The 57671-nt window shown below is 68.8% G+C and carries 52 protein-coding genes, 2 tRNA genes and 1 pseudogene (1 of these 55 cut by a window edge); 32 read left to right on the top strand and 23 right to left on the bottom strand.

Annotated elements, in window-relative coordinates:
• Positions 1–323 carry the 3' portion of an aminoacyl-tRNA deacylase gene (locus ABXJ56_RS06855; RefSeq protein WP_353998951.1) on the top strand. It extends 151 nt beyond the left edge of the window, so the window shows 323 of its 474 coding nt (coding positions 152–474); its start codon lies off the left edge, out of view; the stop codon is at positions 321–323.
• 28 nt (positions 324–351) lie between these two features.
• On the opposite strand, the gene ABXJ56_RS06850 is transcribed toward ABXJ56_RS06855, so the two are convergent.
• From ABXJ56_RS06850 to dnaA, 10 genes are all read right to left on the bottom strand, one after another.
• Complete coding sequence (locus tag ABXJ56_RS06850) at positions 352–777, bottom strand: NUDIX hydrolase (protein ID WP_353998950.1); 426 nt, start codon at positions 775–777, stop codon at positions 352–354.
• 186 nt (positions 778–963) lie between these two features.
• Positions 964–1036, bottom strand: a tRNA-Ala gene (locus tag ABXJ56_RS06845).
• A gap of 12 nt (positions 1037–1048) precedes the next feature.
• Positions 1049–1125, bottom strand: a tRNA-Ile gene (locus ABXJ56_RS06840).
• An 85-nt stretch (positions 1126–1210) separates the two neighbouring features.
• On the bottom strand, positions 1211–1615 hold the full coding sequence (locus ABXJ56_RS06835; RefSeq protein WP_353998949.1) for a DUF3566 domain-containing protein: 405 nt from the start codon (positions 1613–1615) through the stop codon (positions 1211–1213).
• A gap of 37 nt (positions 1616–1652) precedes the next feature.
• Positions 1653–4211, bottom strand: a complete 2559-nt coding sequence (gene gyrA, locus ABXJ56_RS06830; RefSeq protein ID WP_353998948.1) for a DNA gyrase subunit A — start codon at positions 4209–4211, stop codon at positions 1653–1655.
• A gap of 49 nt (positions 4212–4260) precedes the next feature.
• Entirely contained in the window at positions 4261–6303 is a 2043-nt protein-coding gene (gyrB, locus tag ABXJ56_RS06825; RefSeq protein WP_353998947.1) for a DNA topoisomerase (ATP-hydrolyzing) subunit B, read from the bottom strand.
• A gap of 121 nt (positions 6304–6424) precedes the next feature.
• On the bottom strand, positions 6425–6928 hold the full coding sequence (locus ABXJ56_RS06820) for a DUF721 domain-containing protein (RefSeq protein ID WP_353998946.1): 504 nt from the start codon (positions 6926–6928) through the stop codon (positions 6425–6427).
• Positions 6915–8129 (bottom strand): DNA replication/repair protein RecF, encoded by a 1215-nt coding sequence (gene recF, locus ABXJ56_RS06815; RefSeq protein ID WP_353998945.1) that lies wholly within the window; start codon positions 8127–8129, stop codon positions 6915–6917. Before recF ends, ABXJ56_RS06820 begins: the two co-directional genes overlap by 14 nt.
• Positions 8130–8178: 49 nt before the next feature.
• Complete coding sequence (gene dnaN / locus ABXJ56_RS06810; protein ID WP_353998944.1) at positions 8179–9330, bottom strand: DNA polymerase III subunit beta; 1152 nt, start codon at positions 9328–9330, stop codon at positions 8179–8181.
• A 456-nt stretch (positions 9331–9786) separates the two neighbouring features.
• Entirely contained in the window at positions 9787–11223 is a 1437-nt protein-coding gene (gene dnaA / locus ABXJ56_RS06805) for a chromosomal replication initiator protein DnaA (RefSeq protein ID WP_353998943.1), read from the bottom strand.
• 309 nt (positions 11224–11532) lie between these two features.
• Here dnaA and rpmH point away from each other — a divergent pair, with 309 nt between their 5' ends.
• The 10 genes from rpmH to ABXJ56_RS06755 all read left to right on the top strand — a co-directional run bounded on the left by rpmH (position 11533) and on the right by ABXJ56_RS06755 (position 19010).
• The gene (gene rpmH / locus ABXJ56_RS06800) at positions 11533–11670 is read left to right on the top strand and encodes a 50S ribosomal protein L34 (protein ID WP_053546712.1); all 138 of its coding nucleotides are present in this window, start codon (positions 11533–11535) and stop codon (positions 11668–11670) included.
• A gap of 9 nt (positions 11671–11679) precedes the next feature.
• On the top strand, positions 11680–12021 hold the full coding sequence (gene rnpA / locus ABXJ56_RS06795; protein WP_353998942.1) for a ribonuclease P protein component: 342 nt from the start codon (positions 11680–11682) through the stop codon (positions 12019–12021).
• Positions 12018–12374, top strand: a complete 357-nt coding sequence (gene yidD / locus ABXJ56_RS06790) for a membrane protein insertion efficiency factor YidD (RefSeq protein ID WP_353998941.1) — start codon at positions 12018–12020, stop codon at positions 12372–12374. Before rnpA ends, yidD begins: the two co-directional genes overlap by 4 nt.
• A gap of 8 nt (positions 12375–12382) precedes the next feature.
• Positions 12383–13489, top strand: coding sequence for a membrane protein insertase YidC (gene yidC / locus ABXJ56_RS06785; protein WP_353998940.1), 1107 nt, complete (start codon positions 12383–12385; stop codon positions 13487–13489).
• A gap of 27 nt (positions 13490–13516) precedes the next feature.
• Positions 13517–14026: a protein jag gene (locus tag ABXJ56_RS06780; protein ID WP_353998939.1), complete on the top strand. Its 510-nt coding sequence runs from the start codon at positions 13517–13519 to the stop codon at positions 14024–14026.
• A 34-nt stretch (positions 14027–14060) separates the two neighbouring features.
• Positions 14061–14684, top strand: a complete 624-nt coding sequence (gene rsmG, locus ABXJ56_RS06775; protein WP_353998938.1) for a 16S rRNA (guanine(527)-N(7))-methyltransferase RsmG — start codon at positions 14061–14063, stop codon at positions 14682–14684.
• A 410-nt stretch (positions 14685–15094) separates the two neighbouring features.
• Complete coding sequence (locus tag ABXJ56_RS06770; RefSeq protein ID WP_353998937.1) at positions 15095–15376, top strand: GIY-YIG nuclease family protein; 282 nt, start codon at positions 15095–15097, stop codon at positions 15374–15376.
• 1272 nt (positions 15377–16648) lie between these two features.
• Positions 16649–17584 carry a ParA family protein gene (locus tag ABXJ56_RS06765; protein WP_353998936.1) on the top strand — a complete coding sequence of 312 codons (936 nt, stop codon included), beginning with the start codon at positions 16649–16651 and terminating at the stop codon, positions 17582–17584.
• Positions 17584–18597: a ParB/RepB/Spo0J family partition protein gene (locus ABXJ56_RS06760; RefSeq protein WP_353998935.1), complete on the top strand. Its 1014-nt coding sequence runs from the start codon at positions 17584–17586 to the stop codon at positions 18595–18597. Before ABXJ56_RS06765 ends, ABXJ56_RS06760 begins: the two co-directional genes overlap by 1 nt.
• A 65-nt stretch (positions 18598–18662) precedes the next feature.
• Positions 18663–19010, top strand: coding sequence for a tryptophan synthase subunit alpha (locus tag ABXJ56_RS06755; protein WP_353998934.1), 348 nt, complete (start codon positions 18663–18665; stop codon positions 19008–19010).
• Between the two features lie 91 nt (positions 19011–19101).
• On the opposite strand, the gene trxA is transcribed toward ABXJ56_RS06755, so the two are convergent.
• From trxA to ABXJ56_RS06740, 3 genes are all read right to left on the bottom strand, one after another.
• A complete protein-coding gene (trxA, locus tag ABXJ56_RS06750) occupies positions 19102–19425 on the bottom strand; it encodes a thioredoxin (protein WP_236966972.1) in 324 nt (107 codons plus the stop codon).
• Between the two features lie 72 nt (positions 19426–19497).
• Positions 19498–20484 (bottom strand): thioredoxin-disulfide reductase, encoded by a 987-nt coding sequence (gene trxB, locus ABXJ56_RS06745; protein WP_353998933.1) that lies wholly within the window; start codon positions 20482–20484, stop codon positions 19498–19500.
• A gap of 122 nt (positions 20485–20606) precedes the next feature.
• Entirely contained in the window at positions 20607–22787 is a 2181-nt protein-coding gene (locus ABXJ56_RS06740) for a DUF6049 family protein (protein WP_353998932.1), read from the bottom strand.
• Between the two features lie 139 nt (positions 22788–22926).
• Between ABXJ56_RS06740 and ABXJ56_RS06735 the strand changes: the two genes are divergently transcribed.
• A complete protein-coding gene (locus tag ABXJ56_RS06735) occupies positions 22927–24507 on the top strand; it encodes a DUF7059 domain-containing protein (RefSeq protein ID WP_353998931.1) in 1581 nt (526 codons plus the stop codon).
• A gap of 9 nt (positions 24508–24516) precedes the next feature.
• Positions 24517–25941, top strand: a complete 1425-nt coding sequence (locus ABXJ56_RS06730; protein ID WP_353998930.1) for a CCA tRNA nucleotidyltransferase — start codon at positions 24517–24519, stop codon at positions 25939–25941.
• Positions 25942–25972: 31 nt separating this feature from the next.
• Here ABXJ56_RS06730 and ABXJ56_RS06725 read toward each other — a convergent pair whose 3' ends face one another.
• A complete protein-coding gene (locus ABXJ56_RS06725) occupies positions 25973–26470 on the bottom strand; it encodes a septum formation family protein (protein ID WP_353999982.1) in 498 nt (165 codons plus the stop codon).
• Positions 26471–26622: 152 nt separating this feature from the next.
• On the opposite strand from ABXJ56_RS06725, the gene ABXJ56_RS06720 reads away from it, so the two are divergent.
• On the top strand, positions 26623–29763 hold the full coding sequence (locus tag ABXJ56_RS06720; RefSeq protein WP_353998929.1) for a M14 family zinc carboxypeptidase: 3141 nt from the start codon (positions 26623–26625) through the stop codon (positions 29761–29763).
• Between the two features lie 67 nt (positions 29764–29830).
• On the opposite strand, the gene ABXJ56_RS06715 is transcribed toward ABXJ56_RS06720, so the two are convergent.
• Both ABXJ56_RS06715 and ABXJ56_RS06710 read right to left on the bottom strand, forming a co-directional pair.
• On the bottom strand, positions 29831–30865 hold the full coding sequence (locus ABXJ56_RS06715) for an NAD(P)-dependent alcohol dehydrogenase (RefSeq protein ID WP_353998928.1): 1035 nt from the start codon (positions 30863–30865) through the stop codon (positions 29831–29833).
• 93 nt (positions 30866–30958) lie between these two features.
• Entirely contained in the window at positions 30959–31357 is a 399-nt protein-coding gene (locus ABXJ56_RS06710; protein ID WP_353998927.1) for a DUF6992 family protein, read from the bottom strand.
• Positions 31358–31444: 87 nt separating this feature from the next.
• Here ABXJ56_RS06710 and ABXJ56_RS06705 point away from each other — a divergent pair, with 87 nt between their 5' ends.
• The 4 genes from ABXJ56_RS06705 to ABXJ56_RS06690 all read left to right on the top strand — a co-directional run bounded on the left by ABXJ56_RS06705 (position 31445) and on the right by ABXJ56_RS06690 (position 35388).
• On the top strand, positions 31445–32806 hold the full coding sequence (locus tag ABXJ56_RS06705) for a transcriptional regulator (protein ID WP_353998926.1): 1362 nt from the start codon (positions 31445–31447) through the stop codon (positions 32804–32806).
• Positions 32807–32936: 130 nt separating this feature from the next.
• The gene (exaC, locus tag ABXJ56_RS06700) at positions 32937–34484 is read left to right on the top strand and encodes an acetaldehyde dehydrogenase ExaC (RefSeq protein ID WP_353998925.1); all 1548 of its coding nucleotides are present in this window, start codon (positions 32937–32939) and stop codon (positions 34482–34484) included.
• On the top strand, positions 34481–34900 hold the full coding sequence (locus ABXJ56_RS06695; protein ID WP_353998924.1) for a DUF779 domain-containing protein: 420 nt from the start codon (positions 34481–34483) through the stop codon (positions 34898–34900). Before exaC ends, ABXJ56_RS06695 begins: the two co-directional genes overlap by 4 nt.
• 104 nt (positions 34901–35004) lie before the next feature.
• On the top strand, positions 35005–35388 hold the full coding sequence (locus ABXJ56_RS06690) for a hypothetical protein (protein WP_353998923.1): 384 nt from the start codon (positions 35005–35007) through the stop codon (positions 35386–35388).
• A gap of 10 nt (positions 35389–35398) precedes the next feature.
• Here ABXJ56_RS06690 and ABXJ56_RS06685 read toward each other — a convergent pair whose 3' ends face one another.
• From ABXJ56_RS06685 to ABXJ56_RS06670, 4 genes are all read right to left on the bottom strand, one after another.
• A complete protein-coding gene (locus ABXJ56_RS06685; protein WP_353998922.1) occupies positions 35399–36772 on the bottom strand; it encodes an HNH endonuclease signature motif containing protein in 1374 nt (457 codons plus the stop codon).
• A 132-nt stretch (positions 36773–36904) separates the two neighbouring features.
• Positions 36905–38245, bottom strand: a complete 1341-nt coding sequence (locus ABXJ56_RS06680) for a glycosyltransferase family 2 protein (RefSeq protein ID WP_353998921.1) — start codon at positions 38243–38245, stop codon at positions 36905–36907.
• Complete coding sequence (locus tag ABXJ56_RS06675; protein ID WP_353998920.1) at positions 38242–39237, bottom strand: hypothetical protein; 996 nt, start codon at positions 39235–39237, stop codon at positions 38242–38244. Before ABXJ56_RS06675 ends, ABXJ56_RS06680 begins: the two co-directional genes overlap by 4 nt.
• Positions 39238–39239: 2 nt before the next feature.
• Positions 39240–40175: a WcbI family polysaccharide biosynthesis putative acetyltransferase gene (locus ABXJ56_RS06670; protein WP_353998919.1), complete on the bottom strand. Its 936-nt coding sequence runs from the start codon at positions 40173–40175 to the stop codon at positions 39240–39242.
• 158 nt (positions 40176–40333) lie between these two features.
• On the opposite strand from ABXJ56_RS06670, the gene ABXJ56_RS06665 reads away from it, so the two are divergent.
• The 10 genes from ABXJ56_RS06665 to ABXJ56_RS06620 all read left to right on the top strand — a co-directional run bounded on the left by ABXJ56_RS06665 (position 40334) and on the right by ABXJ56_RS06620 (position 52412).
• The gene (locus ABXJ56_RS06665; RefSeq protein ID WP_435404961.1) at positions 40334–41389 is read left to right on the top strand and encodes a glycosyltransferase; all 1056 of its coding nucleotides are present in this window, start codon (positions 40334–40336) and stop codon (positions 41387–41389) included.
• An 11-nt stretch (positions 41390–41400) separates the two neighbouring features.
• Complete coding sequence (locus ABXJ56_RS06660; protein ID WP_353998918.1) at positions 41401–42531, top strand: glycosyltransferase; 1131 nt, start codon at positions 41401–41403, stop codon at positions 42529–42531.
• Complete coding sequence (locus ABXJ56_RS06655; protein WP_353998917.1) at positions 42528–43559, top strand: glycosyltransferase; 1032 nt, start codon at positions 42528–42530, stop codon at positions 43557–43559. The genes ABXJ56_RS06660 and ABXJ56_RS06655 overlap by 4 nt, the downstream gene beginning before the upstream one ends.
• On the top strand, positions 43556–44374 hold the full coding sequence (locus ABXJ56_RS06650) for a galactosyltransferase-related protein (protein WP_353998916.1): 819 nt from the start codon (positions 43556–43558) through the stop codon (positions 44372–44374). Before ABXJ56_RS06655 ends, ABXJ56_RS06650 begins: the two co-directional genes overlap by 4 nt.
• Before the next feature lie 121 nt (positions 44375–44495).
• On the top strand, positions 44496–45596 hold the full coding sequence (locus tag ABXJ56_RS06645) for a mechanosensitive ion channel family protein (protein WP_353998915.1): 1101 nt from the start codon (positions 44496–44498) through the stop codon (positions 45594–45596).
• A 130-nt stretch (positions 45597–45726) separates the two neighbouring features.
• Positions 45727–46761, top strand: coding sequence for a LacI family DNA-binding transcriptional regulator (locus ABXJ56_RS06640; protein WP_353998914.1), 1035 nt, complete (start codon positions 45727–45729; stop codon positions 46759–46761).
• Positions 46758–47660 (top strand): carbohydrate ABC transporter permease, encoded by a 903-nt coding sequence (locus ABXJ56_RS06635; RefSeq protein WP_353998913.1) that lies wholly within the window; start codon positions 46758–46760, stop codon positions 47658–47660. The genes ABXJ56_RS06640 and ABXJ56_RS06635 overlap by 4 nt, the downstream gene beginning before the upstream one ends.
• Positions 47657–48478 carry a carbohydrate ABC transporter permease gene (locus ABXJ56_RS06630; protein WP_353998912.1) on the top strand — a complete coding sequence of 274 codons (822 nt, stop codon included), beginning with the start codon at positions 47657–47659 and terminating at the stop codon, positions 48476–48478. The genes ABXJ56_RS06635 and ABXJ56_RS06630 overlap by 4 nt, the downstream gene beginning before the upstream one ends.
• Before the next feature lie 42 nt (positions 48479–48520).
• On the top strand, positions 48521–49777 hold the full coding sequence (locus tag ABXJ56_RS06625; RefSeq protein WP_353998911.1) for an ABC transporter substrate-binding protein: 1257 nt from the start codon (positions 48521–48523) through the stop codon (positions 49775–49777).
• Between the two features lie 67 nt (positions 49778–49844).
• The gene (locus tag ABXJ56_RS06620) at positions 49845–52412 is read left to right on the top strand and encodes an alpha-L-rhamnosidase (protein WP_353998910.1); all 2568 of its coding nucleotides are present in this window, start codon (positions 49845–49847) and stop codon (positions 52410–52412) included.
• Between the two features lie 3 nt (positions 52413–52415).
• On the opposite strand, the gene ABXJ56_RS06615 is transcribed toward ABXJ56_RS06620, so the two are convergent.
• Positions 52416–53579 (bottom strand): hypothetical protein, encoded by a 1164-nt coding sequence (locus tag ABXJ56_RS06615; RefSeq protein WP_353998909.1) that lies wholly within the window; start codon positions 53577–53579, stop codon positions 52416–52418.
• 182 nt (positions 53580–53761) lie between these two features.
• Between ABXJ56_RS06615 and rpsF the strand changes: the two genes are divergently transcribed.
• The 4 genes from rpsF to rplI all read left to right on the top strand — a co-directional run bounded on the left by rpsF (position 53762) and on the right by rplI (position 55501).
• Entirely contained in the window at positions 53762–54118 is a 357-nt protein-coding gene (gene rpsF / locus ABXJ56_RS06610) for a 30S ribosomal protein S6 (RefSeq protein ID WP_236967702.1), read from the top strand.
• A 5-nt stretch (positions 54119–54123) separates the two neighbouring features.
• Complete coding sequence (locus ABXJ56_RS06605; protein WP_053546746.1) at positions 54124–54636, top strand: single-stranded DNA-binding protein; 513 nt, start codon at positions 54124–54126, stop codon at positions 54634–54636.
• Positions 54637–54782: 146 nt separating this feature from the next.
• Positions 54783–55037: a 30S ribosomal protein S18 gene (rpsR, locus tag ABXJ56_RS06600; RefSeq protein WP_005054609.1), complete on the top strand. Its 255-nt coding sequence runs from the start codon at positions 54783–54785 to the stop codon at positions 55035–55037.
• 11 nt (positions 55038–55048) lie between these two features.
• Positions 55049–55501: a 50S ribosomal protein L9 gene (rplI, locus tag ABXJ56_RS06595; RefSeq protein WP_353998908.1), complete on the top strand. Its 453-nt coding sequence runs from the start codon at positions 55049–55051 to the stop codon at positions 55499–55501.
• A gap of 72 nt (positions 55502–55573) precedes the next feature.
• Here rplI and ABXJ56_RS06590 read toward each other — a convergent pair whose 3' ends face one another.
• Together ABXJ56_RS06590 and ABXJ56_RS06585 are read right to left on the bottom strand one after the other, a co-directional pair.
• Positions 55574–56965 (bottom strand): serine/threonine-protein kinase, encoded by a 1392-nt coding sequence (locus ABXJ56_RS06590; protein WP_353998907.1) that lies wholly within the window; start codon positions 56963–56965, stop codon positions 55574–55576.
• 145 nt (positions 56966–57110) lie between these two features.
• Positions 57111–57671, bottom strand: a pseudogene (locus ABXJ56_RS06585) (hypothetical protein); the annotation flags it as partial.

Here is a 57671-nt window from a genome sequence, read left to right as displayed (position 1 = left end):
AGCGGAGCGACGACACCTACCTCTTCGCGCTGGTGCCCGGTGACCGCGGGATCTCCTGGCCCAAGCTCCGGGCGGTCGTGGGCGTGAACAAGCTGCAGCTCCCCGACCCCGATCGAGCGTTGGCCGCCACCGGCTACGAGCGGGGAACCATCGTCCCCCTCGGCAGCACGACCGACTGGCCCGTGTACGCCGATGAGCGCATCACCGGTCAGCGGATCGCGATGGGTGCCGGTGCCCACGGCTACAGTCTCTTCATCGAGGCGGACGATCTCATCGCCGCGTACGGCGCCGTCGTCGCCGACATCTCCCAGCCCCTCGGCTGACGGCATCCGCTCGCGTGTCGCCGACGGCTCAGGCGTCGTCGTACATGCGGAGCGCGATGTCGACGAGCCTCACGCGCTGCAGCCGGCGCACACCGCTGCGCGGAAACCACTCGGCCCGGTCCGTCGAACCGTCCACCTCGTTGCGCAGCTTCCCGCCGACGACCTCGGCGCGGTAGACGATCCTCAGGGTATGCAGCGGGACTGTCGCATCGTCGATCAGTCGGCGGGTCGGCGGGATCACCCGCGAGTGGATGCCGAGGAGTCCCGTCAGCTCCACCCGGTATCCGGTCTCCTCCCGCACCTCGCGGCGCGCTGCGCGCTCGGGGTCCTCGCCCGCCTCGAGGCCTCCGCCCGGGAGGGTCCATGCCGCACGGCGGCCCTCGTTCCAGTGGGCGAGGAGAAGTCGATCGTCCGGGTCGACGATGACGGCGTATGCCGCGACCCGCAAATCCATGCTTCACCCTACGACGGATGGCGATCCCCGCGGAAACGACGAAAGCCGACCCGAAGGTCGGCTTCTGTCACCCTGTGGAGCCTAGGAGACTCCGTCGCCTGCGCTGCGCTCCGGCTCCTCCTCGAATCGCAGCACCCGATGAATGCGTGAAGGGCCGACCCTGCGGGCCGGCCCTTCACGCATTTGTGGAGCCTAGGAGATTCGAACTCCTGACATCCTGCTTGCAAAGCAGGCGCTCTACCAACTGAGCTAAGGCCCCGAAATCGTGCGGTGGTGGGGCTACCAGGACTTGAACCTGGGACCTCTTCATTATCAGTGAAGCGCTCTAACCGCCTGAGCTATAGCCCCGCTTGCGACCGGCGCTCGCACGTCGGTCAACCTCGAAGACTTTACCCGAATCGCGCGGTTTTCACGAATCGGGACGACGTCCGCGTCAGTTGGAGGTGAAGCCGACGAGCAGTCCGCCCGTCACCTTCACGGCGAGGTTGTAGATGCCCGCGGTCACCGCGCCGAGAACCGTCACGACCACGAGGTTCAGGATCGCCACGACGGCGGCGAACGCCAGCACCTGCGGGAGGCTCACGAACTGTGAGAGCAGGAAGTTGCCGTCCGAGAAGCTGCCGAAGAACTCATCGGCCCGATCGATGAGGCCGGTCGTCTGCACGACGAGGTAGATCAGGACGAAGGAGACCACCGTCACGATGGCGAGGGCGATCGCCGCGAGGAAGGACAGCTTGACCGCCGACCAGAAGTCGACGTACACCAGGCGCAGACGGACCTGCTTGGCACTGGTCTTGCTGCTGGACTTGCGGGCGAGCTTGTCGGCTACCGTGCTCATGCGTCAATACTCTCTCGGATGGCGCCCTGCGGCGGGATCAAGGGGCTGCGGGTTCGGTGCCCGATGCGGGCTCGGCTGCCTCGTCGCTCTCGACGGGCGCCTCCTCGGCCAGGCCTCGCTCGCCGTTCCGTGCGATCGCAAGGATGCGATCCTCGTCATCGGGGCGGGCGAACACGACACCCATCGTGTCGCGACCCTTGGCAGGGACCTCGGCCACGGCAGAGCGTACCACCTTGCCGCTGGCAAGAACCACCAAGACCTCGTCGACCTCCGACACGATGAGACCACCCGCGAGATCACCCCGCTCCTCGTGCAGCTTGGCCACCTTGATGCCGAGACCCCCGCGATTCTGCGTACGGTACTGGTCGACGGCGGTGCGCTTGGCGTAGCCGCCCTCGGTGACGACGAAGACAAACGCGTCATCCCGCGCGACGGATGCCGACAGCAGCGAATCGTCGGCACGGAAGTCCATGCCCTTGACGCCCTCGGTCGATCGGCCCATCGGCCGGAGCGAGGCATCCGTCGCGGTGAAGCGGAGCGACATGCCGTGCCGGCTGATGAGGAGGATGTCGTCGTCCTCGTCGACGAGCAGGGCGCTGACGAGCTCGTCTCCGTCCTCCTCGTCCTGACCGCGAAGACGGATCGCGATGATCCCGCCCTGACGGTTGGTGTCGTACTCGGTCAGGCGCGTCTTCTTCACCAGGCCGCTGCGGGTGGCGAGGACGAGATACGTCGCGGCCGTGTAGTCGCGGATGTCGAGGATCTGCGCGATCTCCTCGCCCGGCTGCAGTGCGAGGAGGTTCGCCACGTGCTGGCCCTTGGCGTCGCGCCCGGCTTCGGGGACCTCGTAGCCCTTCGCGCGGTAGACACGGCCCTTGTTCGTGAAGAACAGCAGCCAGTGATGGGTCGTGGTGACGAAGAAGTGCTCGACGACGTCGTCTGCGCGCAGCTGTGCGCCCTTCACTCCCTTGCCACCGCGATGCTGCGATCGGTAGTTGTCGCTGCGCGTGCGCTTGATGTAGCCGTCGCGCGTGACGCTGACGACCATCTCCTCCTCGGGGATGAGGTCCTCGACCGACATGTCGCCGTCGAAGCCGGGGAGGATGTGCGTGCGTCGGTCATCGCCGAACTTGTCGACGATCGCGGTGAGCTCCTCGTGGATGATGGAGCGCTGGCGGGCCGGGGTGGCGAGGATGTCCTTGAAGTCCTCGATCCGCGCCTCGAGCTCGGTGGCCTCGTCGATGATCTTCTGGCGCTCCAGGGCCGCGAGGCGACGCAGCTGCATCGACAGGATCGCGTCGGCCTGGATGTCGTCGATGTCCAGCAGCGACTTCAGGCCCGCGCGCGCCTCATCGACCGTGGGGGACCGGCGGATGAGCGCGATCACCTCGTCGAGGGCGTCGAGGGCCTTGAGGTAGGCGCGCAGGATGTGCATGCGCTTCTCTGCCTCGCGCAGGCGATAGGTCGTCCGACGGACGATGACCTCGATCTGGTGCGTGATCCAGTACGAGATGAACCCGTCGAGCGGCAGGGTGCGGGGCACGCCGTCGACGATCGCGAGCATGTTCGCGCCGAAGTTCTCCTGCAGCTGCGTGTGCTTGTACAGGTTGTTGAGCACGACCTTGGCCACCGCATCGCGCTTGAGCACGATGACCAGGCGCTGGCCGGTGCGGTCGGAGGTCTCGTCGCGGATGTCGGCGATGCCGGTGATCTTGCCCTCGCGGGCGAGGTCGCTGATCTTCACGGCGACGTTGTCGGGGTTCACCTGATACGGCAGCTCGGTGATCACCAGGCAGGTTCGGCCCTGAATCTCCTCGATGCTGACGACGGCGCGCATCGTGATCGAGCCGCGACCCGTGCGGTACGCCTCCTTGATGCCCTTGGTGCCGAGGATCTGCGCGGCGGTCGGGAAGTCCGGGCCGGGGATGCGCTCCATGAGCGCCTCGAGCAGCTCCTCGCGCGTGGCCTCGGGATTCTCCAGCGCCCAGAGCGCTCCGGAGGAGACCTCCCGGAGGTTGTGGGGCGGGATGTTCGTGGCCATGCCGACCGCGATACCCACGGACCCGTTGACGAGGAGGTTCGGGAACCGCGCGGGCAGGACCGTCGGCTCCTGCGTCTGGCCGTCGTAGTTGTCCTGGAAGTCGACGGTCTCCTCTTCGATGTCGCGCACCATCTCGAGCGCGAGCGGAGCCATCTTCGTCTCGGTGTACCGCTGGGCGGCCGCTCCCTGGTTTCCGGGGGAGCCGAAGTTCCCCTGACCGAGCGCGAGCGGGTAGCGCATCGACCACGGCTGCACCAGTCGCACGAGTGCGTCGTAGATCGCCGAGTCGCCGTGCGGGTGGTACTGACCCATCACCTCGCCGACGACACGGGCGCACTTCGAGAACGACTTGTCGGGCCGGAATCCACCGTCGTACATGCCGTAGAGCACGCGGCGGTGCACGGGCTTCAATCCGTCGCGGACGTCCGGCAGCGCGCGACCGACGATGACGCTCATCGCGTAGTCGAGGTAGCTGCGCTGCATCTCGGCCTGCAGGTCGACCTGGTCGATGTGGCCGTGGTTGTGTGCGGCGGCGGGGCGCTCTTCGTCAGTCATGTGTTCTCAGTTCGATTCCGGTGAAGTCCGTGCGCGTGAGGCGACGAGATCAGATGTCGAGGAAGCGGACGTCCTTGGCGTTGCGCTGGATGAACCCGCGCCGCGACTCGACGTCCTCGCCCATGAGCACGGTGAAGATCTCGTCGGCCGCGGCGGCGTCGTCGATCGTCACCTGCTTGAGGGTGCGCGTCTCGGGATCCATCGTGGTCTCCCACAGTTCCTTGGCGTTCATCTCGCCGAGACCCTTGTACCGCTGCACCGCGTTGTCCTTGGGGATCCGCTTGCCGGAGACGATGCCGTCGGCCAGCAGTGCATCGCGCTCCCGGTCGCTGAAGACGTACTCGTGGGGCGCGTTCGACCATTTCAGTCGGTACAGCGGCGGCTGCGCGAGGTAGACGAAGCCGGCCTCGATGAGTCCGCGCATGTAGCGGAAGAGCAGGGTGAGCAGCAGCGTCGTGATGTGCTGACCGTCGACATCGGCATCCGCCATCAGCACGATCTTGTGATACCGCGCCTTCTCGATGCTGAAGTCCTCGCCGATGCCCGTGCCGAAGGCCTGGATCATCGCCTGGACTTCCTTGTTCGACAGCGCTTTGTCCAGGCGCGCACGCTCGACGTTCAGGATCTTCCCGCGCAGCGCCAGGATCGCCTGCGTGTGCGGGTCGCGCCCCTGCACGGCCGAGCCGCCGGCGGAGTCGCCCTCGACGAGGAAGATCTCGCTGATCGAGGGATCCTTGCTCGTGCAGTCCTTGAGTTTGTCGGGCATCGCGGCCGACTCGAACACGCTCTTGCGGCGCGCGGTCTCGCGCGCCTTCCGCGCGGCCATACGAGCGGATGCCGCGTCGATGGCCTTGCGGATGACGTTCTTGGCCTGCACGGGGTTGCGATCGAACCAGTCGCCGAGCTTGTCGCCGACGACCTTCTGCACGAACGCCTTCGCCTCGGTGTTGCCGAGCTTCGTCTTGGTCTGCCCCTCGAACTGCGGTTCCGACAGCTTCACCGAGATGACGGCTGTCAGTCCTTCGCGGATGTCTTCGCCGGTGAGGTTGTCGTCCTTCTCCTTGAGGAGGTTCTGCGCGCGGGCGTAGCGGTTCACCAGAGTGGTCAACGCCGCGCGGAAACCCTCCTCGTGCGTGCCGCCCTCGTGGGTGTTGATCGTGTTGGCGAACGTGAAGACGTTCTCGGTGTAGCTCGTCGTCCACTGCATCGCGAGCTCCATCGCGATCTTCCGCTCGGTGTCCTCGGACTCGACCTCGATGATCTCGTCGTTGACGACCTCCGCATGCCGCACGCGGTTGAGGTGCTCGACGTAGTCGACCAGTCCGCGCTCGTAGAGGAAGCTGTCGCTGCGCGGCTGGGGTGCGGCATCCGCATCGGCCAGTCCGTCGATGTCGACGAGACCCTCGGGGCGCTCGTCGCGGAGGCTGATGCGCAGGCCCTTGTTGAGGAAGGCCATCTGCTGGAATCGCGTGCGAAGCGTGTCGTAGTCGAAGACGACCGTCTCGAAGATCGTGTCGTCCGGCCAGAACGTGATCGTGGTTCCGGTCTCCGAGCTGTCCTCGCCCTTCGCCAGCGGAGCCTGCGGAACGCCGCCGGTGCCGTAGGACTGGCGCCAGACCGATCCCTGGCGCTTGACCTCGACCTCGAGCCGGGAGGACAGCGCGTTCACGACCGAAGAGCCGACGCCGTGCAGACCGCCCGAGACCGCGTACCCGCCGCCGCCGAACTTGCCACCGGCGTGAAGGACGGTGAGCACGACCTCGACCGTGGACTTCCCCTCGGTCTTGTGCATGTCGACCGGGATGCCGCGCCCGTTGTCGACGACGCGGACCGCACCGTCGGCGAGGATGGTGACCTCGATCGCGTCGCAGTAGCCGGCGAGGGCCTCGTCGACGGAGTTGTCGACGATCTCGTAGACGAGATGGTGCAGACCCCGCTCACCGGTGGAGCCGATGTACATGCCGGGACGCTTGCGCACCGCCTCGAGTCCCTCGAGCACCTGGATGGCGTCTGCCCCGTACTCGTTGGGGACCGCGGAGGACGGTCGCGATTCGGGTTCCTCGGGAACGCTTCCAGGGGTATCGGACGTCATAAGTGAGAGCGCTCCACATCGATGGGCAGGGGCCTGGCCAGTCTATCAACTTTGCCCCGCCGATAACGCCTCTACGCCTCTGTGGCGCGCGGAAATCGTTCCGGACGATATCGGACGTGGCTCAGCCGTAGGTATCGCGCGGGCCGCGCCCTGGAATCGTTCTGGGACCCCATTTCCATGAGGGGACGTCCGGTCCGACGAAACGGATGGTCTGGACGCCCGCGTCGGGGAACCTGCGCACGATCTCGGTGAGGATGTGCGCGCGCATGAGCTGCAGCTGCTTCGCCCACGCCGTCGAATCGGCCTGGACGGTGAGCGCGCCCTCCGTGAAGGCGACCGGTCGGGTGTGCTGCGCCGTGCCCTCGCCCGCCACTTCCGCCCACGCCCGGACGACATCCTCTCGGGCGAGCTCCCGGTCCCAGCCCGACTCCCGCGTGAGGTCGGCGAGGACGTCGGCGACTCCCTTCGGATCCCGGCCGGCGGTGAAGGGCTGGTTCTCGTCGTCGTCCCGCCGCCGGCGCTTCTTGCGACGCCACGATGCCGAGGAGGGTTCGAGTCCACGCAGCCGGAGGTAAGTGGCGACCGTCTCGGGGACGTCGGGCGCGGGGGCGTCAGTCTCCGGCATCCGCGCTCTCCACGATGGTCCCCGCCTCGACGCGCACGACGCGTGCGGCAAGAGCCGAGGGCACATCGCCTTCGACCGCCGCGGTGACGATGACCTGCTCGTAGTCGGCCGCGAGGGAGGCCAGACGGGTCCGACGGCCGGCGTCCAGTTCGGCGAAGACGTCGTCGAGGATCAGAACCGGGTCTCCTCGGAGCGACTGCGCCCGCAGGAGCTCGGCGGAGGCGAGCCGCAGACCGAGGGCGACCGACCACGACTCGCCGTGCGAGGCGTACCCCTTCACGGGAAGACCGCGCACGCGCAGGAGGAGGTCATCGCGGTGGGGCCCCACGAGCGTGATGCCGCGCTCGAGCTCCGCGGAGCGCTTGGCGCCGAGCGCAGCCCGGAATCTCGCGGCGATCAGATCGGTCGCCTCGGCACCGGAACCGTCGCCGCCGTCGCGGGCGGCAACGACGGATCGGTTCGGATCGGCGTCGGCAGGGGCGTCCTCGGCATCCGGATCGAAACCGTCGATCGAACGGGACCACTCGATCTCGGGGCGGTGGTCGGCACCGGCGATCGACGCGTATGCCGACGCGAGCGGTCCGGCGAGTTCGTCGGCGAGCTGCCCGCGCATCCGGATGATCTCGCTGCCCAGCGCGACGAGCTTGTCGTCCCAGACATCCAGCGTCGACAGGGCATCGCCACGGATGCCGCGCGCACGCGCCGACTTCAGAAGGGCGTTGCGCTGCTTGAGCACCCGGTCGTAGTCCCCGAGGACCCCGGACATGCGCGGAGACATCTGCACGAGCAGTTGATCCGCGAAACGACGGCGCGCGGAGGGATCGCCGCGGACGATCTGCAGGTCTTCGGGGGCGAAGAGCACGATCTGGGCATAGCGCGGAAGTTCGGCGGGCTTGACCGGGGAGCCGTTGATGCGCGCCTTGTTGGTGCCCTGCCGGTTGATCTGCACCTCGAGGAGCACCTGCCGGTCAGCGTGGTGCAATCGCGCCCGGACGATCGCGGCGTCCGCTCCGTCACGGACCATCGGCGCATCGGTGGACACGCGATGCGAACCGAGGGTCGCGAGGAATCCGATCGCCTCGGCGAGGTTCGTCTTGCCCTGCCCGTTGCTGCCGACGAAGACGTTCGGACCGGCGACGAGTGCGACCTCGGCTTCCGCGTAGTTGCGGAAGTCGCGCAGGCTCAGATGCTCGACGATCACCGGTCAAGCCTAATCAGCGGCGCCGACACGACGTCGGTGCCGGCATCCGTCACCGCAGCAGCAGGTTCGGCTGCAGCAGGTACCGGAACGACTCCTCGCCCGCGCGGTCGACCGAGGTCTGCGGGGTGATGAGGACGGGGCTGAGCTTGTTCGCATTGTCGCTCGAGGTGAAGGTGATCCGAGCGAACTCGCTCTTGACCGCGCCGAGCGCCTCGAGGAGGTACTGGGGGTTGAGGCCGAGCGTGACGTCCTCGCCGACGAGGTTGGCGTCGACCGACTCCGTCGCGCGGGCCTGTTCGGTTCCCGAGGCGTCCATCGAGACGGCATCCGTGGTGAAGGTGAATCGCAGCGGCGCGGACCGGTCGAGCACGAGCGCGACACGGCGGACGGCCTCGGCGAGCTCCGCGGTGTTCACGACCGCATGGTGCTCCGTCTGCTCGGGGAACAGCCGGCGCACCGGCGGGAAGTTGCCCTTGATCAGGAGCGAGGTGACCGTCTTGTTCCCCGCGGTGAAGGCGATGATCTCGCGGTCACCGGACCCGGAGAAGGCGATCGAGATGTCACCGGAGTGCGAGAAGGTCTTGCCGACCTCGGTGAGGGTGCGGGCGGGAACGAGTGCAGTCGTGGCGTCTTCCGACGCTGTGCCGCCGCCGTCCCAGGGGATCTCGCGGAGCGCAACGCGGTAGCGGTCGGTCGCGACGAGGCTGAGGTGCGTGCCCGACACCTCGAGCTGCACACCGGTGAGGACGGGCGTGACATCGTCGCGGGAAGCGGCGAAGGCCACCTGCGCGATGGCGGTGGCGAAGTCCTCGCCCGGAACGAGACCCGAGTCACCGGTGACCTCGGGGATGGCGGGGTATTCCTGCACGGGCATCGACGACAGGGTGAAGCGCGCCGAACCGCAGGAGAGCAGGATGCCGCCGTCGTCGTCGACCTCGATCTGGATGGGGGCATTCGGGAGACGACTGGCGATCTCGGACAGCAGTCGTCCGTGCACGAGGATCGTGCCGGGCTCGTCGATCGTCGCTTCGATCGTCGTGCGCGCCGAGGCCTCGTAGTCGAAGGCGGACAGAGACAGTCCCCCGTCTCCGGCCTCGATCAGGACACCCGCCAGGATCGGCTGCGGATTCCGCTGCGGAAGAAGCTTGACGACGAACGACACGGCTTCGCTGAACACATCACGATTGACGTGGAACTTCACGAATGCTCCCTTGACAGCGGGCTGGGCCCTCTCATGCTAGCCCCCGGCGCACGCGGCGCCGTGTCGGATCTTCCGAGCGTCGGAGCGCGGCATCCGTTCCCCGATCCGTCCACGGCAAGGTCATCGGCTCAGCCCTTAATCAATATCTCTTTGTCATGGTGTTAACGCCTGTGGAAACTGTGGACAACTCGTCGGATGCCATGCGGGACACCGGAATCACATTCGTGTGAGTTGTGGATCGGCTGCGGACGGCGGTGTGGTCGGGTAGAGACCGTCTCGTGGGTTATCCCCAGTTATCCACAGGGAGTGGCGGATCCTGCACAGGGATTCCGGCGTCGGAGAAAGTTATCCACAGCTTTTCCACACTGTGCAGAACGCGGGTGAATCGCGGATTGTGCCGCCGACGTCGCGACGGTGTCAAGTGATTTCCGTCCGTTTCGCCACGGCGGGGGGACGTCAGCGGCCGTTGCGGCCGAGCTGCGTGGTGATCTCGGTCACCTGGTTGTAGATCGAGCGGCGCTCCTTCATGAGGTCGCTGATCTTCTTGTACGCGTACATCACCGTCGTGTGATCGCGGTTGCCGAAGAGCTGACCGATCTTCGGCAGGGACAGACTCGTCCGCTCTCGACAGAGGTACATCGCGATCTGTCGGGCGATGGCGACCGACTGCGACCGGCTCGAGCCGTACAGGTCGTCGACGGTGAGTTTGAAGTACTGCGCGGTGGCCGTGATGATGTCGGTCGGCGAGACGACGTTCGCGTCGTCCTGGTCGATGATGTCGCGGAGCACCGTCTGCGCGAGCGACATGTCCAGGTTCGACCGGTTGAGGCTGGCGAACGCCGAGACGCGGATCAGGGCGCCCTCCAGTTCGCGGATGTTCGACGACACCACCGTGGCGATGTACTCCATGACCTCGTCCGGGATGTGCAGCCGCTCGGACTGCGCCTTCTTCCGCAGGATCGCGATGCGCGTTTCGAGGTCGGGCGCCTGGACGTCGGTGATGAGGCCCCACTCGAATCGGCTCCGCATGCGATCCTCGAAGCCGGTGAGGTGCTTGGGCGGCACGTCGCTGGTGATCACGACCTGCTTGTCGTGGTCGTGCAGCGTGTTGAAGGTGTGGAAGAACGCCTCCTGCGTCTCGGCACGACCCTGCAGAAACTGGATGTCGTCGATCAGGAGGATGTCGACATCCCGGTAGCGCGCCTGGAACGCCGAACCGCGGTTGTTGGCGATCGAGTTGATGAAGTCGTTCGTGAACTCCTCGCTGGAGACGTACCGCACCCGGATGCCGGAGTACAGGCTCATCGCATAGTCGCCGATGGCATGGAGGAGGTGCGTCTTGCCGAGACCGGAGTCGCCGTACACGAACAGCGGGTTGTACGCCTTGGCGGGTGCTTCGGCCACGGCGACCGCCGCGGCGTGCGCGAAGCGATTGGACTGACCGATGACGAAGTTGTCGAACGTGTACTTCGGATTCAGGCGGGTGTCCGTGCGGGATGCCGCCGACGAGACCTCGACGGGCTCCTCCAGGGGCGAACGAGGAAGGGTGAAGGTCTGGGCAGCGGTCATCGTGGCCGGAATCGGCTCCGGCTCCGGCTCGGAGTCCGCGCTCTCGATCAGTTCGGGATTCACCACCACCCGGAACGTCGATGCGGCGGCCTCGTCTTGGGGCACCTTGGCGAGGGCCTCCATGATCGGCATCCGCATCCGCTTGGTGAACTGGGCCGCAGTCAGGTCGTTGGGGACATCAAGGTACAGCGTTCCGCCCATGACGCCCTGTGGCACCGCCAGATTCAGGAAGCCGTGGAGCTGAGGTGTGATGCGATCATCGATGGCGAGTTCGCCGAGCACCGCGGACCAGACGGGGACATCCGGTAAATCGTGCGGTGACATGGTCCCCCCGGGGGTGTTGATTGTTGTGCACAGTTCCGCGGAAACATCACGCCGAACCTGTGGATAACTGACTCAGACACGCTAGTCAGCGGCGCCCTCCGTATCAAGCCCGCAGTCTTGGCCGGTGCGGTGTGTCGCATCTTCCGGCCCGTCACGGCCTCGTGCATACTGGCCCGTTCAGTTCCCGGTTTGAGTTCTGGCGGCTCTCGACGTAGCCTTAATCGGTTGACTTGTGCCTATCGGCCAGTCCCCATGTACGAGAGTCCCCGGTTTCGAGCGTCCCGGTGACCCTGACCCGGAAGATATCCCATGAGCAAGCGCACCTTCCAGCCCAACAACCGTCGTCGCGCCAAGAAGCACGGTTTCCGTGCCCGTATGCGTACTCGTGCCGGCCGTTCGATCCTCGCAGCGCGTCGGTCCAAGGGCCGCACCGAGCTCTCGGCCTGAGCCCGAGCGGTGCTCGCGAGGCCGAACCGACTCACCCGCGCAGCGGACTACAAGGCCGCTGTTCGTCGGGGACGTCGGAGCGCGGGCGCGCACACGATCACCTACGTCAGAACGACCGGTGACTCGGGTGCCGCCCGTTTCGGTTTCATCGTGAGCAAGCAGGTCGGCGGAGCCGTCGTGCGCAACACTGTGCGCCGACGGCTCAAAGCCGTTTCCGCCAAGACTCTGACGGATTCACTCGTCCACACCGGAACGGACGTGGTGATCCGCGCACTTCCGAGCGCCGCAACGGCACGGTATGCGGAGCTCCGCGACGATGTCACGCGGTCTCTCTCCCGAGTCCGCGCATGAGCGTCCTGCCGTCGTACGCCGTCGGCGACGCGCACTTCGCGGCATCCGTTTCCCTGCGCTCGATCCCGCTCCTCCCGAGGAACGCGGTTCTCGCCTTTCTCCATGGATATCGTGCGACGGTGTCTCCTATGTACGGAGACGTCTGCAAGTACTACCCGTCGTGTTCCGCGTACGCGGTCGGCGCGGTGCAGCAGCACGGGGCCGTCAAAGGGGCCGTCATGACAGCGGCCCGCCTTGCACGGTGCCACCCCTGGGCCCTCGGCGGCGAGGATGACGTCCCGCCCCACAGAGACTTCCCGCACGCGTTGACCTCCCGGGGCTTCGTCGTGCCGTCCCCCACCGGAAAGGACTGATCCTCCGCATGGATCTTCTGCTCGCCACCGCTTCGTCCACTCCGGCTCCCGCCGGCGGTGGCGGCTTCGACCTGATCGGCACCATCCTGTGGCCGCTGAAGTGGGTCGTCGAGCTCGTGCTCGTCGCTTGGCACGCGCTGTTCACGGCCATCGGCCTCCCGGCCGCGGACGGCATCACGTGGGTGCTGTCCATCGTCGGCCTCGTCATCATCGTGCGCGCCGCCCTGATCCCGCTCTTCGTGCGGCAGATCAAGAGCCAGCGCAAGATGATGGAAATCGCCCCTGAACTGCGAAAAGTCCAGGAGAAGTACCGGGGTAAGAAGGACCAGCTCTCCCGAGAGGCCATGAGTCGCGAGACGATGGCGCTGTACAAGAAGCACGGGACGAACCCCGTGGCGAGCTGCCTCCCGCTTCTGGTCCAGATGCCGATCTTCTTCGCCCTGTTCAGTGTGCTCAACGATGTGACACGTCACGCCCAGGCGGGTATCGGCGGTGTCGGACTCCTGAGCGCGGAGCTGACTCAGGAGTTCTACGACGCGAAGCTCTTCGGAGTCGCGTCGCTCCACGAGACACTGATCGACGCGTTCAACACCGGCAACACGACGGCGATCGTCATCCTGTTGGTCCTGGTCGTGCTGATGATCGTGTCGCAGTTCTTCACGCAGCTGCAGATCATCTCGAAGAACCTGTCGCCCGAGGCCAAGACCGGCCAGGCGTACCAGATGCAGAAGATCATGCTGTACGTCCTGCCGTTCGCCTTCGTCTTCTCCGGCGTCTTCTTCCCGCTGGGTGTCGTCATCTACTGGTTCGTGTCGAACCTGTGGACGATGGGCCAGCAGTTCCTCGTCATCCGTGAGATGCCGACCCCCGGTTCAGAGGCCGCAAAGGCCCGCGAGGAGCGTCTCGCGCGCAAGGGCAAGGCCATCGATTCCACGGGCAAGGTCGTTCCGATGGAGAAGTACCTGGCCGAGCAGAAGCGCCTGTATGAAGAGGCGGAGCGCGCCAAGGCCGCGACCCCCAAGCGTCAGCAGCCGGTGGGCAAGCAGCGGGCGAAGAAGCAGGCACAGAAGCAGCCGGGTGCGGCCGCAGGCGACAACGGCACGTCGTCCGCGTAAGCGGAAACAACCCACGAAGGAACAGTCATGACGAACATCGATACTTCTCGCGCCACCGCGGACCGTACCGAACCGACGATCGAGCAGCTCGAGCAGGAGGGGGATGTCGCTGCCGACTTCCTCGAGGGTCTTCTCGATATCGCCGACATCGACGGCGACCTCGATCTCGACGTGCGGAACGGCCGTGCGTACGTGTCCGTCGAGGCTCCCGAGGGCGGCTCTGTGTCGCTCATCGCACAGCCGGACACCGTACAGGCCCTCCAGGAGCTCACCCGTATCGCCGTCCAGGCGAAGACAGGACGCTTCTCCCGCCTGATCCTGGACGTCGGCGGCTCGCGTGACACCCGTCAGCAGCAGCTTGCGGGACTCGTGGATCGGGCGATCGAGAAGATCGAAGAGGGTGCGTCGCAGGCGTCCCTGCCGGCGATGTCGAGCTACGAGCGCAAGCTCGTCCACGATGTCGTCGCCGAGCGTGGATTCGTGTCGGAGTCCTACGGCGAAGGAGCGGATCGTCACACGGTGATCCGCCGCCCCTGACGTGTCTGACGACGTTTCACGTGAAACGGGTGCGGTGAGCGTCGAGAGCGAGCCGACAGCGGCAGAGGCGATCTTCGGTTCTCGCATCACGCTGGCGCGTCAGTTCACCGATGCTCTGGCGCAGCAGGGCGAGGAGCGAGGGCTGATCGGTCCGCTGGAACTCCCCCGCCTGTGGACACGTCATGTCCTGAACAGCGCGATCATCGCCCCCTTCTTCGCAGGCCGCGTCGCCGACATCGGTTCGGGCGCAGGACTTCCGGGTCTGGTGCTCGCGATTGCTCGCCCGGATGTCGAGTGGATCCTCGTCGAACCGATGGAACGTCGGGTGCAATGGCTCAGCGAGCAGGTGTCCGAACTCGGTCTCGACAACGTCGAGGTTCTGCGTTCGCGCGCGGAGGACTGGGATCGCGGTCCTGTGATGGATGCCGTCACCGCGCGGGCGGTGAGTGCGTTGCGCACGCTGTTGCCCCTGACCGCGCCGCTCGTTCGGGACGGCGGCGAGCTGGTGCTCTTGAAGGGTGCGAACGCACAGAACGAGATCGTGGCCGCGCAGAAGCAGCTTCGGAAGTTCGGTGTCGACGACGCGAGGGTCGACATCGTCGGCGAGGGCGTCCTCTCAGAGCCGACCCGCGTCCTCCGCGGCACGATCCGGCGCTGAGGCCCGGCGATCGATCGCCCGCACAGCGCCTCGCGCGGCGTCGACCAGCGACGCGCCCGTTCGGTGATCGAGTAGCCATGAAGGGTGTACCGAGATCGCTTCATGGCGGGTGTTTCACGTGAAACACTCCTGCGTCTTCCTCCGCTGATCGAGGAGCCGCGCCTCCGCGCGCCACACCCTCGGCCTTTTCCTCCGGTGATCGATTAGCCGCGTAGCGGCGCAGCCGTGCCCCGGTCCCCCTCAAAGCTGGGTGCCTTAAACGACACACCCTGGCCTCTTCTTCCGGTGATCGAGTAGCCGCGTAGCGGCGTATCGAGATCCCCTCCTCCCCCGGTGCCGGCGGTACGCAACTGTCCACTGACAGCACGTGCGCGTCCTCCTCATCCCCGTGACCGCGCCACGCTTCAGTCATGGCATGGATGTACATCCTTCAGTGCGCTGACGGCTCTCTTTACGTAGGCAGCACGCTCGATCTGTCACGGCGAATTGCGGAGCATCAATACGGAGAGGGTTCGGCTTACACCGCAGCCAGGCTGCCCGTCGCGCTGCTCTACTGCGAGGAGTTCGACCGGGTTGATGACGCCTTTCGACGGGAGGAGCAGATCCAGGGTTGGGGCCGTGCCAAGCGCCTCGCGCTCGTCGCGGGCGATCTCAAGGCGGTGTCGAGGCTGAGTAAGAAGCGTTTCACGTGAAGCGTGTCTCAGCGCCAGCCGGTCGCTATCTCGTGGGCGGCGCGCGCGGCGGCGAGCCCCCCAAGCCGAGGCTTCGGATGCGGGGTCTCGATACGGCGCTTCGCGCCTACTCGATCACCGGTGGAAGCCTCGGTGGTCGAGTGTCGCGCGAAGTGCGGTGTATCGAGACCGGGCGGAGAGCGCTTGTGATCTCGGTACGCGGCTTCGCCGCTACTCGATCACCGGGTGGGGTTTCACGTGAAACGATCGTGCGGCGTCGACGATCTCGGTACGCGGCTTCGTCGCTACTCGATCATCGGAGGGAGCGTTGGTGGTCGAGTGCCGCGCGGAGCGCGGTGTATCGAGACCGGGCTACGTACCCTTTGTGATCTCGGTACGCGGCTTTGCCGCTACTTGATCACCGGGGTGGGGTTTCACGTGAGACATTCGCGTGGCGTCGACGATCTCGGTACGGCGCTTCGCGCCTACTCGATCACCGGAGGAAGCGTCGGTGGTCGAGTGCCGCGCGAAGTGCGGTGTATCGAGACCGGGCGGAGAGCGCTTGTGATCTCGGTACGCGGCTTCGCCGCTACTCGATCGCCGGGGTGGTGTTTCACGTGAAACAGATCGTTCGGCCTCGGGAATCTCGGTACGGCGCTTCGCGCCTACTCGATCACCGGTGGAGGCGTCGGTGGTCGAGTGCCGCGCGGAGCGCGGTGTATCGAGACCTGGCGGACAGTGTTTGTGATCTCGGTACGCGGCTTTGCCGCTACTTGATCACCGGGGTGGGGTTTCACGTGAGACATTCGCGTGGCGTCGACGATCTCGGTACGGCGCTTCGCGCCTACTCGATCACCGGAGGAGCCTCGGTGGTCGAGTGCCGCGCGAAGTGCGGTGTATCGAGACCGGGCGGAGAGCGCTTGTGATCTCGGTACGCGGCTTCTCCGCTACTCGATCACCGGACGGGGTTTCACGTGAAACAGATCGTTCCGCCTCGGGGATCTCGATACGGCGCTTCGCGCCTACCCAATTACCGGGGGAAGCGTCGGTGGTCGAGTGCCGCGCGGAGCGCGGTGTATCGAGACCGATCTTGGTACGCGGCTTTGCCGCTCCTCGATCACCGGGCGGGGTTTCACGTGAAACAGTCGTGCGGGCCTTGGGGATCTTGGTACGGCGCTTCGCGCGTACTCAATCAGCGGCGTCGTGGGACATGAACGTACGACGAAACTCCCGGTGTGGGATCGCCTAGAGTGGAGGACGTTGTTCTGACGCGCGAGAGGGAGAGTGTTTCACGTGAAACAACCCGAGGAGACGGAGTCTTCTTCCGCATCCTTCTCGTTCGACGACACTCCTCTCGCACGCGAACTCGCTGATCTCTCTGCACGTCGTCGCGTCCTCGAGAACGTCGATGTCCGGCTCTCCGGCAAAACCCGTGTTCTGACGGTGTCCAATCAGAAGGGTGGCGTCGGCAAGACCACGACGGCAGTCAATGTCGCTGCGGCGCTGGCGTCCGTCGGGGCGAAGGTCCTCGTCGTCGACCTCGACCCGCAGGGGAACGCGTCGACGGCACTGGGTGTACCCCACACAGCGGACACCCCCAGTGTCTACGACGTCCTGATCGATGAGTTCCCCCTCGCCGACATCATCCAGGTGAGCCCGGAGTCACCCCGGCTGTTGTGCGCGCCGAGCACCATCCACCTCGCGGGCGCGGAGATCGAGCTCGTCTCGCAGGTCGCGCGCGAGCACCGCCTGCGCACGGCGCTCGATGACTACCTCGCCACCGAGGATCATCACCTCGATTTCGTGCTGATCGACTGCCCTCCCTCCCTCGGGCTGCTGACGATCAACGCGTTCACCGCCGCGAGCGAGGTCCTCATCCCGATCCAGTGCGAGTACTACGCCCTGGAGGGGCTGAGCCAGCTGCTCGGCACGGTCAAGATGATTCAGAAGCACCTGAATCCTCGACTGCATCTCTCGACCATCCTGCTCACCATGTACGACGGGCGCACCCGTCTCGCGCAGCAGGTCGCCGAAGAGGTTCGCCAGCACTTCCCATCGGAGGTGCTGGGCACCGTCATCCCTCGATCCGTCCGCGTCTCGGAAGCGCCGAGTTTCGGGCAGACCGTCATCGCCTACGACGGCCAGTCGGCCGGCGCGATCGCCTACCGCGAAGCCGCGGTGGAACTCATCCGACGCGACTCCGCGTCTTCGAAGGAAGGAAGCGCCTGATGGCCAAGCGCACAGGCCTCGGTCGCGGGATCGGGGCGCTCATCCCCACCGCGGAGCCGACGGAAGAGCGTCCCTCGGACGTCTTCTTCCCCAAGTCCGCCCCCGAATCCGCTCCCGATGCGGCGCCGGTTGCGGCATCGGAGGCGAGCACTCCCGCAGATGACGCCGGATCCGAGGGAACGGAGGGCGAAACTCTCGTCGCCGTCCCCGGTGCGCGGCTCACCCAGATCGATCCGCATGCGATCGTGCCGAATCCGCGACAGCCGCGCACGCACTTCGATCCGGACGACCTCGCCGAGCTCATCCACAGCGTCCGCGAGTTCGGCGTCCTTCAACCGGTCGTCGTCCGGGCCACGGACGAGGGCACGTACGAGCTCATCATGGGGGAGCGCCGCACGCGTGCCGCTCGCGAAGCCGGACTCGAGACCATCCCCGCCGTGGTCCGGGACACGTCCGACGAGAACCTCCTCCGTGACGCCCTTCTCGAGAACCTCCACCGTTCACAGCTCAATCCCCTCGAAGAGGCATCCGCATACGAACAGCTCCTCGCGGACTTCGGCATCACGCAGGAAGAGCTCGCCACCCGGATCGGTCGTTCGCGTCCGCAGATCAGCAACACGATCCGTCTTCTGAAGCTCCCCGTCCCCGTTCAGCAACGGGTTGCCGCGGGTGTCCTCAGCGCCGGCCACGCGCGTGCCATCCTCTCGGTGGAGACGCCGGAGGCGATGCAGCGCCTCTCCGACAAGATCATCAACGAGGACCTCTCCGTTCGGGCGGCGGAGGCAGCCGCGAAGACGATCGAAGGCGCGGGCAGCCGCTCCGGCAAAACGCAGGCCGGCGCCCGGCGCGCCCACCTCGACGACCTAGCCGAGCGTCTCGGCGACCGCCTGAACACCCGGGTGAAGATCACGCTCACTGCGAAAAAGGGCCAGATCAACATCGATTTCGCAAGTATCCAGGACCTCAATCGTATCCTCGAGGAGCTCGGGGAGTCCGGGTACGCCTCGGCCTGAGCGGGGCTGTCCACAGCGGACAGGGTCGCAGGCCCTGTCCGGCTTCGGCGACGTAGGCTGGAAGGGTGAGTTCCGCGAATCAGTCCCCGCAGCGTCGAGCCAGTCTCGAGCTGCTTCGCGCCGAGGCCGCGGATGAGCTCTCCGTCCTGATCGCCGAGCGTCTTCGCGGAGGCGAGGATCCCTGGGACTTCATGGAGGACCTTCCCTCCGTGGACGAGCTCGTGGTCTTCACCCTGCGCGCCGAGAACATCGCCGCGAACGGGGGCGCCCGCCCCAACGCCGCCCGTCACTATCGGGTGCTCCGACAGATCTCCCTCGACTACCCCGAGCTGACGACGGCCGTCTGGCGACTTCTCGGAGAAGCGAACACCCACCGTCGGTGGGATGCGACAGTCCGTGTCGACGCGACGTGAATCCCGCATTCCGACACACGCATATACTGCTGGACACAAAAGAATCCCCGTTCAGGAGCATTTCCTGAACGGGGATTCCTCGTGGTGCAGATCAGCCGATGTACTTGGCGAGATCCTGCTGGAGAGCGAACTTCGGCTTCGCGCCGATGATGGTGGTCTCCACCTCGCCCTTGTTGAAGACCTTCATCGCCGGGATCGACGTGATCTGGTACTTCATCGCCAGGTCGGGGTTCTCGTCGACGTTGAGCTTGAGGATCGTGAGCTTGTCCGGGTTCTCGTTCTGGATCTCGTCCAGAACGGGAGCGACCATGCGGCACGGGCCGCACCACTCCGCCCAGAAGTCCACGAGCACGGGTCCCTCGGCCTGGAGCACGTCCTGCTCCCAGGTCGCCGAAGACGTCGCCTTGGCAGTCATGTTTTCTCCTTCGATCGGAAGTCGTACAGGGGCGTCAACACCTGACGCCCGGGGATTGTTCCGGATGCCGTGTCAGGCGGCATCCGCTTCGGGACGACCCTCGATCGGGTCGGCCTCCGGCTCCGGTGCGCCGGCCTCGCCGAGCCCGGCGAGGTAGTGCTCGACATCCAGTGCCGCCACGGTACCGCTTCCCGCCGCGGTGACGGCCTGTCGGTACGTGGGATCGAGGACGTCGCCGGCGGCGAACACGCCCGGGACCGAGGTCCGGGACGACCGGCCGTCGACGGCGATGGTTCCCTCGGGGGTGAGATCGAGCGAGCCGTGCACCAGGTGCGTGCGTGGATCGTTGCCGATCGCCACGAACACGCCGTCGAGGGGCAGCTCGCGGCGCGAGCCGTCGACGGTGGACTCGAGCACGACGCCGGTGACGGCATCCTGCCCGAGGATGTCGGCGATCGCGCTGTTCCAGACGAACTCGATCTTCTCGTTCGCGAACGCGCGCTCCTGCATGATCTTCGAGGCGCGGAGCTCTTCGCGGCGGTGGATGACATAGACCTTCGAGGCGAACTTCGTCAGGAACGTCGCCTCCTCCATCGCGGAGTCGCCTCCGCCGACGACCGCGATGACCTTCTCGCGGAAGAAGAACCCGTCGCACGTGGCGCAGTACGACACCCCGTGGCCGGACAGGCGTGCTTCGCCCTCGATGCCGAGCTTCCGGGGTGCGGACCCCGTGGCGAAGATGATGCTGTGTGCCTCATGGGTGGCACCGCTGCCGAGCGTGACGCGCTTGACCGGTCCCGAGACGTCGAGCGAGACGACGTCGTCATAGAGGACCTCGGCGCCGAAGCGCTCGGCCTGCGCCTGCATCTTCGCCATCAGATCGGGGCCCATGATGCCCTCGGGGAAGCCGGGGAAGTTCTCCACCTCGGTGGTGTTCATCAGCTCACCACCGGCCTCGACGGAACTGGCGACGACGAGGGGCTCGAGGTTCGCGCGTGCGGCGTAGATCGCGGCGGTGTACCCGGCGGGGCCGGATCCGATGATGATGACGTGACGCACTGCGCCCCCTTCTCTGCGGTTCTCACGGGATGCGGACATATCGATCCCGCTCGATGAATCAACCCATGTTAGCCGTCGCCCATTCCATCCCCGGTTAACGGATGGTGTCCGCGCAGGTGGGCTCAGGGTGAGGCGGGTGTTCCGCGACGCCGGGCTCGGAGCTTGAGGACGGTGCGCACGACGCCGAGCACGAACAGGCTGCCGACGAGCACCGCCAAAGCGGTGATGCCGACTCCCTCCCACTCGGCGCGGACGCTGACCTCGACCCGCTCGGAGTCTCCGATCGCGATGCTCGCGGGGCTGCGCAGCTGCAGGTCGATGACGACGTCGCCGCTGCCGACACGCGCCTGGACGGGGACCTCGACGCGGGTGTTGCTCTGCGGCGAGGCCACCACCGGCGTCGCACGCTGGACGTCGAGGCGGAGGTCGCCGGGCGCCGCGTAGAGAACGAGGTTGACCGGCCACTGCAGGTCGTTGCGCACCCAGAACCGGAGTCCGGCCCCCGAACCGAACAGGTTGATCGTGCTGGTGGGAAGGAGCTCCACCGACCCCAGGGTCGTGCGAGTGGCGCCGCGATGCAGCTGCACGGCGCGCGCCGCCGCGTCGGGCTGATCGACCCACGCCACCGACAGCAGCTGGAGGACCTCCGTCCGCTCAGGCCCGGTGAGCAGGGAGGGCTGATCGAGGATGGTCGCGAAACGACCGAGGGCGTCCTCGTCGGCGATGAGAGCGGATGCCGCGTCCACGCGTTCGGCGGTCGGGGCACCGTCGACGGGCGTGATCGTCACCGCGGGCGAAGACGCGAGCGCCCCGAGGGTGACTGCCGTCGCTCCCGGGTACTGCGTCGCGGCGGTGAGGGCCGCGCGGAGGGCGACGCGCGAGCGCTCCGGCTCGCGATCGAGGGTCACCATCACGGGAAGGCCGGGAGTCTCGGCCACCGCGAAGGACAGGTACGCGGATGCCGCGGCCAGCGGTGCCCCGCGGAGCGACCCCTCTTCACGCAGGCTCGCCTCGTGCAGCGCGTCGGAGACCGCCGAGTCGTACACGAGGACCGCCGCACCCTCCGCGTCTCCGCGCGCGGGGACGGTGCCGCCGTCCGCCCCGGCCGTCGTCGCGGCGGAGGGGAGCAGGGTCACCGAGGACTGTCCGTCGATCTCGATGCCGCCCAGCTGCGCGACGGAACCGGGTGAGGTGGTGCCCGGCGCCGGCCAGAACACCGCGTCGCGGCCGCCGCCGATGTCCAGCAGCTGCTCGGTGTCGGGGAGGACGGGCTCGCCGGGGACGGCCGTCGCGGTCGGCGTGGGTGTCGGGGTGGCCGCCGGAGTCGGGGTCGTGCCCGGAGTCGGGGCGACCGGCACGAAGTCCTGCGGGGTCAGGAACGCCGAGAGCCCGAGCGGGCGGAGAGGACGCTCGAGCCCCGCGGCGAGCTGCACCTCGACGTCGGCGTCTCCGAACTGCAGCGCGAAGCGCGAGTTGGGAAGCGCGAGGAGCCGCTCGAGCCATTCGGTCGCCGACGCGGGTGCGCGGGATCCGAGAACGCGGATCGCGGCGGGGATGGCGGGATCGACGGCGAGGATGGCCGGAGTCCCCTCCACGCCGTCCAGCTGGCTCGTCAGCGCGCCGGTGGGAGCGGTCAGCGCGGCGAGCTCCGTCGCGGTGAGCAATCCTGCGCTCATCGCCGGCGCGGTGACCGGCACGACGACCCCGAGGGTGGTCTCGGCGCCGTCCTCGGGGATGACGACGACACTCACGGCCGTGACCGTCTCGCCGTCGAGGTCGTAGCTCGCCGCGAGCGGGTACACGCCGGGTTCGCGCCCGGCCAGGCGAGGATCGTCGGCCTCGACCGAGATGCCGCCAGTGCGCTCGCCGCCGGCGGGAACGGACTCGATCTCCGTCGCCGCGACCTCGTCGAGACCGTCGAGTGCACCCTCGCCCTCGAGCCACGCCGACAGCGCGCTGCGATCCGGCAGGGCCGCGCCACCGAGCCAGAGCCGGACCGGCAGGGTCGGGGTCGGGGCATCCGTCCCGTTGGTGAGGGTCACCGACACGGCGAGGCGTTCTCCGGGACGCAGGATGCCGGCTGCGAGCGGCGAGAGGGTGACGTCGACGTCGCCGGGCTCGGCGATCGGCGTGGACGCGGTCGGCGTGGACGCGGTCGGAGTCGGTGTCGGTGTCGGCGCGGGGGCCGCACTCGCGGTCGTCGGTGCGACGAGCAGCACGAGGCTCAGCAACGCCGCGCCGACCGTCGCGCCGAGGCGCCGGCGTCGCGGGGGACGGCGTGCGGGACGGGCGAGGGGGATCACGGTCATACGTTCGGTTCGCTCCCGTGCGATGTCGACCGCACGAATCGAAGGCGATTCTACGGTCCGCTTCCCCTCGGACCCCTGAGAACGCTCCGCGAGCGCGCGGCACCGACGGTGCGAGGCGCGGTTCAATGGTGGGGTGACTCCGCCCGTCGTCCCGCCCCTTCCCCTCCCCGCCGTTGACCGCGAAGGCTGCGAACGACTCGCCGCCGACCTCCGCGCCGCCGGCTTCACCGCCGACGGGGTGCGCACCGCCTGGGGCGCCGACAACGACGACGCGGTCGGGCGCGGAGTCCGCGGACCGGCCCTGCACGCCCTCGGCGATCGCGACGACGCCCTCGCCGTCCTCGCGCGACTTCTCGTGCTCGGGATGCCGCAGGACGCGGCATCCGTCGCCGCGGCGCTCCCCGGGACGGGCGTCGAGGGCCTCCGCGCGCTCGGGCTCGCCATGACCGACGGCAACGGCGCCCGCGTGGTCCCGACCGCGCTGGTGCGCCCGCAGAGCTACGCCGTCGGTGGTGCCGACGGACACTGGTGGATCGCGAGCGACCTCGACGAGGCGGCGCTGGCGGGACCCCTGCCGGAGGACCACGTCCTCGGGGTCGGGGGTGCCTCCTTCACCCTCGCGGAGCTGCAGCTGCCGACGCCCGCGTCCCGCGCCCTCGACCTCGGCACAGGATGCGGCATCCAGGCGCTCCGGGCGCGGGAGCACGTCGCCGAGGTCGTCGCGACCGACATCTCCGCGCGCGGCCTCGCCTTCGCGCGGCTGAACGCGGCCCTCAACGGCGTGGACGGGATCGACACCCGCGCGGGCAGCCTGTTCGAGCCGGTCGCGGGCGAACGGTTCGACCGCGTGATCTCGAATCCGCCGTTCGTCATCACCCCGCGCCGCGAGGGCGTCCCGGCATATGGGTACCGTGACGGGGGGATGGTCGGCGATGCGCTCGTGGCCTCCGTCATCCGCGACGTCGGCGAGCACCTCACCCCCGGCGGTGTCGCGCAGATGCTCAGCAACTGGGAGACCCGTGACGGAGTCTCCGGTCTCGCCCGGGTTCGCCAGTGGGTGGACACCTCGCCCGTCCCGGTCGACGCATGGGTCGTCGAGCGCGAGCGCCTGGATCCCCTCGCCTACGCCGAGCTCTGGATCCGCGACGGCGGGACCGTCCCCGGCACGCCGGAGTTTGACCTGCTGCTGGACGCCTGGCTCGAGGACTTCGCCGCGCGCGGGGTGACCGGGATCGGATTCGGGCACGTGCTGCTGCGCCGCCCCGCCGGCGGCGACGCGCCGACCCTCGCGCGCTACGAGACCCTCACCCAGGCGCTGCCCCAGGGCGGACTCGGCGCGCACATCGCCGAGGCGCTCGCCGCCCACGACCGGCTCGCGGGGATGGACGATACGGCGGTGGCCGCCTCCGTCCTCCGGGTCGCCGGCGACGTCACCGAAGTGCGTCATCACCGCCCGGGCGAGGAGGACCCCACGGTCATCGAGCTGCGCCAGGGCGGGGGCTACGCCCGATCGCTGTCGGTCGACCCGGCCCTCGCGGCGCTGGTCGGCGCGTGCGACGGCGACCTCGCCGTCGGCGTGCTCATCGACGCCATCGCCCAGCTGCTGGAGGTGCAGGCCGACGTGCTCCGCGCGGACCTCCTGCCCCGCGTCCGCGAGCTGGTCTTCACCGGATTCCTCGGCTTCGCACCGGATGCCGAGGGTGGGCCTCGGTAGGCTCGAGGGATGCTCAACATGGCCGAGGGCATCGCGCGTCTCGGCGCGCTCGCCGAGTCCCGCGTGGTGTCCACGCTCGCCGACGCGTTCGCCGCGGCCGGTCGCGACCTCGCCGTCGTCGGCGGCCCCGTGCGCGATGCGCTGCTGGGACGCACCACGAACGACCTCGACTTCACCACCGACGCCCGGCCCGACGAGATCCTCGCGATCGTCACACCCATCTCGACGGTCCAGTGGGACGTCGGACGCGCCTTCGGCACGATCGGCGCGAAGGTCGCCGGCGAGCAGGTGGAGATCACCACCTACCGCGCCGACAGCTACGACGGCGTGACACGCAAACCCACCGTGGAGTTCGGCGACACGCTCGAGGGCGACCTCGTCCGGCGCGACTTCACCGTGAACGCCATGGCGCTGCGGGTGCCCGCGCGGACGCTCGTCGACCCCACCGGCGGCGTCGAGGACCTCCTCGCCCAGACGCTGCGGACCCCCGCCGACCCCGAGGTCAGCTTCGGCGACGACCCGCTGCGGATGCTGCGCGCGGCGCGATTCGCCGCCCAGCTCGGGTTCGACGTCGCTCCCGACACGGTCGCGGCCATGGCGCGCCTGCGTTCGTCGCTCGCGATCGTGAGCCCCGAACGCGTGCAGAGCGAGCTGGTCCGGCTCCTCGCGACCGACGACCCGGTGCGCGGCATCCGGATGCTGGTGGAGACCGGGCTGATGGAGGAGTTCCTCCCGGAGGTGCCGGCACTCCGTCTCGAGGTGGACGAGCACCACCATCACAAGGATGTGTACGAGCACTCGCTGACGGTCGTGCGTCAGGCGATCGAACTCGAGCACGCCCGCCACCCGGGCGCGGCGCCCGACGTGCCGCTGCGCCTGGCTGCGCTGCTGCACGACATCGGCAAGCCCGCCACCCGCCGTTTGGAGAGCGGTGGCGGGGTGACCTTCTACCACCACGACGTCAAGGGTGCGCGGATGGCGCGGAAGCGCCTGAACGCCTTGCGCTTCGACGCGGCGACCACCACGACGGTGTCCCGGCTGATCGAGCTGCACCTGCGGTTCTTCGGCTACGCCGAGGGAGCGTGGACGGATGCCGCGGTCCGGCGCTACGTCCGCGACGCGGGCGACGAGCTGGAGCGCCTGCACATCCTGACCCGCGCGGACGTGACGACGCGCAACGCGCGGAAGGCTCGGCGTCTGGCGAGCGCGTACGACGACATCGAGCGCCGCATCGACGAGCTGGCCGAGGCGGAGGAGCTGGGCGCCATGCGCCCGGAGCTCGACGGGAACCGGATCCAGGAGGTGCTCGGCATCCGTCCCGGACGGGAGGTGGGCGAGGCGTACCGCTTCCTGCTCGACCTGCGCCTGGACGAGGGGATCGTCGGCGAGGAAGAGGCCGAGCGGCGCCTGCTCGCCTGGTGGGCGGCCCGCTGACCACCCCCGGACGAGCCGGCGCCGCTGAGCGTCAGATCCCGGCGCCCTCGAGCGAACCGGTGGTCTTGCCGGACGGGTCCATGATCAGGCACGACACGAGCCGGTCGTCGAACTCCTCCCAGCCCTGCTGGGTCGGCATGTACGAGCTGAACAGCAGCGCCGACTCCTCGTAGGGGAGTCCGACGAAGGCCTCGAACTGGGCGTAGCAGCCCTCATCGGCGAGCTGGCCGACGACGTCGACACCGGGCCACTCGCCGTCGTCGAGGGTGATCTCGCCGAACACCTCCATGTCGTGAGGCTCGTCGCAGGGGACGAGCGGCACGTCGGAGATCTCCTCGCCGGTCTGCTCGTCGAGGCAGTCGCCGACGGACAGCGTGAAGACGTCGGCCTGACCCGACTCCGTGACCTCGCCGCTGTCCTCATCGCGGACGGCGGTGTCGCCGCCGGTGAGGTCGCCCACGGATGCCGAGCAGCCGGTGAGGAGGATGGCGGCCGACAGGGCGGCCAGGACGGGGAGGGATCGAGTCATTCGCACCGGGAGAGTCTGACAGATCCGCATGCATTCACCATGTGTGCGTGGCGTTTGTCTCACCTCGGGTGATGGAGCGGTAACATCCGGGCGCTCGGTGGAAACACGGTGTCCCTAGGGTGACGGCGACCAACCTGAAGTGGAGTCCATCCGTGCTGAAACGCCTCATCGCCGGGGTGGGGTGCGCCGCGGTCCTCGCCACCGCCGCCGTCGTCGCCACCCCTGCCCTCGCCGCCGTCGAACCGCCGGCGATCCCCCTCGTCCGACCCGCATCGCCGCTGATCGACATGCCCACGCAGTATCCGGTGCAGCCGGCCCTGCAGGTCTTCCCCGATCTGGAGACGGATGCCTCGATCCTGCGCGGCGTGATCCCTTACGACGAGATCGCCCCCTTCCTCAGCCGCGTCATGGCCGAGTCGAACCGCGTGTCGACCCAGGTCGTGGGGACGTCCCAGCAGGGCCGCGACATCTATCTCGTCACGGTGACGAGCCCGGAGACCCCCGAGCAGACCGCCCAGCAGGACGCATGGCGCACCAAGGTCAAGTACGACCCCGCGGCCGCGGCGGCCGACACCGCGCTGAAGGACGGCTACAAGATCCCCGTCTGGTTCAACAGCAACATCCACGGCAACGAGTGGGAGGGCACCGACGCCACCCTGAACTACATCGAGCGGCTCGCGACCAGCGACGACCCCGCCGTGCTCGACTTCATCTCGAAGAACCGGCTCTACTTCACCGTGACGAACAACCCCGACGGCCGCGCGCTCGGCCAGCGGGGAACGGTCAACGGGTACGACCCCAACCGCGACTTCATCACCGGCGCCACGGCCGAGGCGTCGCTGACACGCGATCTCGCCAGCGTCATCCAGCCGACGTACTTCATCGACATCCACGGGTACACCAATGTGCTGCAGGTCGAGCCCTGCGGACCGCCGCACGGGGAGAACTACGAGTACGACCTCTTCCTCCCGCACGCGTACTCCACGGCGCTGGAGATCGAGAAGGCCGTCGTCGAGGCGAACATCCCCGGCAACACCTACCTCGCCGCCAACGGGTCGGCGACGACGACCAACACCGGGAAGATCAAGATCCCCTATCGCGACATCCGCTCGGGCTGGGACGACTGGCCCCCGATCTTCGCCCCGCAGTACGTCGCGTACCAGGGAGCGATCACCAACACGGTCGAGCTGCCGCTGGGCCGCCTGAACCCCGCGTCGGACCCCCGGAACGCCGAGCGCGCCGCGGTGAACATCGAGGTCGCCGAGATCGTGGTCGAGACGGTCGTGGACTACGTCGCCGACAACGGCGCCGCGCTCCTCGACAACCAGATCGAGATCTTCCGTCGAGGGCTCGCGGGTGAGCCGAGCGTCGTCATCCCCGCCGACATCACCGCCGAGCAGCTCCCCGAGGGCGTGCCGACCGAGTGGGTGGACATCTGGGACGAGACCGACATCTACAACGCGGACTACCCGCGGGCCTATGTCATCCCCGCCGGGGACGACCAGCGGTCGGAGTCGGACGCGCAGACCCTCGCCCAGATGCTGCTGGTGAACAACATCGAGGTGTCGCGGACGACCGCGCCCTTCACCGTCGACGGGGTGACCTACGAGCCCGGCTCGTTCTTCGTCGACATGCACCAGCCGCTCCGCGGCCTCGCGAACGTGCTGCTCGCCGACGGGTCGGACATCTCCGAGCGCGTGCCGAGCATGTACGACATCTCCGCGTGGAGCCTGTCGCTGCTGTGGGGCGCCGACGTCGACGCGATCGGGTCGACGACGGATGCCGCGCCCGCGGTGTCGGTCGAGCCCGTCACCGAGGCACCGCTGACCGGATCGATTCCGGATGCCGGCACCTATTTGGCGTTCGAGCCGCGCGGAGTGGCGGACTACCAGGCGATCGTCGAGCTCCTCGGCGAGGGTATCGCGCTGTCGCAGATCCCCGACGGCACGGTCATCCTGCGCCGTGACGAGGCGGGGGCTGCGGCCGCCGCCGCGGTCGCCGACCTCTACGGCGTGGACTTCGTCGCCGTCGACGGCCGTGCGATCCGCGACGGGGAGAGCACGGCGCTGCGGCTGCCGCGCATCGGCTACGTCAACGTCTCGGACGACCGCGACATGCTCACCAAGCTCGGATTCACCGACCTCGTGCCGGTGACGAGCGCGACGATCACCGCCGGCGCGGTCGACCTGTCCTCGATCGACCTGCTGTTCGTGGGTGCCAACCTCACCTTCACTCAGAACCAGCAGGCCGGCCGCGACGCCGTCGCCGCCTACGTCGCCGCGGGCAAGCCGGTGGTGGGCCGCGGTACCGCGGGCGCCGCGTTCGCGAGCACCTTCGGCCTCACCACCGTGACGTCGATGACGGGCACGAGCAACTCCAACGGCATCGCGCGGGTCGACGCCCCGGCAGATGGAGTGCTGGGCGACTATCCGCAGGACACCGCGTTCGGCTCGCCGTTCGTGTGGTTCACCGGACTCGGCGAGAACGCCACCGTCGAGCAGTCCTACGCCACGGAGGACATGTTCGTCTCCGGGCACTGGGCGGGCTCGCAGGCCGGACGCACTCAGGCGGATGCCGCGGGTCAGGCATCGGCGTTCTCGGCCGTCGGTGCCACAGGCACCCGTGCGTTCGTGTTCGGCACCTCGCCGTCGTACCGCAACCACCCGGTGGGGGCGTTCAGCGATGTGGCGCGGGCCATCTTCTGGGCCGCGGGCGAAGGTACGCCGGTCACTCCTCCGGGACCCGTCATCGAGGAGGACCTCGTCGACGCCAACCGCGGCGGCGTGAGCGTCCCCGACACGGCCGCCCCGGGCGAGACCATCACCGTCACGATCCCCGGGAGCGACCCGACCGTCTCGGTGCTCCTCTTCTCGGACCCGGTCGACCTCGGCGAGTTCGAGGTGACGGGAACGATCGAGGTGACGATCCCCGAGGACACGCCGCTCGGCGATCACAAGCTCGCCGTGCTCGGCACGGAGAGCCGCCTGATCGGCTGGGACGACATCCGCATCGAGCTCCCGATCGAGCCCACTCCGGACCCGGAGCCGACCCCGGAACCGACGCCCACGACCGAGCCGACGCCGGACCCGACCACGGAGCCGACGCCCACGACCGAGCCGACGCCGACCTCGTCGGCCACCCCGGCTCCGGCATCCGGATCCGACCCGGGCGACCTCGCGGTCACGGGCGGATCGAATCCGGCGCCGTTTGTGATCGGTGCGCTGATCCTCGGGCTCCTCGGAGCCGCGGCGACGTTCGTCGCACGGGCACGGATGCGGGCCCGGACGGAGTAGACGGCATGTGACAGCGCCCGGTCCGGCAGAGATGATCCGCCGGACCGGGCGCTGTCGCGTGGACCGGTCAGGGCACGACGACCGCGCGCCCGCGGACGGTGCCGTCGTGGAGCTTGCCGTAGGCGGTGACGGCATCGTCGATGCCGAATGTCTCGACGTGGACGGAGATCGCACCGGCGCGCGCCAGGTCGAGCACCTCCATCAGCTCGGACCGCGAACCCCAGTACGGCGCACGCACCGTCGCGCCGAAGGGCGTCGCGAAGAACCCGGCGGTCAGTGTTCCGCCGCCGATGCCGACGATCTCGATGTGCCCGTCGATCGCGACGGCGGCCCGCGCGGTCTCGAGCGTCGGACCCGCGCCGACGAAGTCGAAGACGGCGTCGACGCCGCGGCCCCCGGTCATCTCGCGGACGCGCTCGGCGGTGTCGGCGCCCGAGATCAGCGTCTCGTGCGCTCCGACCTCGCGGGCGAGGGCGAGCTTGTCCTCGCCGAGGTCGGCCGCGATCACGCGCGCCTGGCTGAGGGCCCGGATGATCTGGATCCCGACGTGGCCGAGACCGCCGACCCCGATGACCAGCACCGCCGATCCCGGACGCAGCTTGTGGAGGGCGTTCTTCACCGCGTGGTAGGGCGTCAGGCCGGCATCCGTCAGCGACACCGTCTGCACCGGGTCGAGGTCGCCGAGCGGGATCAGGTGCCGCTTGTCGTCGACGATGAGGTACTCCGCCATCGCGCCGGGCGCTCCGAGCCCGGGCGGGGCGATGCCGAGCTCGGCGGCGTGCGGGCAGTAGTTCTCCCGGCCGGTCGCGCACGCGTGGCAGAGTCCGCACCCCCACGGTCCGTAGACGGCGTACGAGCCGCCGACGTCGATGCCCTCGACGCCTGCGCCGAGCTTGTCGACGACACCCACGCCCTCGTGGCCGAGGGTGAGCGGAAGCCCGTAGGAGTACTGCTCGGCGGGCAGGTCCATGAGGAACCAGTCCGAGTGGCACAGCCCCGCGGCGGTCACCTTCAGCCGGATCTGTCCCGGGCCGGGTTCGGGGACCTCGACCTCCACGACCTCGGGACCCTTGCCGACCTCGCGATACTGGACTGCCTTCATGACGTTCTCCTCTCGTGGACTCTTCCAGCGTGAGGCGTCCGGGGGCCGGACGACAGGGCCTTCCGTCCCGCGAGGGCCTCGGATACCCTCGCGTCAGCGCGAGAGGCGTCGGGCCGCGGCGAGGTCGAGGAAGAAGAGCGCCGCACCCTGGATGATGACCGCCAGCCCGTGGCCGCGCGCGTCGGCTGTGCTGAGCCGCCCGCCGAACGTGGGCGTCCGCACCGCGAGGTGCGCCCCGGTGGCGACGTAGCCGACATCGAGGGCGGTGTTCACGAGCAGGATTCGGCGGAGCGCGGCCTTCCCGGGCAGGGACCGCCGCCGCCGGGTGAACACCGCGATGCCCAGGTCGATCGCACCCCACATCAGCGTCTGCAGCCCGAACGCGCGCGAGCGCGGAGCGATCGCGAGCACACCGCCGATGAGAACGGATGCCGAGCCCCATCGTGTCAGGCGGGCGACGAGGGAGCGGGCGACGGACCGGGTGGATGCCATGGCTCCATGATGGCCCGCACTCTGTCCCCCAGGGGCCGAGCGACCTAGACTCGACGACACCGCTCCTTCGCCGATGATCGGAGCCGCATGACGTCGCCGTGGTCCGCCCGGTTCGAGGTCGCACCCGCCACCTCGCGCCTGCTGATCGAGCGCGCCCACGACGAGCTCGTCGCCGGAAACCCCGAGGATCACCGGCTCGCCGACATCCGTCCGCTCGTGCGGGAGTCGTGGCGTCGATCGCTGCAGAGCTTCGTCGGTGCCGAGGACCTGCCTCCGCTCGATCTCTCCCTGGCGGAGCTCGAGCAGTATCGTCGCGCGCATCCGCTGGCCTCCGTCATGGACATGGTGCGCGCCCTCCTCCTCCCGGGCACCCCGGAGGACTCGGGCGTCGCCGTCGCCGTCGGCGACGCGGCCGGACGCCTCCTGTGGGTGGAGGGCGACCGGCGCGTGCGCTCCCTCACCGGCGACATGGGGTTCGTCGAGGGGGCGAACTGGTCGGAGGATGCCGTCGGCACGGCCGCACCCGGGACGGCGCTCCGCCTCGACCGGTCGGTGCAGATCCGGGGCGCCGAGCACTACAACCGGCTCGTGCAGCCGTGGTCGTGCACGGCGGCTCCCGTGCACGATCCCGAGACGCGGCGCATCCTGGGCGTGATCGACGTGACGGGCGAGGCGGAGGCGGTGACGCCGCAGGCGCAGCTGCTCGTCGACGCCACGGTGCGGGCGGTGGAGGGCGAGCTGCTCGTCGCACGTCTGCGGGCACGGGCGGAAGAGGCCGCGCGGGCGGCCCGGTCGTCGTCGCGCCCCGCCCCCCGGTCTCCGTCGCGGGCGACCGAGACCGACCGGTTCACCCTGCGTGTGCTCGGTCGCGACCGGGCGCTGCTGGAGGTCGCGCGCGAGGGCTCCGAGTCGGTCACCGAGCTGTCGCAGCGGCACGCCGAGCTCCTCCTGGTCCTCGCCACCCACCGCCAGGGTCTCTCCGCCGAGCGGCTCGGCGACCTCGTCTACGGGGAGGACGCCGGCTCCTCCGCCGTCACCCTCCGGGCCGAGATGGTGCGGCTTCGTCGAGCCCTCGATCGCACCGCGCCCGCGCTCGTCCCCGCGTCCCGTCCGTACCGGCTGCCGGTCGACCTCGAGACCGATGCCCACCAGGTGCTGTCGCTCCTCCACCGCGGCGCGCACCGGGTGGCGCTCGCCGCCTTCCACGGCGACGTCCTCCCCGACTCGGTCGCGCCGGGGGTCGCGGAGGTGCGCGAGACCGTGCGCACCGCGCTCCGGGACGCGCTGCTGACCGAGGCGAGCATCGACGTCCTCCTCGCCTTCGCCGACACCGACCTCGGGCACGACGACGTCGAGCTGCTGCGGCTGTGCCTGAAGATGCTCCCTGCGCGCTCCCCGAAGCGCGCTCCGCTCGTGGCACGTCTGGAGCGCCTCGACGATCCGTCCTGACACGGGTGACGGGCTGAGACGAGCAACGGTCCCGACCTGCAACGGGATGCAACCTCCCGCGACGTACCGTCGACGCACCGCGCGACACCGCCCGTCGCGCCCCCTGTCGAAGAGGACACGAGGAGAGAGCATGACCATCGTCGAAGAAGGCGTCTCGAGCGTCTACGCCGCCCCCGGACAGCGTGGATCGGTCGCCGAATACCGTTCGCGCTACGGCCACTACATCGGCGGCCAGTTCGTCGAACCGGTGAAGGGCCAGTACTTCGAGAACATCTCGCCCGTCACCGGCAAGCCGTTCTGCGAGGTCGGCCGCGGCACCGTGGAAGACATCGACCGTGCCGTGGATGTCGCCTGGAAGGCGTTCGAATCGTGGAAGCGCACGACCCCCGCCGAGCGCGCGGTGATCCTGAACAAGATCGCCGATCGCATCGAGGAGAACCTCGAGAAGATCGCCGTCGCCGAAACGTGGGAGAACGGCAAGCCCGTCCGTGAGACGCTCGCCGCCGACATCCCGCTCGCGGTCGACCACTTCCGTTACTTCGCCGGCGTTCTGCGGGCCCAGGAGGGTTCGCTGAGCCAGCTGGACGAGGACACGGTCGCGTATCACTTCCACGAGCCGCTCGGTGTGGTCGGGCAGATCATCCCCTGGAACTTCCCGATCCTCATGGCGACGTGGAAGCTCGCGCCGGCCCTCGCCGCGGGCAACTGCGTCGTGCTGAAGCCGGCGGAGCAGACCCCGGCATCCCTCCTGTTCCTGTTCGAGATCATCGGCGACCTGCTGCCGGCGGGCGTGGTGAACATCGTCAACGGCTTCGGCATCGAGGCGGGTGCGCCGCTCGCGCAGCACAAGCGCATCCGGAAGGTCGCTTTCACGGGTGAGACCACCACCGGGCGCCTCATCATGCAGTACGCCTCGCAGAACCTCATCCCGGTGACGCTCGAACTCGGGGGCAAGAGCGCCAACGTCTTCTTCGACGACGTCGCGCGCGAGAACGACGCCTACTACGACAAGGCGCTCGAGGGTTTCACGTTCTTCGCGCTGAACCAGGGTGAGGTGTGCACGTGTCCCTCGCGTGCGCTCATCCAGCGGTCGATGTACGACCGCTTCCTCGGTGACGGCCTCGACCGGGTGTCGAAGATCGTGCAGGGAAACCCGCTGGACCCGGCCACGATGATCGGTGCGCAGGCGTCGAACGACCAGCTCGAGAAGATCCTGTCGTACATCGAGATCGGCAAGGAGGGCGGCGCGAAGCTGCTGGCCGGTGGCGAGCGCGTCGACCTCGGCGGCGACCTCAGCGAGGGGTATTACGTCGCCCCGACGGTCTTCGAGGGCACGAACGACATGCGCATCTTCCAGGAGGAGATCTTCGGGCCGGTCGTCTCGGTCACGTCGTTCGACGACTTCGACGACGCGATCCACATCGCCAATGACACCCTCTACGGTCTCGGCGCCGGTGTCTGGAGCCGCTCGGGCGACATCGCCTACCGCGCGGGGCGCGCGATCGAAGCCGGTCGCGTGTGGACGAACACCTATCACCAGTACCCGGCGCACGCGGCGTTCGGCGGGTACAAGCAGTCCGGCATCGGGCGCGAGAACCACCTCAAGATGCTCGACCACTACCAGCAGACGAAGAACCTGCTGGTGTCGTACGCCGAAGGTGCGATGGGCTTCTTTTGAGCACTGAGCCCACCACGAGCAGGGTCGCCGTCACCGACGCGGCGGCGGCCCTGCTGCGCACCCTCACCGCTCAGCACGGGAAGCTGATGTTCCATCAGTCGGGCGGATGCTGCGACGGCAGCGCTCCGATGTGCTACCCGATCGGGATGTTCCTGACCGGGCCGAGCGACGTGCTCCTCGGCACCATCGACGCGGGCCTCGACGATCCGATCGAGGTCTTCATGTCGGAGTCGCAGTTCGAGTACTGGAAATACACCCACCTCACCATCGACGTCGTTCCCGGTCGCGGTGCCGGCTTCAGCGTCGAGGGTCCGACCGGCATGCGGTTCCTCATCCGTTCGCGCATGCTGACCGAGCTCGAGCTCGTCCACTTCGGTCTCGCCCCGCAGGGTGCCGTCGAAACGGATACGCACTAGGGATGAAGGAGGTCATCGCCGGCGCGGACGCCCGTACGCCACTGCCGGTGTCGGTGGTGGCGTCGTAGCATCGAGCCCTCGGCCAGGGGGAGGAGACCTGGCCGTTGACGAAGAACCGCCGTTACGAAGCACGGTACGACGCGCTCACGGACGCGCGGATCGCCCAGGCGTCTCGCGCCTCGCAGCAACCGCTCACGCTTCCTCAGCAGGCCTACGGGCCCCGCCCCTTCGAGTGGGCGCCGCCCAGGCGGCAGCCGACGGTGTGGGTGTGGGTGCACTGGCGGGAGGGCCCCGCGACCAAGATCGCCGCCGTCGCCGCGGCATGGAATGACCGAGTGGTCATCGTCGAATGGGAACACCCCGGCGGGCGCCACTCCGTCGTGGTGTGGCGCACCGCGGTCTCGCATCGCGCGGAGCGAGACCGCGCGCGGTCACACGACCCGACCCTCGGGAGCGTCAGGCCGGGCTGCAGCCGGCCCGGCCGCTGAGGACGGGCCCCTAGAAGGGGGCGCGCGCCGGTTCGGGAGCGGGGTCGGGGATGAACATCACCCGGGGTGGCGGATCCTCGATGTAGACCGCGCCGGAGGGCGCGGTGAATCGCAGTCTTCCGCCGGGGAGTTGCTCGACCGTCCATCCCGCGGCATGCCTGGTCACGTGGTGGCGGGTGCAGCAGGGGCCGAGGTTGTCGCCCTTGGTCTTACCGCCCTTCCTGTACTCCTGGTGATGGTCGATCTCGGATCGCATCGCCGGTCGCCGGCATCCGGGGAACGCGCACCGCACATACCGGGCCTGCAGGAACCTCTTGATCGCCGCGGTGGGGGTGTACCGGTCGGTGGTGAGGACCTCCGCGGTGACCGGGTGCAGGAAGACCCGGTCGAAGCCCGGAGCGTTCCCCGCGAGGATCCGCACCGTGGTCGGGTCGATGGCGCACTTGCCGTTCAGCTCCGCCCCGCCGGACGTCGTGCCCGCGAGGGTTGTGGCCGGGATGCTGACCTGCACCATCGCCCGGATCGATCCCAGCCCCGTCGCGGTGGGATCGATCGTCGGCGCGGCGGTCAGGAGCATGTCGAGGGCGATGTCCGCGCGAATCTCATCCAGCCCACGCTCGTCGAACCACGCCGCGGCGGCACCCGGATCGGTCGTGCAGTCCACGACGTCGCCGGTAGCTTCCCCGCCTCCGGCACCCTCCGCGCCGGCCGCCTGTCGCCGCTCCTGCAGGTCGGTTGCCTTGATCGCGCGACCCTGTTGGGTGAGGCGGTCGAAGATCCCGTGGATCTCGGTCGACGGCCCATCGATCCCGAGCGTCGACATTCCGTCTCTGCGGTCTTCCACCCACACCCGCCGCGTGCACACCGCGGCATCGTGTCGCTCCTGAACGGTGGCGGGGTTGAGCTTGTCGGCGACCTGCTGGGCGTAGGGCTTCACTCGCCCGGCGGTGGTCTTCACCGCGTACGCCAGCACATCCTTCTCGTAGGCCGCTCGCGCCGCGGCATCGTGCAGCTCCGCGCCGAACTCCACGATCACCCGCGTGTGCGCCTTCTGGATCTTCCCGTCGCGCCACGCCTCCCACGTCGCGGCGAACTCCGTGTACAGCCGGTGCCCCTCGAACAGGTGCGTCTGCATCGTGCGGTCGTCGACGTGCACCGCCGGACCGAGTTCCGCGGCCATCGCCCGGAGGGGCATGTCGCGCTCCCTCGACGTCGCCGACGAGATCTTCGCGGTCAACTCCTGCGTGTACGCGAACGCCTCGGCGTAGATCTCGGCCCGCTCGGCATGGATCGCCGCCTCCGCCGCGAAGGACGCCTCCACTCGCTCCCGGAACGCCCGCGTCTTCCGACGGTGAGCCTCATCCGGCTCGAGAGGGTCGTCCATGGCTTCTCGTCTCGATCGCGTTCCGTCCTCTCATTATAGAACAGAGATACGAAACGCACCAGAGGGAGGCGGCAGTTTTTCGTACAGAACAACGATGCGAACATCTGCCGCGCTGTCGGGCACCGCGGTCGCTCACACGAAGGCGTCGACCGCACCCCAGCCGCCGACGTAGGCCTCCACGTGCGGATCGGGTCGGAGCAGATGGATGCCGGAGACCTGACGTCGCGCCCGCTCGAAACCGTCCTCGGTTCCCCACCGTGCCGCTCGCCGTTCCGCGCGACGGGAGCGCAGAACCCCGCCTCCCCACGGAACACCGCCGCCCAGCTCCACCTCGATCGTGCCGACCTCTCCGCTCCCCAGCGCCGCGAGGCACTCCGCAAGACCCGTCGCGTCCTCGACGAGGACCGGCCGCTCGAGCATCCACGTCACCCGAGCATCCACAGCTTCGCCCGACCCGCGCCCGCGTGTCCGCACCCGCGCATCCCCCCGCAGCGCTTCGACGGTCGGCTCCGCGTCCAGCACGACGACCGCGTGCGGGAACGCCGCGAGGATCGAGTCGACGCACACGAACAGCGCGGCGTCGCTGTGGTCCCCGGAGAGGTGCACGGCGAGATCGGGAACACGGCGTCGCACCCCGAATCCCGCCGAGCCCGACACCGGGACGGATGCCGCGAGCCTCAGCGTCTGTGCATTGGCGCGCTCGCGGTCCGAGCCCTCCCGTCCGGACCACTCGGGTCCGTCGTGCCAGGCGACTGCCTCCGGGACGTGGGCGAGGAGGGCGCCGGCCTGCCACGCGCGGTGCGCCCACTCCCAGTCCTCGCCGCCGTACGCGGTGAAGGACTCGTCGAAACCGCCCACGTCGTCGAAGAGCCGCCGCGAGCACGCGATCACCGCGCCGATCACGTAACGGTACGAGCGGTCGTCGGCATCGAGCAGGTTCCGCGAGCGTGCATACGCGTCGGCGAGCCACGCGGGCTCGTCGAGCTCTCGTCCGCGCACGGCGTCGACGACCGGCGTCTGCGCCGGCACCCCCGCCAGGTCGGCGTGGCGGCGCCGGCCCACCGTGACGGCATCCGGAAGCAGAGCGGGAAGCCGCGTCAGCGCGGAGATGTACCCCGGCTCGGGCGCGGTGTCGGCGTCGAGGAAGCACAGGATGTCACCGGTGCTCGCGCGGACCCCGAGGTTCCGGACTTCCGCGAGACGGAACCCGCGGTCCTCCTGCCGGACGACGCGCACTCCGGCCGGGACGGCCACCGGGTGCGGCGATCCGTCGTCGGCGACGATGATCTCGAGCCGATCGGCCGGGTGGTCCTGCGCGGCGAGGGCGGTGAGCGTCCGCGCGAGCTCGTCGGGCTGGTCGTAGTGCGCGACGATCACCGAGACCCGCGGCGGCACGGACGGGAGTGCACGGCCCACGAGATCCCACCGGTTGCCGGGCACCACCCCCGACATCCGCGTCTCCCCGCCGGTCACGTCGACGCTCCCCACCACGCGAGGTACGCCTCGGCCACCTCGCGGCCGTCCATCGGCAGCGCCGACACGTCATGCCACGTGGTCGCGGATCGATCCCTCGCCGCCCGGATGCCGCCGGCCAGGTCTTCGGCGGCCGTCACCGCGATCGTCCCGGGCCGGAGCGTCGCCATCTCGCGGATGTACCGGTTCTCGACGGCGAGCGGACGGCGACCCCACGCGATCCAGGACGACAGCGAGCCCGATGCCGAGACATGCCGGTGTGCGATGACCGGAACCGACACCGTCCGGCAGCGCGCAGCCATGGCGTCGTCGTCCAGCCACCCCGTCACCTCGACCGACAGGCCTCGCCCGGCGGCGCGCGCGACGAAGGCCGCGAGGTCGTCCGCGTGCCCGTCCGAGGCGCGGCCGAGGACGGTGAGCCGCGTGACCCCCGCTCGCACCGCCGCCTCGGCCGCCTCGTCGTGACCCTTGCCGGGGTAGAAGTAGCCGAGGATTCCGACCGATCCGTCCGGTTCCGGGCGCTCCCCGGAGACCGGCGCCCCCACCGGCAGCGGGATGACGGCGACGGGCCCGTCCCACACGTCGTGCTCGGCGAGGAGCGCGCGCTCGTGCGCGCTGTTGACGACGACTCCGCGCGCACGCGCGGCGACCGCCGCGTACACCGCACGGCGCCGTGGCAGGTTACGCTCGCCGTCGGACTCCTGCGGCACGTCGTGAAGGGTCACGGAGATCGGATGCCGATCCGCGACGGCCTCGAACGCCGCAAGCGCCTCTTCGAGGCTGTCCGCCCAGAGCCGATCGGTGAACTGCGCGTGGATCGGAACGCCCGGCGGGAGCCCGGTGAGATCTCCGCGTCCGCGCACCTCGATGCGGGGATCGGCGGCGATGACCGCCTGGGCGAACGCCCGCCCGTGGACCGCCACGCCGTGCGGGCCGGGATCGATGATGACCACCGGCGCGTCCGGATCCCGGCTCGCGTCCGGATCCCGCACGGTCACGCGCTCCGCCAGTGCCGCATGAGCGGTGCGAGTCGGGTGAGCGCGGCGTCGACGAAGCCCGGATGCGCTCCGTACCAGGTCCGATGAGCCTCGTGCACGGCATCCGTCGTCAGGGGGTTCCCGTCCACAAGCCAGTGGTCGCGCGGTGCGTCGGGGAGCCCCCACGTCTCCACGACCCAGCCTTCGAGCGGTGCCTGCACCGACGCCAGGAGCGGCCGGCCGGGATCGGTCGGCTCGCCCGCGAGGCCGAGGACGTCGATCACCCGCGCCGCCAGGGGCAGCCACACCGGGTTCCCCGGGTGGTTCACGGTGCGCATGTGATCCGCGGTCACAGGCGTGAACAGGTCGGACACGGGGACGTCGATCTCGGCCTCGCGGCGCCGGAGTTCGGCCAGGGCATCGTCGGCGACGGCGCGGACGGCGTCGGGCGTCAGCGCCGGAGCGACCGGCGCGCCCGCCACCTCGGCGAGCAGCCGGACATCGTGATACGCCACGAGCGGCGGATCGCCCGCGATCCCCGGCACGCGGATCGCGGCCTGGAACGGGTGCAGCCCGGTGAAGCGGACCGAGGGCACCGTGATCAGGCGCGCGCCCGGGGTGAGCGAGTCCGTGAGCTGGGCGGTGCCGAGCGGCAGGTCCCGATAGTCGCGGCGGATCGGCTGGCTGACCACATACGCGGCGCGGGCGACGATCTCGTGCAGGCGCTCTGCCTCCGACGCCGTCATCTCGTGGACCGGCGGCACCCGCATGAGCGGCCGGTCGGGCGCGTCCAGGACGATGCGCAGCGACTCCGCCTGGCAGTTGCCGACGACGACCCCGAAGTCCGCGGGGAGCGGATCGAGGCCGAAGAAGGCCCCGTAGTGGCGCCTGCGCCCTAGCACCGAGGAGTCGGCATCCGCAATCCCGTGGGGGATATCCGTGGCACGACTCATGATGTGAAACCTATCTCGCCGGGTTCGGCGTCCTCCCTTTTCCCCTTGCGGATTGCGGTCTGACCGCCCGTGCGCTAGCGGCGGGCGGCGCGCAGACCGGCGCGCAGGAAGGAACAGACATCACACGCCGCAGTCCCTCTCGGATCCGAATCGCCTCGGTGCCCTCGCAGCACCCGTACGTGCGGGCGATCGTCGATCCGTCATCCGTCGACCTGCTCCCCGACCCTCCGGTGCCCGGCGCCCCGTCCGGTCAGTGGTGGCCGCCGCAGGCGGTGACGCCCGCATGGATCGACGCCCACGCGGCAGACTTCGATCTGCTGCACGTCCACTTCGGGCTCGAGTCGTTCGACGCCGACGAGATCGCGGCGGGCCTCGCTGCTGCCCGCCGTGCCGGACGTCCGGTCGTCTATACGGTGCACGACATCGACAACCCGCAGCTCATCGACCAGGCGCCCTACCGCGCGATCCTCGACACGCTCGTGCCGGCCGCCGATCGCCTGGTGACGCTGACGGATGCCGCGGCCGAGGAGATCCGTCGACGCTGGGACCGCGACAGCGTCGTCGTCCCCCACCCGACCTTGCTCACCGGTGAGCCCGAGGCGGTCGCCGACCGCTCGACGGGAACGGATGCCGCCTCCCCTATCCGCGTCGGCGTTCACCTGCGCGATCTCCGCCCCAACATCGAGGCCGTCGGAGCGGTGACCGCGCTGACCGCGGCAGCCGACCGGCTCGGCGAACACGTCGACGTCACGATCCTCATGAACGACCGGGTCCGCGACGCCGCGCTCGCCGAGCAGGTCGTCGCGGCGGCCGGCGACCGCATCCGCATCACGCGCGTCGGACGGCTGTCCGACGCGGACGTCGAGCGGTGGATCGCTCAGCTCGACCTGTTCCTGCTCCCCTACCGCCACGGCACGCACTCGGGGTGGGTGGAGCTGTGCTGGGATCTGGCGGTCCCCGTCGCCGGCACACCCGTCGGGTGCGTCGGGGCGCAGCATCCGTCCGACTTCTTCGCGATCGACCTCGAGCGACCCGCCACGCTCGTCGCCGCGATCGACGAGGCCAGTCGCCGTCGAGCGGTCGGCCGCGCGGGTGAGGTGCAGCGCCGCCGCCGGTCGCGCCTCGCGGAGCGGGACGTCGTCCGCGACGCGCACACGGCCATCTACCGGGCCGCGTGGGAGCGGGTTGCGCTCGCCGAGCGGTGGAGCGCGTGAGCGTCGCGCGCGTGCCCCTGCGCGTCCTGCTCGTCGCGCCGGAACGACACGCGCTTCGCCAGCCGCACGCCGGCGGGTTGGAGGCGGTCGTGTGGAACCGTGCCCGGTGGCTCCGCAGCCGCGGCCACGAGGTCGTGCTGTGCGCGGCCGCGGGGTCCGACCTCCTCGGGTCGAACCCGGCCCTGAGACTGCCCAGCCCGCGGTGGACGAGCGCGGCCGACGCGTCCGACAGCGAGTATCCCGAGGGACACCGCCGGGCGATGGCGGCGGCATTCGCCCGCGTCGCCGACCACGTCACGCGCGACGGCGGCATCGACGTCATCGACAACCACAGCCTGCACGGCGCGCCGGTGCGATGGAGTCGCACGCTCGGCGTCCCGGTCGTCACGACGCTGCACACTCCGCCGCTGCCGGACATGGTGGTCGCCGCCTCGAGCCTCGGCGGTGCACCGCACCGGTTCCTCGCCGTCAGCCAGTACACCGCGCAGGCATGGTCGGCGGAGGGGGTCGACGCCATCGTCATCCCCAACGGGGTGGACACCGCCCAGTGGACCCTGGGCGCGGGAGGACCGGACTGGGTGTGGTCGGGCCGGATCGTGCCCGAGAAGGCGCCCCATCTCGCCATCCTCGCCGCGCGTGCGGCGGGTGCGCGCATCGTGCTCGCCGGACGGATCGGCGACGAGGAGTACTTCGCGCGCGAGGTCCGTCCGCTCCTCGGACCCGACGCGCGCTATGCGGGCCCCCTCCGCCAGCCCCAGCTCACCGCGCTCGTGGGATCGGCGGCGGTCGCGCTCGTGACCCCGGTCTGGTCGGAGCCGTTCGGTCTCGTCCTCGCCGAAGCCCTCGCCACCGGCACTCCGGTCGCGGCGTTCGATTCCGGCGGCATCCGCGAGGTCCTCTCCGGGATGCCGGGGACCGCGGTCGTCCCGGCCGGCGACGTGGCGGCCCTCGCGCGGGTTGCGACGTCACTCGCCGAGGCGGGAGGCGGGCTCGCGACCCGCAGCGCCGTGCGCCGCGCCGCTGAGGCGCGCTACTCGCTCGCGCACCGGCAGCGCGAGGTCGAACGCGTGCTCGTCCACGCGGCATCCGACGCTCCTCGCCGCGGTGTCGCCGCGGAGGCCGTGGCGCAGGTCGGCGCATGATCGGCTGGTACGTCCACCATCATGGGTTCGGACACGTCACCCGGATGCGCGCCGTGCAGCCGCATCTCACCGAGCCCGTCACGGTGTTCTCCAGCCTCGCCGCGCCCGACGGGCTCCCCGCCGACGTCACATGGATCCGGCTGGAGGCTGACGCGGACCCGATTCCCACGCCCGACGGCGGGCGGATCGATCCGGCGCACCGCGATCCCACCGCGGGCGGCGCGCTGCACTGGGCGCCGATCGGGCACCCCGGTCACCGCCGGCGCCTCGCGACGATCGCGGGCTGGATCGCTCAGAACGACGTATCGGCCTTCGTCGTCGACGTCAGCGTCGAGGTGACCGCGTTCGTGCGGCTCCTCGGCGTGCGCACGGTCGTGATGGCGCAGCCCGGGGACCGCACCGACGTGCCCCACCGCCTCGCCTACGACCTCGCCGATCGCATCGTCGCCCCCTGGGCGGAGGGCGTCATCGACGCGGTCGCGCTGCAGGAGCGCGGTGACCGCGTCACCTACGTGGGCGGCATCTCGCGCTTCGACGGTCGGGCGCCGGTTGCGGACGGCGGCAATGCCGTGGGCGGCGGGGGAAAGCGGGTCCTGTTCCTCGGGCGCACCCTCGACGACGAGCGCGTCGACGCGACCGTCGCCGGGCTGCACGCGCGCGGCTGGCGCGCCGACCTCGCCGGCACGCGCGGTTGCGACGCCCGCGTGGACGACGTGTGGTCGGCGCTGGGGCAGAGCCACGTGGTGGTGAGCGCGGCGGGACAGAACAGCATCGCCGATCTCGCCGCCGCCGGGGCTGCCGCGGTCGTCATCGCGCAGGACCGCCCGTTCGACGAGCAGCGCCACACCGCCCGCGTCCTTGACGCCCGCGGCCTGGCGCTCACTGCGCCCGACACCGTCTCCCCTGACGCGCTCGTGGACCTGATCGAGCGGGCCGCGGCATCCGCGTCCGTCGCGCCCGACTGGACGACATGGCGGGTGGACGGCGCCGCGCGACGGGCCGCGCGCGCGATCGAGGGCACGACGTGACGCGGGTCGCCGTCATCACCACCGCCTCGTCCGCCCGGCTCGCGCACCTGCATCGGCAGCGGCGGTTCCTGCGCGAGGCGCAGTCCGTCGATGCAGAGCTGCTCCGGATCGAGGCCTGGCTCGACGAGGAGGCCCCGCACGAGACGGGCAGCACCACCCTGCTGCACGTGCCCCCGGGCGCCCACGGCCTGCGGGTCGGCGCCGCGCGCAACGTCGCGGCACGACACGCCGTCGAGGCCGCCGCGGATCTGCTGGTCTTCCTCGATGTCGACTGCCTGCCCGGGCCCGACCTCCTACCTCTCTACACGGATGCGGCGCGCCGGCGCCCCGATGACATCCTTGCGGGGCCGGTGACCTACCTCGCCAGTGTCCAGCGCCCGAACGCGCTCGCCGACCTCCCCTCCTTCACCCGTCCGCATCCGGCACGGCCGGATCCCTCCCCGGGCACGCCGATGCCCGCGGCGGCGGACGACTACGCGCTCTTCTGGTCGCTGTCCTTCGCGGTGACGCCGAGGGTGTGGGAGGTGATCGGCGGATTCGACGAAGCGTACGAGGGGTACGGCGCCGAAGACACCGACTTCGCCTTCCGCGCCCGGGATCGCGGCGTGGGCCTGACGTGGGTCGGCGGCGCGCACGCGTATCACCAGTGGCACCCGTCGGGGACGCCGCCGTGGCGTCATCTGGACGACATCCTCCGCAACGGTCGCATCTTCGCCGACCGCTGGGGAACCTGGCCGATGGACGGGTGGTTGGCGGCGTTCGCGAGCGCCGGCGCGATCGAGCGCGACGGCGACGGGTGGCGACGGGTCGTCTGACGCGCACGTCGGCGGGAGCCCTTCGGCGTGTCCGTTCGCGTCGCGCGATATCTCCGCTCTCCGCTTGCTCGGCCCCCCGGTCTGGGCTCTACCGTGGACGCAAGCCCGCGGAAGGACACGTGTGACCGAAGAGATCGAGCAGAACTGGCAGACCTGGACGGGGTTCGCCATCGTCGCCGGCGTCGCCCTGGCCGTCGTGATCGCGATCATGGTCGTGGTCGCCGTCGCCCTCAACCTGATCGGCCGACGCAAGAGCTGGGCGACCCGGCTCAGCGAGCGGGTGCGGTGGCCGTTCCGCGTGACCCTGCTCATCCTCGCTCTCACCGTGTCGATGTCGGCGCTGCCGGTGGACGACGACCTCCGCGGCGGGCTGACGCACCTCTTCGGCATCCTGATCATCATCTCCGGCGCCTGGCTGCTCGCACAGCTGTTCCTCTTCTTCATCGACAGCGGCAGCCAGCGCTACCGCCTCGTCGAGAGCGACACGTTCTCCGCCCGCAAGATCCGCACGCAGCTGCAGATCGTCCGACGCCTCGTGATCGTCGTGATCGTGGTCGTCGCCGCCGGCGCCATCCTCATGACCTTCGACGCGGTGCGCGCGGTGGGAGCGAGCGTCCTCGCGTCGGCGGGTATCGCGTCGATCGTCGCAGGTCTGGCTGCGCAGTCGGTGCTGAGCAACCTCTTCGCGGGGGTGCAGCTCGCCTTCAGCGAGGCCATCCGCGTGGGTGACGTCGTCGTGGTCGAGGGCGAGTTCGGCCGGATCAACGAGATCACCCTCAGCTACGTCGTGCTGGAGCTGTGGGATCAGCGGACCCTCGTGCTCCCCTGCACCTACTTCACAACCAATCCCTTCGAGAACTGGACGAAGCTCGGTCGCGCGCTCCTCGGCACCGTCTACTTCGATCTGGACTGGCGGGTGCCGGTCGAGCAGATGCGCGGCGAGCTCGAGCGGATCCTCACCGAAACCGAGCTGTGGGACCGCGCGTCGCACAGCGTCCAGGTCACCGATGCCGTCGGCGGGATGCTGCAGGTGCGCGTCGTCGTCAGCGCCAGCGACTCCGGTCAGCTGTGGGACCTCCGGTGCCTCGTACGGGAGAAGCTCGCCGAGTGGGTGCGCACGGCGCACCCCGAGGCGCTCCCCCTGCAGCGGGTGCAGATCGGCGAGGAGCCGTCGGGCGCCGACGCGATGCGGGTGCGGGAGCAGCCGATCCCCGAGGCCTGAGTCCCCGAGGCCTGAGCGCTGGAGGGCGTCGCAAGTACCGCCGCTTTCCGCTCTTTGTGAATCGATACAACGTCGTGTAGATTGATCTACGTCGGGTAGATCGATCTACAGCACGCAAAGGGGCTTCGACATGCAGCGAGCGACAATCGCGGACGTGGCCGCGACCGCCGGTGTTTCGCGGGCGGCCGTGTCGAAGGTTCTTCGAAACGCGCACGGCGTGAGCCCGGATATGCGCACACGTGTCGAGCATGCCGTCGAGCAGCTGGGATATCGCCCACGTATCGCCGCTCGCGCGATGCGCGGGTCGACCAACACGATCGGAATCGTGGTCAATCACCTGGCCAACCACTTCTTCGCGGAGGTGCTCGAGGGAGTGATCGAGGAGAACTCCGCCGAGCCGTACCAGCTCATCGTCGCTCCGACAGCCCCATCTCGCTCGGACGGACACGAAGCCATCGAATCGCTCTACGACCGCGAGGTCGACGGCATCATCGCTGTCGCCCCGCTCGTAGATCTCGAATGGTTGGAGAGGATGTCGAGCCGGGTTCCGATCGTCGTGATCGGGCGCCACGATGAAGCGGGCGGATACGACACCGTCGTGGGTGACGACGCCGCAGGCACCGAGGCCGCGGTCCATCACCTGATCGACACCGGCCGGACCTCCATCGCGCACGTAACGCACGCGGACTCCCATGCGCGGAGTGACGCCGGCACTCCTCACGCCATCAGGCGTGACACCTATGCACGGGTGATGCGCGAGTCCGGTCTGGCTGCGCACACTCGGCTGATCTGGGCGCGGTTCGAAGAGCAACCGGCATATGAGGCGACCCTGCGCGACATCGCCGAGAACGGGGTGCCGGACGCAGTGTTCGCGGGCAATGATGACGCGGCTCTCGGTGTGTTGCGCGCGTTGCACGACATCGGCGCCACAGCGCGGGACGTCGCGCTGGTCGGCTATGACAACACACGCATCGCCGCCAATCCTGCTGTCTCACTGACGAGCGTCGACCAGCAGGGGCACGCCATGGGGCGCACCGCGTTCGGTCTGCTTCGGGAGCGGATCGGCGGGCGGCGTGAACCTGCCCGCGTGACCCTGCCGACCGCGCTCATCATCCGACGTTCGAGCGCGTCGTCCTCACAAATCAATCAGGAGTCGCAACGATGACGGAGACCAGCAACAGCAGTACGCGACGGCGGCGAGGGCGTCGCGCCGCTGCACCCCTCTGGTTCCTTTTCCCCGCGCTGGCAATCTTCGGCGCGATCGTCCTCGTACCGAGCGTCATCGGGGCGAGCTACTCCTTCACGGACGCGACCTCCGGCTTCGGGGGTGCATTCATCGGTCTGGAGAACTATCAGGAGATCTTCTCCGATCCGTCCACGCTCGGGCCTCTGTGGCAGACGCTCGTCATGGCGTTCGGAGTCATGGTTCTGCAGAACGTGCTCGGTCTCGCAATCGCTGTGGCGTTGAATTCGCGCATCAAGAGCCGCAACTTCCTTCGCGTCCTGTTCTTCATGCCCTTCGTCATCAGTCCGCTCGTCGCTGGCTACCTGTGGAAGTATCTCCTTGCACCTGACGGAGCGGTGAATCAGTTCCTCAAGGCCATCGGGCTCGGCTCGCTCGCTCAACCCTGGCTCGGGCAGCCCGATCTGGCTCTCGGCTCACTCATCATCGCGGTCGTGTGGCAATTCACCGGCTCGTCGATGGTCATCTATCTTGCCGGGCTGCAAGGCGTCCCCGCTGAGGTTCTCGAAGCCGCGTCGCTGGACGGTGCCGGGGGGTGGCGTCGTTTCTGGAACATCGTCCGCCCGTTCCTCTACCCGGCCATCATGGTCAACTTCACGCTCAGTCTCATCAGCGGTCTGCGGCTCTACGACCAGATTGTCGCAATGACCGGCGGCGGGCCCGGAGGAAGCACAGACTCGATTTCTACGGTGATCTACCGCTACGCGTTCGAATTCGGCCAGTTCGGCTACGGAAGTGCACTGGCTCTGATTCTCACCGTGCTCATCATCGTCCTCTCTTCTCTGCAGTACACCGGGCTTCGGAAGCAGGCGCGCGCATGAATCGATACACCTGGCGCACCGGTCTCGCCGAAGCCGGAATGATCGTTGCGGGCCTGGTCTTTGTGGCGCCCATCTACGTGCTGATCAACGTCGCACTCAAGCCGGCCGACGATCGAACGGGGCCATTGACGCCGACGACGCGGCCGACCCTGGACAATTTCGTCGAGGCCGTGACAGGAGCCAATCTCCTCAACGCGCTGGTCAATACCGCCGCGATCGCGACAATCAGTCTTGTGGTGATCATCGCCGCATCCTCTCTGGCGGGCTACGCGATCGCACGGCTGACGTCCGCGTGGAGCCGCGTAGCGAACTTGCTCTTCCTGCTCGGACTTCTTCTGCCGTTTCAGCTCGCGACGGTGCCTCTCTACCAGTTCATGCTTGCGGCGGGTCTTCTTGGATCGATCTGGGGCTTGGTGCTGTTCTATTCGGCTCTGCTCATGCCGCTTGCGGTCTTCCTCTACGTCAACTTCATCCGTGCGCTGCCCTCCGAGTACGAGGAAGCGGCGGAGATCGACGGGGCTAACCGTGTCCAGTCGTTCTTTCTCGTCGTGTTTCCCATGATGCGAGCCGTGACGGGAACGATTGTCATCTTGAACGCGATCAACATCTGGAACGACTTCTTCACTCCGCGTCTCTATCTGTCCGGTAGTGGAACGCAGACCATCACTGTCGCTCTGTATACCTACGTCGGTCAGTATGGTTCGCAGTGGCCACTGATCTTCGGCGGATTGATCATGGCGTCGATCCCCATCCTTGTCCTGTTCTTCCTGCTTCAGAGATTCGTCATCCAGGGTTTCGCCGGCGGATTGAAGGGCTGACCCCACCTGTAGATCGTTCTACACACACAGAAAGAGAAAAGCATGCAAAGACGCAAAATGTTCGTCGCCGGTGTCGGCGCCCTGGCTCTCGTGGGCGGGCTCGCGGGGTGCAGCAACGCCTCGTCGACGGACGCGAACACCCTGACCTTCACGGCCGCCACGGACTATCGAGAAGCGTTCGAAGCCGTCATCGCGAACTACGAAGACGCAAACCCCGAGGTGACGGTCGACGTCACCTTCGCGGCGACGAGCGACATCGAGTCGACGATGCCGACACAGCTCGGCTCTGGCGCCGGGCCCGATCTGGTGTCGGTTCAGCCGGGTATCGGCGGGAATCTGATCAGCGTCGGCAGCCTCGCGTCCCAGGGGTATCTGGAAGACCTGTCCGGTCAGTCGTGGGCAGGCGACATCTCCGACTCGCTCCGCACCTCGACGGACCTCGACGGCGCCACCTACATGTACCCCGGTGTCCTGCAGCCTCTCGGCGCGTTCTACAACATGGACGCCGTAGGTGAGGCCGGTCTCGTCCTCCCAGAGTCCTGGACGGATGTGCTCGCCTTCTGCGCGGACGCCGCCAGCGCGGGGAAGACTGCGTTCTCGTTGGGGCTTCAGGACGCCTGGGTGACGCAGCTCATCCCCTATGCACTGGCAGCGACCGAGGTATACGGCGTGGATCAGAATTGGAACGAGCAGCTCATCGCTGGTGACGTGACCTTCCCGGATTCCGCGTGGGAGGGCGTGCTGACGCAGTACCTCGAGATGAACGACGCCGGATGCTTCACTCCCAGCGCTAACGGTGTGTCCTTCGACAACTCACTCCCGCCGGTAGCAGCGGGTGATGCGCTCGGTATCGTCCAGGTCGGTGGAGTCTTCAGCAACCTCCAGGGCCAGAACCCGGAGGTCACGTACGCGTTGCTGCCCCTACCGGCGAATGACGACCCGTCGTCCACTCAGATCGCCGCTTCTCCCGGCGTCGGCGTCGGCGTGAACGCCAATAGTGCGCGAAAGGACCTTGCGATCGACTTCGTGAACTTCTTCGCGCAGCCCGAACAGATCAACCTGTTCGCGGAGACACTGGGGGGCGTTGTTCCCGCATTGCCGAACGACGACTTCCAGGTCCCCGAGCTGCTCGGAACCTTCAACGACCTCGTGGTCGAGGGAAAGGCGCAGCCGTTCCCCGACACCGGGTGGCCGAACCCGCGCATCCAGAACGCGCACCTCGTCGGCATCCAGAACATGTTCCTGGGCACGGAAACCCCGGAGCAGGTTCTGACGGACATGCAGTCCGCTCTGGACTGACGCCACCGTCCACTCCGGCAGCCGGGTCCTGAGGACCCGGCTGCCGCCCTGACTGCGCAGAGGGATCATGACCCACGTATTCGCCATCGGCGTCGGCCATACGAACGTTCTTGCCGTCGGCACGCGTCCGCGGCTCAGCTGGAAGATCGCCAGCGAGAATCACCCATGGATGCAGACGGCTGCCACTGTTCGCTGGCACCGTGCCGACGGAGAGACTCGGGAGGTGACGATGTCCACGGAGAGGTCGGTGGACATCAAATGGCCCTTTGCGGAGCTACCCGCCGTGGGCATGCACTCGCTCACTGTTTCGACGCGAGATCAGCACGGTGCGTGGTCGGATTCGCTGCAGCCGTACGTCTTCAGGGTCAGTGAGGGATTCCAGGAACCGCTTGCCCCGATGCTCGCACACCCGGATCCACGAGACGTGGCGCAACCCGTTTACCTTCGGGGAGAGGTGGTCTTGCCCGCGGAGGTGGTGAACGCGCGATTGCTCCTCGCCGCGCGGGGGAGCGTCGAGGTATTCGTCAACAGTGCGTCAGCTCTCGATCAGACCCTGACGGGCGGTTGGCCCTCGTTCGGTGATCGGTTGATCGGAGACGAGGTCGACATCACTGACGTCGCGCGGCCGGGGTCGAACACGATCGGGGTCGTTCTCGCGGGGACGTGGTACACCGAGGAGTACGGCCACCTCGGCGACACGACGCGCTTCTACGGTTCCCAACCTGCCCTCTCTCTGAGGATTATCGCGACGCTGTCGAGCGGCCGTACGCTCGTCGTCGATGCAGACGAGACGTGGGTCGTGTCCGATGGGGGCCCCCTCCGCAGCGCGAGTCTCTACCAGGGGGAAGAGGTCGATCTGAGGCTAGCTGTCTCGGATTGGAGCGCTCCTGGATCAGCGCCGTTCTGGGGATGGGTCCCCGTTCGCGTGTTGGATGCGCCCCGGCGTGTCGATCTGCGCGACTTCCCTGCCGTCCGGCCATGCGGCGAACTGGCCGTTACCTCGCACGACACCCGCGATGACGGACGAGTAATCGTCGACTTCGGGCAGAACCACGCGGGCAGGCTCCGAATCGATGTTCACGGTGAAGCCGGAGACCGGATCACCATCCGGCATGCCGAGGTCCTCGAGGGCGGGGAACTGGCGTTGCGACCGCTGCGGTTCGCGAAAGCGACCGACTCGTTCATTCTGTCGGGGGGACGGGAGGTTCTGGAGGCACGTTTCACCTTCCACGGCTACCGATACGCGGAGATCACGGGCCTTCGCGGGGAGTTCGTGGCGGAATCGGTCCGCTCCATCATCCTCGGGTCGGATCTGGCTCGTACCGGTACGTTCCGATCGTCTGACGAGATGCTCAACCGCCTGCACGAGAACATCGTGTGGAGCACGAGGAGCAACTTCCTCGCCATCCCTACCGACTGCCCGCAAAGAGACGAACGATTGGGTTGGACAGGGGATATTCAGGTGTTTGCGAGGACGAGCAGCTTCCTCTTCGACGACAACGCTTTTCTGCAGTCGTGGCTCGTCGACCTCGCCCTTGAGCAGACCTCGCGCGGTGGCAGGGTTCCGGTGATCGTCCCCGATCCCATCAACGACATTCCCACGCCGGCTGCTGCATGGGGAGATGCTGCGACGCTCGTACCGTGGGCCCTCTACGAGAGGTACGCGGATTCGTCGGTGCTACACCGGCAGCTGCCGTCCATGAAGGCGTGGGTGGAATTGGTCGACGCTCGCGCGACGAACGGTCTGTGGACGGGGGACTTCCAGTTTGGCGACTGGCTCGATCCGACCGCGCCCCCCGACGATCCCGGGCGTGCGATGACTTCCGCGGACCTCGTCGCGACCGCCTATCTGCACCACTCCGCGCGCATCACCGCGCGCGCGTGCGAGGTCGTGGGCGATAAGGACGCCCTCCTCTTCCAGGACATCGCCACCCGGGCGCGCGACGCATTCCGCTCCGCCTTCGCCGTCGGCGACGGGCGGCTCCGCTCCGACACGGTCACTTCGTACGCAATCGCCATCGAGTTCGATCTAGCCGAGGACGACGAGGAGCGCGCACTCTTCGGGGCCCGACTCGCGGAGCTTGTGGAGGGCGCAGGCCACCGCATTGCCACAGGCTTCGTCGGTACGCCGCTTGTCTGCGATGCACTCTCGAACACGGGAAACGCGGCCACGGCGGAACGCCTGCTCTTCGAACGGGAATGCCCATCGTGGCTCTATCCCGTCACGATGGGAGCGACGACGATATGGGAACGGTGGGACAGCCTTCTCCCCGACGGCTCGGTCAATCCGGGCGAGATGACCTCTTTCAATCACTACGCGCTTGGCGCCGTTGCCGATTGGCTTCACCGTCGTGTCGCGGGGCTAGCCCCGGGAGCTCCCGGCTACGCGGTCACCCGAATCGCGCCCCTCTTCCTCGAAGGGCTCACTCACGCGGAGGCTGTGCTCGAATCCGTGCACGGGGAGATCCGCGCGGGGTGGTATCGCGCCGCGGATGGGGACATCTGCGTCGAGGCGAGTATCCCCGCGAACGCCCGCGCGGAAGTCGTGCTCCCAGGAGTGCCAGTGACCCGGGTGGGCTCGGGCGCCCATGCCTGGCGGGTGGCTGCCTGCGAGCGATCGAGTCCGGCAGCTTGAGCGCTAGAGGGCGTTCCAGACCACCTCGAGCAGCCAGAAGACCACGAGGCCGACGACCGCCACGATCGACAGCCACGAGAAGCGGCGACGCAGACGTTTGCCGGGCGCAGCGACGCCGGGCGGCGGGCGAAGCCCCTCCAGGGGCGTCGCGAACGGCAGCGTGTCGTGCGCGGCGGCGCCTCCGGTATCACCCGCACGCGCGGCGGCCAGACGGTCGTCGCGCCACCGCGCCCACTGGTCGAGCTTGTCCAGCAGCGCACCGACGGCGGAGAAGAGCCACGCCCACGTCGCCGGATCGAGGGTCGAGAACGGACGATGCGAGTAGAGGAACAGCCAGTCGTCGACGATCTCGACATCGAGGGCGGCCGCATTGTCGATGAAGCGCGCCATGACGTCGGGGGTGAACAGGTACAGCGCGTCCCGCTCGTATCCGGACGGGCAGTACAGCGAGAAGTACCGGTCGAAGTCGCCCTCGAGGCCCAGACGCTGCTCCTTGTCGAACGACTGCGGGAGGTTCGAGCCGAACAGACCGTTGTTGCCCACGGCATCCAGGACGATGTGGGGCAGCGGGGTGTCGAGCTTCACCGCCACGTACCCCCAGCGGTGGGTCCGGCTGTTCTTGCCCGACCCGGTCGTGTACCGGTAGTTGCCGAACTCCACCCAGCGCGGACGCTCCCCGCGGAGCACGTCGTCGGCGCTGCGGGCACGGCCGAGGGAGAAGATCATCCCGGGCAGGGGCGGTGCCGACACCTCCCCCACGAAGCTCATCCCGTTCGCCTGCGCGAAGCGGTCGAGCCGGTAGGCCCGGGCCGCCGACCCAAAGTAGGTGCGGTAGACGATCACCACCGCGGCAGCGATGAACGCGGCGATCGCGAGGACGGGGATGCCGGTGCCGATCACGATGAGGAGGACGTCGGTCACGGCACCGCTCCCCGTGCCGAAGAAGACCGACAGCACCGCGGAGAGGATCGTCGCGCCGATCCACACGAAGAAGCCCGCGAACAGGACTCCGACGACGACACCCACGATCTGCGGCACCGGGAATCCGCCGGCGGAGGCACCCTTCTCCCGTCGAGCCGCTGCGTGCGCGCGTACCGCGGAACGGTCGACCGGCTCGGTCAGGGGGCGGGGGTCGAACACCCCGGTCGGGGACGGAGTGGCGGTCACGACGGCATCCTTTCGCGGGGAGAAGGCATATCCGCTACCATAGGAGGGTTGTCCGGATGGCCGTGCACTCGCGCGTGTCCGCGGACGACGTGCAACACACCCTCCTGCTGTCGGGAAATGCCCGGCAGCCGTTCTAGTCCGAAGGAGGTGGGTTAGTGACGCACTCGCACCAGTACGAGCTCATGCTCATCCTGAACCCCGAGATCGACGAGCGCCAGGTTCCCGTGGCCCTCGACAAGTTCCTCAAGGTCATCACGACCGACGGCGGCACGATCGAGAACATCGACATCTGGGGTCGTCGCCGCCTGGCGTACGAGATCCAGAAGAAGAACGAGGGCATCTACGCCGTCGTCAACTTCACCGCCACCAGCGCGACGACCGCCGAGCTCGACCGTCAGCTGAACCTCAACGAGCAGATCATGCGCACCAAGGTCCTCCGGGCCGAGGAAGCCATCGCGCAGGTCGCCGCTGAGAAGCAGCGCGCCGAGGCCAAGGCCGCACGCAAGGCTGCCGCACCCGCCAAGGCTGCGAAGGCCTGAGTCCCATGGCCGGCGAGACGATCATCACCGTGGTGGGAAACCTCACGGCTGACCCCGAGCTGCGCTACACGCAGAACGGGCTGCCCGTCGCGAACTTCACGATCGCGTCGACGCCGCGCACCTTCGACCGTCAGGCCAACGAGTGGAAGGACGGCGATGCGCTGTTCCTCCGCGCGAGCGTGTGGCGCGAGTTCGCCGAGCACGTGGCCGGTTCGCTGACGAAGGGATCCCGCGTCATCGCGACCGGGCGCCTGAAGCAGCGCAACTACCAGGACCGCGAAGGCAACAACCGCACCTCGATCGAGCTCGAGGTCGACGAGATCGGCCCCAGCCTGCGTTACGCGACCGCTCAGGTCACGCGTGCGTCGGGTGGCGGCGGTCAGGCCCGTCAGGCGCAGGTCGCCGACGAGCCGTGGTCGACCCCCGGTTCGGCCGGCGGCAACAGCAACTCCGGCAACGCCGGTGGGGCTGACGCGTGGAGCGCTCCCGGCACCTACGGCGACGACACTCCCTTTTGACGCGACGGGGATCAATGCGACGAAGTCGCGTTGATGCGCGTCGGGTCAAGGTCGAGTAGCCCGCACAGCGGGCGTATCGAGACCCGGACTCACCGGATGCGTCGCGTCGAGGCATCCGATCTCACTCTTGAAGTAAAGGAACACACATGGCTGGAAAGGCAACCGGCGACCGCCGCAAGCCGCGGAAGGGCGCGAAGAACGCCGCTCCCGCGAAGGCGATCCGCGTCGGCGTCATCGACTACAAGGACGTCGCCACTCTTCGCAAGTTCATCTCGGAGCGCGGGAAGATCCGCGCCCGTCGTATCACCGGTGTCTCGGTGCAGGAGCAGCGTCTGATCGCCAAGGCGATCAAGAACGCGCGCGAAATGGCGCTCCTGCCTTACGCCGGCGCTGGCCGCTAAGGAGAACCGACATGGCAAAGCTCATCCTCACGAACGAGGTCGTCGGGCTCGGTGGCGCCGGCGACGTTGTCGAGGTCAAGAACGGGTACGCCCGTAACTACCTCATCCCCCAGGGTTTCGCAGTGGCGTGGTCGCGCGGTGGCGAGAAGCAGGTCGCGTCCATTCGCGCCGCTCGCGACGCCCGCGTGATCCACGACCGCGAAGAGGCCGTGGCGCTGAAGAACTCGCTCGAGTCGAACAAGGTCCGTCTGGCCGTCAAGGCCGGCGCCGAGGGCCGTCTGTTCGGTTCGGTCAAGACCACCGATGTCGCCGACGCGGTCAAGGCCGCCGGTCTCGGTGAGCTCGACAAGCGCAAGATCCACATCACCTCCCCGATCAAGTCGGTGGGCGAGCACGAGGCGACCGTTCGCCTCGCGGAAGACCTCACCGCTGTGATCACGCTTCAGGTCGTCGCCGCTAAATAATCGGCCGACCCAGAGCAGAACGGATGCCGCGGACCTTCGGGTCCGCGGCATCCGTCGTTCTCGCGGGCGACGTCAGGGCTTGCCGTTGCCCTTCTTCTCGTCCTTCTTGTCGCTCTTCTTCTCTTCGCTCTTGCCGGAGTTGTTGCCCGGGCCGCTGTTGTCGTTCTGCGGCTGCTTCTCGACGACGGGCGTGTCCTCGACGGGTGCCTCTTCGACCCCGGCGGGTTCCGCCGGAGCGGGTGCGTCTCCCTTCACCACGGCGGTGTCGTCCGGCTCGACCTGCTCCGCCGGAACCTCGACTGCCGGAGCGGGGGTGGAGGCCGGCGCCGGGGTTCCGGCGGCGTTCCCCCACCAGATCCCGCCGACCGTGAGGATGGCCGCCACGACGCCCGCGGCGATCCCGATCGGGAGGATGCCGGGTCGACGCCGTCGCTCGCGCCCCTCCGCGGACGTGCGCTCCGTCGCTCGAGTGGCCGGGGGCAGGACGGCGGTGCGATCCGTTCGAGCGCGCGTCTCGACGCCGGCAGCGGCGAGGTCTGCCGGAAGTGCGGGGACGGGCGGGATCCGGCGCGCACCGGGCATCGGCACGGTGTCGTCCGAGCGGGGGAACGCCGCGGCATCCGTGGGCAGCGCCTCCGCGGTCATGAGGACCTCGAGCGCCGTCGGCCGCGCGCCCGGGTCGGTGGCGGTCATGCGCTCGATGAGCGTCCGCCAGGCGTCGGGGAGGTCGGCGGGGATCTCGGGCGCCGAGGTCAGGCGCGCGGTGAGCGCGGCGATGCCCTCGGCGCCGTCGAACGCCCGCTTGCCGGTGAGGGATTCGAGCAGCAGGAGGCCGAGCGAGTACACATCGGCCGGAGGCGCGGGCGGGGCGCCCTGCGCCTGCTCCGGGGCGAGGTAGGCCATGGTGCCGACGACGAGGCCCGGGTTGGTGAGGCGCTCGGAGTCGAGCAGGTGCGCGATCCCGAAGTCGGCGAGCTTCGCACGCCACGTGCGTCCGGGGCGTGACGATCGGGTGAGCAGAACGTTGCCGGGCTTGATGTCGCGGTGGATGATGCCCGCGTCGTGCGCGTAGTGGAGGGCGTCGGCGATGTCGACCGCCACGCCCGCCAGTTCCGCTGGATCGACGGGACCTTCCGCGATCAGGTCGCGGAGCGTCAGGCCCGGAATGTATTCGATGACGAGATAGCCGCCGGCGTCGTCGTCGATCCGGGCGTCGAACAGCGTCACCAGGGCATGGTGATTGAGGGACGCCAGGAGGCGCGTTTCCGACCGGGCCCGTTCGATGACCTCGGCGTCGCCGGCGGCACCGCGGAGCACCTTGACCGCGACGGTGCGTTCGAGCGTGCGATCGAGAGCGCGGAACACCTTCGCCATCCCGCCCTCTCCGACGAGCTCGAGGAGGGTGTACCGGCCGTCGAGGGTGGTGCCGATCTGCGGGTCGTGATGCGACGGGGGGTTCGTCATCGACGACTCCTCTCTGCGATCAGGTGCGCGCGCACGAATACCGATCCACGTTACGGGGTGGATCGGTTGCGGTCACGGGGGTTGCGTCGGAGGACGCCGGGATGGGGGAGGGCCGGCTCAGGCGGTGCCGACCCTCCCCGACCGTTCAGACGGTGCGTCGACGGGTGGCGGTCGCGACCACCCCCGCGAGCATCAGCAGCGCAGCCAGCGGGATCAGGACGATCGGCAGCGCAGAGACTCCCGTCGCCGCCAGCATCGACCCGGATCCGGATGCCGCACTCGCCGGCATACCGGTCGGCATCGCCGCGCCCGCGGGTGCGCCCGGGGTGCCCGGGGTACCGGGGGCGCCGGGCTCACCGGGGGTGCCGGGGGTTCCGGGAGTGCCAGGAGCACCCGGCGTTCCGGGGGTACCAGGAGTGCCCGGCTCACCGGGGGTACCAGGAGTACCGGGCGTACCAGGAGTGCCGGGCTCACCGGGGGTGCCGGGCTCACCGGGGCTGCCGGGCTCGCCAGGCGTTCCCGGGGTACCGGTCACAGCGCCGATGGTGGTGGCGTCTCCGATGACGGAGATGGCGTTGCCGCCGACCGTGAGGGGTGCGGTGATGGGGGCGAGGATCTGGGTGCCGCCAAGGATCGAGTCCGATCCGTTGGTGATGCCCAGGAGCCCGTCTCCGTTGTGTCCGGTTCCGTGGGTTCCGCTGGGGGT

Source organism: Microbacterium aurantiacum (genome assembly GCF_040532595.1).
GTDB classification, from domain to species: Bacteria; Actinomycetota; Actinomycetes; order Actinomycetales; family Microbacteriaceae; genus Microbacterium; species Microbacterium chocolatum_B.
This window is presented reverse-complemented; position numbering and strand designations above follow the sequence as displayed.

Coding starts and splice junctions, on each gene's coding strand:
- ABXJ56_RS06850 (WP_353998950.1), bottom strand. CDS start 777: ATGGATTTGCGGGTCGCGGCATACGCCGTCATCGTCGACCCGGACGAT.
- ABXJ56_RS06835 (WP_353998949.1), bottom strand. CDS start 1,615: ATGAGCACGGTAGCCGACAAGCTCGCCCGCAAGTCCAGCAGCAAGACC.
- gyrA (WP_353998948.1), bottom strand. CDS start 4,211: ATGACTGACGAAGAGCGCCCCGCCGCCGCACACAACCACGGCCACATC.
- gyrB (WP_353998947.1), bottom strand. CDS start 6,303: ATGACGTCCGATACCCCTGGAAGCGTTCCCGAGGAACCCGAATCGCGA.
- ABXJ56_RS06820 (WP_353998946.1), bottom strand. CDS start 6,928: ATGCCGGAGACTGACGCCCCCGCGCCCGACGTCCCCGAGACGGTCGCC.
- dnaA (WP_353998943.1), bottom strand. CDS start 11,223: ATGTCACCGCACGATTTACCGGATGTCCCCGTCTGGTCCGCGGTGCTC.
- rpmH (WP_053546712.1), top strand. CDS start 11,533: ATGAGCAAGCGCACCTTCCAGCCCAACAACCGTCGTCGCGCCAAGAAG.
- yidD (WP_353998941.1), top strand. CDS start 12,018: ATGAGCGTCCTGCCGTCGTACGCCGTCGGCGACGCGCACTTCGCGGCA.
- yidC (WP_353998940.1), top strand. CDS start 12,383: ATGGATCTTCTGCTCGCCACCGCTTCGTCCACTCCGGCTCCCGCCGGC.
- ABXJ56_RS06780 (WP_353998939.1), top strand. CDS start 13,517: ATGACGAACATCGATACTTCTCGCGCCACCGCGGACCGTACCGAACCG.
- ABXJ56_RS06770 (WP_353998937.1), top strand. CDS start 15,095: ATGGCATGGATGTACATCCTTCAGTGCGCTGACGGCTCTCTTTACGTA.
- ABXJ56_RS06760 (WP_353998935.1), top strand. CDS start 17,584: ATGGCCAAGCGCACAGGCCTCGGTCGCGGGATCGGGGCGCTCATCCCC.
- trxA (WP_236966972.1), bottom strand. CDS start 19,425: ATGACTGCCAAGGCGACGTCTTCGGCGACCTGGGAGCAGGACGTGCTC.
- ABXJ56_RS06730 (WP_353998930.1), top strand. CDS start 24,517: ATGCTCAACATGGCCGAGGGCATCGCGCGTCTCGGCGCGCTCGCCGAG.
- ABXJ56_RS06725 (WP_353999982.1), bottom strand. CDS start 26,470: ATGACTCGATCCCTCCCCGTCCTGGCCGCCCTGTCGGCCGCCATCCTC.
- ABXJ56_RS06715 (WP_353998928.1), bottom strand. CDS start 30,865: ATGAAGGCAGTCCAGTATCGCGAGGTCGGCAAGGGTCCCGAGGTCGTG.
- ABXJ56_RS06710 (WP_353998927.1), bottom strand. CDS start 31,357: ATGGCATCCACCCGGTCCGTCGCCCGCTCCCTCGTCGCCCGCCTGACA.
- ABXJ56_RS06705 (WP_353998926.1), top strand. CDS start 31,445: ATGACGTCGCCGTGGTCCGCCCGGTTCGAGGTCGCACCCGCCACCTCG.
- exaC (WP_353998925.1), top strand. CDS start 32,937: ATGACCATCGTCGAAGAAGGCGTCTCGAGCGTCTACGCCGCCCCCGGA.
- ABXJ56_RS06685 (WP_353998922.1), bottom strand. CDS start 36,772: ATGGACGACCCTCTCGAGCCGGATGAGGCTCACCGTCGGAAGACGCGG.
- ABXJ56_RS06670 (WP_353998919.1), bottom strand. CDS start 40,175: ATGAGTCGTGCCACGGATATCCCCCACGGGATTGCGGATGCCGACTCC.
- ABXJ56_RS06655 (WP_353998917.1), top strand. CDS start 42,528: ATGATCGGCTGGTACGTCCACCATCATGGGTTCGGACACGTCACCCGG.
- ABXJ56_RS06640 (WP_353998914.1), top strand. CDS start 45,727: ATGCAGCGAGCGACAATCGCGGACGTGGCCGCGACCGCCGGTGTTTCG.
- ABXJ56_RS06635 (WP_353998913.1), top strand. CDS start 46,758: ATGACGGAGACCAGCAACAGCAGTACGCGACGGCGGCGAGGGCGTCGC.
- ABXJ56_RS06630 (WP_353998912.1), top strand. CDS start 47,657: ATGAATCGATACACCTGGCGCACCGGTCTCGCCGAAGCCGGAATGATC.
- ABXJ56_RS06625 (WP_353998911.1), top strand. CDS start 48,521: ATGCAAAGACGCAAAATGTTCGTCGCCGGTGTCGGCGCCCTGGCTCTC.
- ABXJ56_RS06620 (WP_353998910.1), top strand. CDS start 49,845: ATGACCCACGTATTCGCCATCGGCGTCGGCCATACGAACGTTCTTGCC.
- rpsF (WP_236967702.1), top strand. CDS start 53,762: ATGCTCATCCTGAACCCCGAGATCGACGAGCGCCAGGTTCCCGTGGCC.
- ABXJ56_RS06605 (WP_053546746.1), top strand. CDS start 54,124: ATGGCCGGCGAGACGATCATCACCGTGGTGGGAAACCTCACGGCTGAC.
- rpsR (WP_005054609.1), top strand. CDS start 54,783: ATGGCTGGAAAGGCAACCGGCGACCGCCGCAAGCCGCGGAAGGGCGCG.
- rplI (WP_353998908.1), top strand. CDS start 55,049: ATGGCAAAGCTCATCCTCACGAACGAGGTCGTCGGGCTCGGTGGCGCC.
- ABXJ56_RS06590 (WP_353998907.1), bottom strand. CDS start 56,965: ATGACGAACCCCCCGTCGCATCACGACCCGCAGATCGGCACCACCCTC.